This window comes from Mesorhizobium sp. BHscii (assembly GCF_053848065.1).
In genome coordinates this window covers 1-51,292 of the sequence record NZ_JBSPKW010000024.1, presented here as the reverse complement: position 1 = coordinate 51,292, position 51,292 = coordinate 1, and the positions used below count along the sequence as shown (strand labels likewise).

Here is a 51,292-nt window from a genome sequence, read left to right as displayed (position 1 = left end):
ACCGGTGCCGCTTGCGGTGCCGTTTTCGAGATCGAACGTGCAGTTGAAGATCGCGGCGTTATTGGAGAACAGGTTGAGCCGATAGCGCTCGCCCTTCTTGGCAATGACCTTCCAGACGACGGCGTCGCCCGAGACCACGTTCTTGGCTTGGTACACCGAAGGGCTGGCCGATCCGACCGGCTCGACGAGTTTCGTCGCCGACATGCGGCCGAACACCTGGACATAAAGGTCTTCCACCGTCTCAGGCAGCGTGACCAAGACCGGCGCATTCGGGCTGGTCGTGGTGGTGACCGTGACGTTCTGTTTGGTGAACGCTGCGTTGGCTGGATCGCTGCTTGGGAAGAGGTTTGCTGTTAGCCCCTGCTTGCGCAGGATGATACTGCGAATATACATCCCGCTCGTGCCGTCCCCGGTGAAGGGGATAGTGCCTGACGCCGACATGCGAGCCTGCACGTTATTGGTGACGTTTGAAGCCACCAGAACGACAGCCTTGCACTCGTACCAGCCGCCGCCGAGATCAGTGATACTGGCACTGACAATATTCGCGCCGGACGTGCTTACGACCACGCCTTCATTGAGATTGAAGTTGGCCGTGTATGCCGCGCCAGCGGCGGTATGAATAAGCTGTAGCATGGCCCGTTCGCCGGCCTTCGCGACGACGACATGCTCGATGGTGTCGCCAGCAACAAAGGAATACGAGCGATAGACTGACGGGCTGACTGTTCCGGCGGCTTCAACAAGTCTCGCCGTCGACATGGCGATGCCGCCCATCATGTTTAGAGTGTCGACAGTCAAGGCCAAGCTGGACGTTGACGCCTTCATCGCAGTGAGGTTCGCCGACAGGGAAGCCTCGCCCTGCCGAGCCGCGGTAACTTCGACCTGTGCGGTGCCGCCAGGCAGGTCATATGCCTTGCTGATTACGATGGCCGTCGTGCCGACCGTTATAGCTGCAGTGTTCCGGATGGCCCATACGGCGCCAGCCTGCGTGCCGGATGTCACAGAGAACGTTGCGGCAAGCAATTCGGCGCTGGTGTCGAAGTCCGTGGACCGCGAAGCTGCACCGGACGCGGCGACGATATAGGCACCATTCTCCGCCGGCGCGGTCTGGCCAGCCAGAACAACGGTCTGGCCCGTGGCTACGACCACGCCGCCAATCGTGGCACCATTGACGACGCCGGATGCGATCACAATGTTGGTGGTCGAGAGGGCGGTTACCGCAACGGGCGTCTTTGCGCCGATGGTGATCAGTGACTCCACACTGTCGATGCGGGTCTCGTGATCAACCAACTCGGCCTCTGCCGCATCAACACGAGTATCGAGGGCGGCGATTTCGGCCGGAACGCCGCCAACGGCATCAAGACGGACGTCGAGATCGTCAAGGGTGTCCTGAAGCAGACCACCGATTTCCCTGATCGACACTTTCGGTGGCTGCGTCGGCGAACCGACCGGACCGTCAGCATATGCAGCATTGAAGGCATCGCGAATTTCATTCGCCATGGTCTCGATCCCGATAGGTTGGAGAAATTAGGTGACGACGACGGCGCCGGTCGCGACGCTCACTGTGCTTTCTACACCGGACGCATTCATGGAGCGGATCCAGTAATAGTAGGTGCCCGCCGCCAACCCAGTGTCGGGCCAGGCATCTACGGACGATGGCGGGCCGTATTCGGTGCGCACCGAGATCGCCCCGCCCTCGACGTTGACTGTGTTGCGCCTAATATTGGCGGCATAGTAGTTGCCAGAGTTCGGGCTATCCCAGGTCAGGGCGACCTGGCCCACCCCGCCAGTGGCCACGACGTTTTCCACTGGCGAAGGCGGTACGGTATCGACCGACGAGACGATCGTTTCGGTATCAGACCAGAGATCGCCATACGTCCCGTTGGAACCGATGTAGTTGGCTTCGATTTCGATCGATGTGTTCGTCGGCACCGGGTTGGTGTTCAGCACGATCAGGCCTGCGCTCGGCTCTGCATCCGGGAACTTCTGCTCCACCCATGTGCCAGGCACACCGCCGCCAGTATCGGCGACCCGGTAACGAACGACCGGAGTGACGTCGTCCCGATCGGGATCGACCAACACGACGCGCACATAGACTGATCCGCCACCGGACACGGGAGCGATCGTGTCGATTATGGCCTGCGGGATGCCCTCAGATACCGGCTTCGGCGGCACCGGCGGTGCGGCACCTTCATCCGTAGCAGGATCCCATGCCTCGATGTCCGGAGGCATGACCACGAAGGTCATCTGGAAGCCGCCCCGAGATACGGACAGCACGGAGCGGCGGTTGTTGACGAGCTTCCCGTTCAGGGATGGGATGCTCACGGGCGTCGCCAGCCGCACCCAGGGCGCGTAGACCGCATTGATGCCGGTGAAGCGGACGTCCAGCGATCCGCGCTTCTTCTGGCGCAAGCGCGCAAACTCGCGCTTCGCGAGCCGCCTGGCCTGGCGCCATTGCTGGACCCACAGATAGTTGCCGTCCTGCGGCAACACCCGGCCGGCGCTGAGTTGGGCCGGAATATCTTCGAAATAGTCCGTGTCGGTCGAGGTGTAGTCTGTCGCCGGATAGGTGAACTTCGGGACGAGCCGATTGCACTCATCCTCCGGAAGGACGTCGTGCTGAATGGTGTAGCCTACAATGTCGGCGTCAGTCAGCGTCGCGACGTACTTCTCGCGGAACTTGCCGGCGACGAACAGCAGAGCTCCATCGCCGCGCTCGCACATCCAGCCGTCGCACGTGGCGAGGATCGCGTTGGTTCCGGCCTTCGGGTCCTGCTCCGTGGTGTCGAAGCCGCCGCATTCGTAGCGCTTCTCCGTGCCGCCGGCCGCTCTTGGCACGTCTTCGTCGCAGACATCGGCCTCCTCCTGCCACATGTCGAGCACCGGCAGGATAGCCTTGCGGAAGTCGCGTTTGGTTCCGAACGGATTGAAACATTCGTGCCAGGCGAGATGAAGCGCTGGATTCTTTGTGAAGGTCCACGTCGACGGATCTTCCGGGTCCTGCGATGGATCGCGAAAATCCCAGCACAGCGACAGCTCGGCCACAACCGATAGCGCCGGCTTGCCATAAGGGAACGCCTTTGGGAAATTCTCCTGCGCCGGCGTAACGCAGATCATCGCGACTGAGGCCTGGCCGTCGCCCCGATGGTTGACTGTCCAGATGCCCTGGTCGCTGAGCTCGGCCACCAGGGCGGGGAACGCAGTCTCAGGAGTGAGACCTAGATTGTAGAATATGCGGACCCTATTCGCGCCATAACGGTTCGAGTGCAGAGGATCCTCGGCCCCGCCATCGACGTCTAGCTCGACCTTGTCGTCGTTGAGATAGAAGTCGACATATCCGTTGATCCTGTGAGCGACGATCGCCTGCACCGAGTACATGTCGCTGTCGACAGCCTCCCAGAGCATCATGGCGCCAGCCAGCCTTGCCACGCCCACACCCCAGAAGCGATAGGGTATTGGCTGCGTCAGCGGCTGACGACCGTCCTCCGGCTTGGGTGGCTTCGGAGCCATCGCATATGCAAGCCCCACGGTCAGGGCTGTGGTGGCGATGGCCGAGGCAATTGCCGCATAGGAGATCGTGATCGAGCCACCGAACAGCGAGATGCTGCCGGTACCCAGGATCGCCGTGAAGATCGGCGTGAAGATCGGATCCTTGTGGACCGGCCAGCGATATTCGCCATTCCACCCCGAGGCGAGGAACTCCTGTGTCGTCGTCGTCTCAAACGCCCCGATGTCAGTGCTGTACGAGACGGTGCGACCCTTGAACGCCTGCCGCAGGACGTCGTCGAGTGGGTTCACGCGATGCGCCATGCCACGCCGGTCCAATCAAGCTTTTTGACCATTGGCCCCCGAGCCGACATCACCGCCCACAGCGGGCCGAACTTGATGCCAGGAATGTCTTTGACCGCGAGACCGTCCGTATCGAAGCCGGTCAGCACACGAATGATGCCAATATCGCCATCCCGCGGCTCGGTGACGCGTCGGAAGCCAAGTGCCATGAGCTTTGCCCCGACGAGGCTCTCGACGCCTCCGGCTGCATGCAAAACAGCCGCAGCATCTTCGGCAGTGAAGTAGGTCCCGCGCAGATCAGCGGCGGGGTCCTTGCCTGTGGCCTCGAATACCCACGCGGCGCAGAATGTGGTGCAGTCATCGCCGCCCATGCCTCCCCAGCGCCACCGGTGCGGCAGCCTGATGTACTCTTCCAGGGTCATGAGATGCCTTTGGGCTAGTAGTCTGGCCACGCCGGCGCGACACCCCGGCCGAGCCGAGCAACGCCCGAGCAGAACTCGTCTGTCGGATAGAGAGCCTTCTGATGTGCAGGCGTCCACAGCACCTGGGATGCTCGCGATCTGGTGTTGGTGCCCGAGACGACGGCGAGGCTCAGATTGGTCTTCTTGTTCTCGCCGCCCGTTACAAGAGGAGACGATTCAGTCGGGTGCGACGCCGTCCCAGTCCACAGCGCCACGATGCTGGACATCGGCTGGTAGTATTCATCGAGCGTAGTGAAGCCGATCTTCAGGTCCTTACCGCGGACATCCGGCATGGTGTCCACCACCTTTTGAGCGGTGGACGGATCGATGCCGGCGATGCCGAACTCAACTGAGCTCGACTGGCCGTTGACCAATACCTCCAGGGCGGGGATGTTCAGCAATCGGCCGCCACCGAGATAGACCGTCCCGTCTGGATCGATGCTGTCGAACCCGGCCGGGATGTCGTTGACCCCTGCCCAGATATGCAGGCCTGGATCAGTCTCCAGACGAAAGAAGATGCCAAGGGTATGGCTTGTCGCCATGGCGTCGAGCACGGCTTGCGGCACGTACTGGACGGAGTACGAGCCGATCAGATCCTGCCAGGCCATCGGTCAGAAAGCCTCAACGAAATTGAAGCTGACATTGGCCCGCATGAAGCCCTTGACCCGCCACGCCAGCGTAAAGCCGACCGGGAACTTGCAGACGCAACGCGGCCGGGCGAATTCGATGCGAGTGCCGGCAGGGACCGCCTCGCGCAGCGGAATATCGAGCGCCAGCACATATTGCGAACCGGTGTAGCTGACGCCATCAACTACGGCGGTTACCTCGACCGGATCTGATGCTTCCCAGTAGCGATAGATGCGCCATCCCTTAATCGGATGGTAGATCGAGAACCAATCCGACCAGCGCAGCTTTCGCGACGCTCCGAAGATGTTGAGCGTGATCTGCCCTGCATTGAGCGCGGCCGCGGCGCCCATGGTTCCAAACACCGTTGCCTGGCTGTAGCCGGAATCGTCGGAAAACAGCGCACCGTCGGAATGCGGAATACCGCTGATGATCGGCGTTGGCCGCCCCCTGATGAGCGGAAACGGTCCCACGTAATCTGAAAGGACGGGCACATTAATGAAGCGGACCGAGTTGTTCATCCGGGCAGCTACCCGATTGATGTACTCGTGCTCCTCCGGTTGCTGCGCAAGGCAGTTCTCATAGCTGGCGACGAAAACAGGACCGCCAGTCGTCTCGATAGTGACGGACTCACCCAGACCGTTGCGACCGCCCTCGATACCGCCGCCCTTGGTGTCGAACGACATTTCCGACGCCTTGATGAAGTCGATGTCGAGCGTGGGCAACCCGGTATAGCGACCCATGCCCTAGCCCTTCTGCGAAGCATATTGCCGCTGTAGTTCACCAAACCCGCCACGGGACTGCGCCTCGTGATATTGCCCGATAGCTTCCTGCGCGCCCTGACGAGCCAGCATCCGGACGTGTTCGTCGCCGCTGCCGCCGAACACATTGACGTGCAGATCGACCTTCGCCGGGCCTGTCTGGCGCGATCCTTTAGCGTTCTCATTGGCCATCTGCATCGAGCGGCCATGGCTGCGAATAACGTCGCCGGAGCGCAGCTTGCGCAGTTCTGGACCACGCTCGCCGACCCACGCCCAGCCCGCCGGAGCGTTTTCGGTGCCACCGGCAAAGCCGAAGAGATTCGGCAGGAAGCCGAGCAGGATGGAGAGGAAGCCGCCTCCGCCGCTAGCAGCGGGGGCTGGTGCGGCCGCTCCACCATAGCCGAGGATCGCCGACAGCGAGGTATTGGCCTGGAAATTCCCCGGCTTCAGCCCGTCGAGTATCGAGGCCAGACCGCCGCCATCCGTTCCGCCGATCGTTTTGATGGCGTTGGTGACGGTGTTGTCGAAGCCGCCGAGACCATCGGAGGCCTTCGCCAGCGCCGCATTGAACTTGTTCACATAGGCCGATCCGGTGGTTCCAAGAACGTCGGAGGCACCAGCGCCAGCGGCGAGAGGCCGACCTGTGAACCAGACGGAGGCGGCATCCTGCGGGTTTCCGTATTTGGCGAGAGACTTGCCGAACTGCTGGTCGAAGACAGCATCCTGGGCTGCTGGATTGCCAAGGAACTGGCTGCGCGACATCGGCGTTCCAAACGCCTCCTGGGTCCATGACGGCAGATTGCTCTGCATCACCTGATAGGCGCCGAGAGCCTGATTGCCGTTCTTCAGAACCGGGCCCAGGGCGGAATAGCCGCCACTGCCAGCGCTTTCGATCGACTTGATGGCATCGCGATATGCGGACATCGGTCCGACTGCGGTCACGGGCGCGCGCGTCACCGCGCCGGGCGCATAGTTGGCATTGGCGCCGATGCCCAACATCGAGGCGAACCCGCCGACTGTTCCGAACGAGGCGGCTCCAATCGCCGACGCGCCAGGCTGCTGACCAGTCATCACGGACGCAAACGCCGTCGCCAAGCGATCGAAGATATTCGCCAGTTGCTTATCCATCGATGCCGTTAGGGCGTTAAGGATCGACTCTCCCAGCGCCTTGCCGACATCGCCACCGTTGCGCATCAGTTCGGACTTGAAATCGGTCAGGAAGCCCTCGGCCAGATCCTTGGCGTCGGCGAACTGGTTCATGTCGCGCATCGCTTGCGCTTCGAGAGAGTTCATCCCGATACCCGTGCCGCGAAACCTCGCTGCAATCGCCTGTTCCTGGGGGCTGAGGAACTGTTGCGAGCGCTCGAAAGCAAGGTCAGCGCCTAGTTTCGCCCTCGCCGCCTCGTCAGCCACCTCTCCATAGGCTTCGGCTAGGGCACGAATGCCAGCAATTTGGTCTGGATTAAGCTCGACGTTTTTGGCCGCCGCTGCGTTTATCGCATCCATTTCAAACCGATAGGCCTGAGCGGCGGCGCCGAGCAGACCAAGGCCGGCTTGCTCCTGCTGCATCTGAACAAGTCGCGCGTTTCCTGACTTGATCAGCTCATTGTAGACCTCAATATCCAGCGGTATGTCATCGATGCCACGGAAATGTGGGATTGGGATCGGGCCGTCGCTCGCGACAGTGCCGCTGTTTGCTCCGCCAGGCAGCAACGTGCCGTCATTGAATGCGGCTTTCAGCGCATCTCGTAGTTTCTGAGCGCCGATCTCCGTCAATTCGAGATTGGCCCGCAGCTCCTTGATCTTGTCGTTCAGTGGGCTTTTTTCGAGAACCTCGCGGGTTTTTTCCAGGCCCGTGATGTCGTCCGGCAAGCGAACAAAGGGCACTCCCCCGTTGATGCGCGGATCTGCAAATCCCTGCCGCTCCAGATCGGCCCTTGTGATTACTTGCTGCCCCACCTCACGCTGGAGTTGGATTGCGGCAGCCGCCATCTCGGCACGCTGGGCTTGGATCGCTGCTTCTTGGCGCCTGACCTCTATCTCGAGGAGGGATTTCTTCGCGTTGAACTCGCGTTCGGTTGCCGCGATGATTCCCGCCGTGGCAGCGTCCTGCGTGCGCCATGTAGCGTTGATGGCGGCTTGATACTTCCCTTGCAGGCTGACCAGCTCGCTGATGCCGGACTTCACCTCGCTGAGGGGTGCGGCCTGAGCGGCGAGGGCTGCAGTAGCAGAATCAACGGCAACTGCCGCCTGCGCCGAATACTGCTGGAGAAGCTTGTACGCGCCGTAGGCAGCACCGACGACGGCAACCAGCGGCGCAAACCGCACGGCCATAGCCGCGGCCATCCGGCCCGTCTCTGCCAGGGCTTTGCCCAGACCTCCTGGACCATAGATCGTGGCGATTTGAGACCCTTGTTGGATGGCAACCATCAAGGGGCTCATGCCCGATGCGAGCGAAACACCAACATCGTTCAGCTGGAAAATCAGATTGGCGCGCTGCGCGGCCGCGAGACGACTTGCTTGTGCGTTCGCCTCCATAGCTCGCGTATTGCTGTTCGCCGCAGACGTCGCCATGGCAAGCGCCCGTGTCTCAGCTTCGGCACCAGCGACAAGGGAACGGACCTGAGTTGACACCCGCTCCGTTCCAGTTCCCAAGGTGCGGACTGCTGCTTCTGCACGGGCGGACGATGCGCTCAGCTTCTCCAGATCTGCCGCAGCCGCCCGAGCCTGCTCAGACCGGACTTCAATACCAAGTTGAGCAACGGACATGGATTTCTCCGGTGGGATCGGTAGGCTTCAACTCGTATCGGCTCTCAATCCCGCCCGACGCCGAACATCGCATCGAACTGATCGCCTGTGGTAATTGGTTGCTTTTTCCGCTCCGGCTCATCCTCCCCTCCGAAGATGGCACGTAGCATTGATGTACGGCCTTGGTAGGCCACGCGGATCGCGTTGACATCGGTTCGGAGAGCCTGCTCCTCGGTCCAGCCGAGCCAGCCAAGGGCGATCTCGGCCAACTCGTCATATACTTCGACCAGAGTTATCGGCTCTCCGCGTTTCCCTGGTCTTCGTCCGACCCTCCATTGTCCAGAGGCTTGCCGCCGTTGGCGATGATGGACAAGAAGCGGATCAGCGGTGCGGTGAGGTCAGGTAGACCTGTCCGGTACACCTGGTCGGGAATTTCCTTGGCCTCTTTCCCGGTAGCGCCAAGGCCGAGGGTAATGACCGCAACGATCACGTCGAAGTCGAACTCGCCGACGGCGCGGATAGCCGCCATGATGCCGCCGCGCTGGCGAGAAATCGCCTGTGCCGCCTGCAGGGTCGGCTTCAAGGTTACAATCTCTCCGTCGAGCTCGATGTCGACGTTTCCGATCCCAAGTGTTGCCTTCGCCATCACTTGGCCTCGCTCTTGAAGTCCGCCTTGGCCTTTTCAGGCTTGGCGGCAGCGACCGGCTCCCCGGATGCAACGAATGGCTGCGGAATCGCCGCGGCTTCTTCCTTGGTTAGGGCGATCTCGACGCTGTTGCCCGGGGCCAGCAGATACTCCTGCCCGGCATGCGACAGAGTGTGGGCTGCCGGTCCTGTATTCGTGATCTTCATCTCAGTCTCCTGTTAGCCGAGCGCCGCGACGCGCACATAGTTGCTGTTGACCATGACCGTGGTGTTCAGCATTTCGATGCTGTTGGCGCCGCCCATGCCTTCCTCAGCGCCCGTGACCATGCCCATGCAAAGACGCTTTGACGGGGTCGGAATTGTCGTCGCGGTATGCACACCCGACTGCGTACCCGAAGTGGCGATTACGGTGCCGCCGGGGATGGCTGACAGCGTGAAGGTGTTCGCGTCGATCACCGTCTTGACGTAGTAGGTGGTGCCTGCGACCAGGCCTGTTGGAAGGGCGCCAGTCGTCGCGAATTTGACTGGTGTATTGGCTGCCAGATTGTGGCCCGTCCACGTCACCACACCAGGCGAAGCGATCGTGATGGTTGCCGTGGCCGACTTCGGCACCGGAGCGTCGTTCATGTCGATGCGGAATGGGTAATTGTAGTCGGTCTGCTCTGCCGCGATCATTGCCAGTTGACCGGGATCATTGAGATTGAGGGCGAAATTGTCGCTCCTCTGCGGCGCCTGGCGGCTCCCCTTGGTGTTCATGGTGCGGCGCCGGTTGATGAGATCAGTCGAGATGTTCTGGGTCGCATCGCCGGCGTTGCCCATCGACTGGTACTGGCCGACCTCGATCCATGTCACGGCGGCGAAATCGGCTTCGGTGACGTCATCATCAGGCAAGTTGACCGGGGCAGAACCGATATAGAAGTGGCACCCCGCAACGGGCGAGACTTTGATGGCCATCACGGCCTCCTTTCAGGTTTTAAGTGGATTGCCCTCGCCAGGGGCGGCTTATGGCGTCAGGCAAAAGCTTCGTAAGAGATGACCACCGGAACCATCCAGTGGGTATCGTCCGATAGCGCGCCGGCAACGTCCGGGGCTTTCGTGACCCGAATTCGGATGCCGTCTTGGAACAATGGCAGATCGCACGGGAACCACGCGGCGATCAGCCCGGCTATCTCGGTTGCTGCTGAGGCGCCAGCATTGAGTTTCTGGAAAGCATCGATCTGCAACAAGCCCATGCGCTGATGAGGATCGGTCCCCGTGATGAACAGACGCCGCGCGGTGTTCGGCGTGTGATTAACGCGGAGATACCCAGTTGCCGGCTTGGTGAAGGCCACGTTCGGCCACGCAATCGGCAGGACTGGCGAAAGCACGAGCGCGGCAACGCGGGCGAACAGAGCCGCCTCGATAGATGACTGTAGCGTTGGCATTTCAGAGCCCGAGCCGTTGTTTCACTTCGGCCGCCTTGGTCTCGACAATCGCAACCCAGCGCTGCGCAACAAGATCCACCCATGGCCGAGGTGCCCTGCCCTGAGCGCCATAATGGACATACGCGGCATAGTCTGCCGTGTAGCCGAGGTACAAAGTATCGCTGAGGTCAGCGCCGTTTATGACTAGGACCACCTCGCCGTGGTCGGGCGGCACCGAGATGCCTGGGCCATCCCTCGTCGGTTGCGGCATGCCCGTGGTCGAGGCCATGAATGAGGCCCGGAGGAAGCCGGTTCTCGTATACCCCGCCGGTTGCGGTTGAGCATAGACCATGTCGACCAAGAGCTGATCGAGTTGGCTGACCAATTCCTGCGCGCTCTCCTGAAAGATTGCTTGCAGAGCCCCTTCGACTTTCAAAGCCCACGCGCCGACCGTAGCGGCAAACGACTGGGCCATCAGCGCACCAATCTCGCGGCGAAATCGATCTTGTATTCGCAGAAGCATTTGCAACCGAGCGTGTGCCTCGCCGGCACGCCGGGAGCATGCGGATACGGGATCTCAGTTCCATCGGGTGCTATGAAGGGCTGATCGAATTGGACCTTCTGCCCCTGCATGGCGACATGCTGCATCCGGGGCTTTTCTTGAGGCGTGTGCTTCCACGTCTTCGTGACGAGATCGGCCCGGATATTACCCCGCTCGATTTGCTGCCGAAAGGCGATGTCCTTGGACGCGCCCAAGGCGGCGAAGGTTTCGTGAAGGCCGATCGTGTCCGCGCGGAGCTTCAGCAGATTGTCCGAATACCGCCCGACGATACGGTTAACGGATTCGAAGGGAATTGATTTACCGTCTCTGACGGCTGCTGTGACTGTGCGATCAAACCGCTTGTCTCGCCTGCTCCGCTCCAGATATCGCTTCAGCTGATCGGGCTCACCTGTGAGCAGTTCTTGGCGGGCTCGGGCAACGTATTCGCTTTGGGCTGTGGTAAGCCCGATCATCCCGCCCTCGCGTGCGCCTGTGACCCTGCTGACCCGTCCAACCACGTTGAGGGCAGTTGCGATCGGATTAGCACCGCGCGACAGCCCTTCCTCCAGTGCAGCGCGGACGGCGACTTGTTGATCGGCCACGATGTTGGTGATCAGCGCCGCCGAGTGATCGCGCAGCCAGGCTTCTGCCTCAAGATTGCGGACGTCGAACCGCACCACGATCTGATGGCCTTCCGGATCGCGCAGCGCCGGCATCTGCTCGACCGTGGCAACACCGCCGCCGTTGAAGGTCTGCCGGATCGCTTCGTCCAGAGGCCGGAATGCGGCTTCGTCGAGATGCATCGCCGCGATTGCGCCGTTGATGTCGCCGCGTTCCAGGCGTTCCACAATGCGGCGCAAGACGATGTTGGAGCGGATGTCGTCGATTGCCTCAATGAAGGCGGCGCGTAGCATCGGCTCATAAGTCGAGACAAGCTGTTCGAACCGCTCGCGGGGTGATAGCCTTTTGAGCATGCTGCTGAGTTCGTTTCTACGTCCGCAGTTTCAGATACTCAGCGTGCATACCATTCTCCTTAGTTGATGCGGACCTTGGTGGAGGGCACGTGAGAAACACTCTGATCTTTCTGTTATTACTACAGATCACTTCATACACGCAGGCGGCCGAGGTTGAGGTTATTTTCGACCGTGACCAAGAGGAATATGAGCAAGAGATCGACGAACTATACGGTGTTCCTGAGCAACCGGACGATGATCAAGATCAGAATGGCAATGCAGAGAGGCTTGACTATCTAGAAGACACTGACGACCAAGTATGGTCAGGAGAGGAAACTCCTGGCGATGGCGAAGATGACGACTCGGCTTCCCCGAGCGGCATTTCGGGAGTGGACGACAAAGGCGACGATGTCGGGGCAAAAAGCGATTTCCAGAAGGACGCAGAGGAAGTTTTACCTGGTTTATGGCCTCACGCGGGCACTGGAGCGACGATGGACGAGATCGAGCGAAAGACCGGAGATATCATTCCCAATGAGGAGGATTAACTCCCACACCACGCCTTCCACGCCACGATCGTTCCTGCCGCCGGGATTGGCGTCAGGTTCGTGATAGCCCGCTCAGCACCGTCGATAATTAGCTTGTCGGTAAGCGATGGCGCCACAGCCGGCACGGCGAACGTCACCAAGTCGCCGGTCTCGACGATCAGGACGCCGTTTTCGTAGCGCTGGTGGACCCGCTTCACCACCGCATCGAGCGGATAGACCGTCGTAGTGGCCTCACCCGGTATCCATGGTGTCGCCGGGTCGGAATCGGCCGTTGTAACCCGCTCCAGGCTCACAACGCCCTGCTTGAACTCGCCGAGCATTTCCGTGGCCATTGTGGCCATGTCGTCATAGAAGGCGTTCGCCATCACACGACCAGGATATCAGGAAGCCCTGCCACAGGGCCGATCAGTGGGGCAAGTAGCCCGTCAATGGTGGAAGAGACCGGCGCATTCGGTGCCCAGAAGCTGGCGTCACCAGGTTCGAAGAACTCGCGCTCGATCCCCTCGACCTTCTGGCGCTTCACCTTCCTGGCAGGATCGAACGTGACGGATAGAGATCCCGGGTTGTTCAGTTCGAGGTAAGCGGCCTCGTAGCTGGCGTCGATCACCCGCTGCGGGATGAGGTCGCTGGCAAGGGTCGCTCCGTAGACCGTGGCGCCAGTGCGCGGCCATGCTCGCTCCTGAGCCAGACCGCCAGTGGGTACGCCGGGGAAGCGCATCCCATAGGTGCCGTCGATATAGGCGCTGCCGCGCTGGCGGGCCGCGCTGATCGTACCAACGGGCACGGTATAGCCGGCTGCGGCTGCATAGGCCGTGAAGCCCGCGTCATCACCGTATCCAGCCATGCCGATCCTGCTCACTCTGGAACGTTCAGGTTCCGCTTACGTTGGTTCTGCGCAAAAAGGAGAAAGACGATGCACAAAGACGAAGTAAAGGGCACCGCGAAGAAACTCCGCGGCGACGTGAAGGATAAGGTCGGCAAGGCGACAGGCGACGACAAGCTTCGCGCTGACGGAGCCGCTGACAAGGCCGAAGGCTCCCTTCAAAAGGGCGTCGGCAAGGCAAAGGATAAAATCCGGGATGCCTTGAAGGATTGAACATTAGGGCCGCCGGTCAGTGGCGGCCCATTGTTCTTTTGTTACTGCTTGGCGGCCTCGATATAGGCGGCCTTGTCTTTGGCAGACATTGCATTGAAGGCGTCCGCATCGGCCTTGTTGAGGCCGGATAGAAGCACCTCCTCGCCCTTCATGACATTGAACTTGCCGCCGCCGTAGTGCACGGCCTTCGGCGCATCGTCGCTCTCTGCTTTCGCCGCACCCTTGCTGAAATCGAACCATCCAGTTGCCTTGGCAACCTTCAGTTCTGCGGCTTCCATCTCGACGTCGACGGTCTGGCCCGGATCGACGAGGACCGGGCCAGCTTTGGTGTTCAGGCCACGCGGGCCCGCCTGGTTGTTGGTGACTTTCATCGTGGCCTCCTTAGATGCCGTCGAGATAGCGGATCGCCTTCGGCCGGCGGATATCGACGCCCCCGAGACGGAAGATTCCGGGCACGTCGAACTTGATCGGCCCGGTCTGCCATGCCGGCAGGAACCGGAACGGCATCGGCATGTGGAACTTCAGTACCTCCGGGCTGCGGCGGTAGGCGACCATGCGTTTGGTGCTGGAGGCGCCGGCCGTGTCGAGGAAGCCGAACACGCCACGGATCAGCAACTGCCCGCCGGTGGTGCGGGTATAGATGTTGTTCCGCTCGATCCATTCGAGGATCGTGGTCTGGTTCACCGCATCGATGCGGCGCGTCGAGAGGTCGAGCAGCACCGAATACGGCAGCAGCAGCGTGTCCGCGATCTCCGCGCCCAGCGTGCCGGTGAAAATGCCGGTGAGCTGACCATTGATGTCGCGGAGGATCTGATCCGGGATTTTCGAGGCGAACGTCGTCGCCGATCCGGTGCCGTCGGCGGGAGCCGTGGTCGCGGTCGGGGTCGACGAGTTGACAAGGCCGGTGAAGCCCTTGCCGGTATCGCCGATGAAGGCGACGTTCTCGATCTTCTCCTCCGCGACGCGGCGGGCCGAGGCTGCCTTGTCCGAGGAGAGATTCATGCCGAGCAGCTGGGCAGTGCCCAGTTCCTCAAGATTGTAGCCGTAGCCGATCGCGGCCATGGAAACGGTCGTCTCGAACTTCTCGCGGGTCATCTCGACCTTCGGGACGTCGTGAGCGTTGCCGTTAAACCACTGCGCCTGACCGACCGCGTCCATCGAGAAGTACGTGACGGACTGGATCCATTCCGGCGCCGAGGTGTCGACCGGGACTAGCGACGGATATTGGATGTCCTGGTAGCGCGTCGCATAGACCGTCGGCTCGATGAGCGAAGCCTGACGGATAAGGAAGCTCATCGCGACTTGCTGAGCATCCTGGGTGATGTGAACGTTCATTGAGGGTGCTCCTGTTAGCCGAGGCGCAGAGCAGCGAGGCCGGCACCGGAAGTGCTGGTATCCCACTGGGCGTTGGCGATGAGGGTGTTGGCCGTCGCAGTCTTGGACAGAACGCCGGTGGCGGGGGTGTAGTAGACCGGATCGCCGACGGCGACCGCCTCCGAGGCTTGGACGACGATGACGCCTTTCTTCATGATCGCCGCGGTGGCGTACTGCTCATACTTGCCGGTTGGCTGGGTTTCGTCGAGCACGGCGATACCGCAGAACTTTGCCGTCGCTTCGGAGTCGACGACCTGGTTGTCGGCCGTACCCTGAACGGCGACCTTGCCAAAGCCGACGCCCTCGACGTCTTCGCAAAGACGCGAGACGACGACGGACGGCTCCATGTTGAGGACCATGCCCTCGATCCAGCGTGCGTGCTGGGCATTGTAAGTGGTCTGGACCGCAGGCATTAGGCTGCTCCCTTCTGGTTCTGCCAGGCCGACGACAGATGGTCGGTCATGGCCTTGTGAGCGGTTGAGGCCGGAGCGGTGTCAACGGTCTTGATGCCGCCGGCGACAACGGTGCGGAACTGATCAGCGCCACCGGCGTCCTTCAGTGCGTCCTCGACGAGGATGTCGAAGCGGGCGTCGATGTAGGCGTCGGCCTTGTCGGCAATGGCCGCATCACCCAGCCTGGCGGCAACGGCGGCTTTGCGGATGGCAGCATCGCTGAGACCGTCGGTCTTGACGTCCTTGGCGATCGCCTTGGCCTTGCCGATGAGATCGGCGCGGGCCTGTACGAGCTTGTCGAGCGCGGCGGCGTCGAGGACCTTGGCCTTGGCGTCGTCACGTTCGGCATGGGCCTTCGCGAGGTCGGCATCCTTGGCCGCGATGGCGGTCTGATGCTTGGTCTCGAGGTCGGCGAGCTTCGCCGCCGAAGACTGCAGGTCCTTCAGCAGCTTTTCGATTGCCTGTGCGCCCTGATCGGTCGTTTCGACCGACAGGCCGTCCACAAGCACGGTACGGAGTTTATCGGTCATTGACCGGGTTCCTTTCTCTTCGTCGTTGATCGGGGCGATGCCCCAGCCTCCCGCATCACCGATGCGAGCCTTGGAACCAGCTCGGGCCCGATCGACGAGCGCGAGATGGTTGATCTTGATGTCTTGTTGCTGGGCGTCGAAGGCCTGGCCATCAGGGGCAGTGCCAGGCGTCCAGTCCAGAGTGCAGGAATACCCGGCGCTGAGCTCGCGCTTGCCGTCCTCAACGGACTTGATAGCGGCGGCATCCTTCAGGATCAGCGGCAGCATGATCCACTCGCCGTCCTTCTTGGCGGCTGTGCTGACCTCGCCTACCGCCAAATCCTTCCATGTCTCCGCAGTCACCATTTCCTTGGGGTGATTGATGGTCACCGGCGCATGGCTGAATGACTGCAGCGATCCGTCGGCGAACACCTGATCTGGGCCTCGATAGACCCGCACCGTTTTGAGCTCGGGCTTGCCGACCTCATCACCGGCATAAATCTGGGTGCCTGTACGCACACAGCGCGCCTCGGCAACGAGATAGCCGTCCTCAGTCCGGCGCGTTCCCGCGACAGTTACAGCATCGGTGAATTGCATCGCTAGGATGTTCCTGTAGGTTGTCACAAGATGGAGGCGACAATGACCAACGTGCCTAAGAATGCCGACAAATCGTATGAGGACGGGTATCGAGACGGCTGGGCTTCAGTGCCAGGAGCCGCGGAGATGCTGGATATTCCGCAGTATCGCCGAGCGAGAGGGCAGTCCGAATACCAGTGGGGCTTTGCGATGGGCGCGGATGACGCCATCAAGCCCCGTCGCTAATCCGCTCAGGTCCTCGAACACTCCCCCCCAGCACGATTGCCGCGACGTTGTGAATTGCGTCAGCTAGCATCCTTCCAAGAGTACTGAGAGAACTATGGAGGCCGAGGGCGATGGCGACGAACGAACAATCAGTGCTGACGTACATCAAGCTGATGGAGGAAATTAAAGTGCGCTTCGCATGGTTGGATTTCCTGAGGTCTGGCCAACTCCAAACGCCTGCGAACTTGAGAGAAGAGAGCTGCTACCTACAAATTAGGATGGTTTGCGAACTTATAGCTCTAGGGTGTGCTGTGATGCACGACAACGTCCCTAACATTTCGAGGGTACGGAAGGATTATCAGGCAGACAAAGTCGTAAATGAAATGGCAAAAGCCTACCCTGACTTCTTCCCGGAGCCCTTGGCCGCTCAAGACGTGCCACATGGCACAATTACGAAATTCAACGGAGATGCGTTGACGAGAGACGGTCTTGTCGCGCTCTACAGGAGGTGCGGAGAAATCCTGCACAAAGGCTCCGTCAAGAACTTGGGTAAAAACGTGGCGCCCAAACTTGACGACATCCATTCGGCATCACAGTTGATGCGAAACCTGATCAGTAGGCATCTAATACGACACTATGATCAGGACGCATTCTGGATCGTAGGCATGAACCATGGAGGCACTGGCAAAGTCGGATATATGTATTTCGAGAAGGCCTAACGACCTATAGTCAATGTTTGGTCGGTTCCGCGCCCGCCCGCCGCGGCCAGTTCCTCGTCATCCGGCTCCTGCTCGCTCAGCTTGCCATACTCGTCGATCGCCGCTTCCAGCCCGGGGAGTGAGCCATCTTCGACAAGGGCGTTGACCAAGGCGTCGGACAGCGCATCGATCGGGATAAGGGGCTGTTGACCACTCCCGCCGGCAATGGCGCGCGCCGCATCGGCCTTGGTCTTGAAGACGTCGGCCTTTTCCTTGTCGGACATGCCCCAGAGCGGCGCCCATTCGTAATAGATCGATGCATCCCGCGCGCCGGTGGCGCTGCGGATGATGCACTCGTCCAGCCTCGCCATGGCCGGTGTCATCTCAATCGCCTGCATAGCCTGGAGCCGGTCGTAATAGTTCCTGAGGTCCGATTCACCGGTGGCGTTCATTCCTGCCGGGGCTTGGCCTAGAAGACGGGTGGCCGGGATATCGGCCGCGCCGGAGACGATCTGCAGAAACCGATCGAGCACATCAGGCAAGGTCGCGAATGAAGTCGACTTGCTCTCGTACTCCTCCTCCTTGTCGAGCATCAGTGTGCCGTTGATGCCCTTCGAAGTGTTGGCCAGCGTGTAGCGCTCGAGGATCTTGCGCTTATAATCCTCGTTGGCCAGGCTCGCCATGAAGTTCGGGATGCGGATGATGTCGACCTTCGCCTCGAACACGAGGGAGGCGATGTTGGCCGAGGTGTTATCCGCCTGCTTGATCGCCTCCATCACCGCCAAGAGGACGCTATCGCCCCAAGCGAGATCGGAGGAGGCCACCAGGTCAATGTCGGGCTGAGCATTGCCAGCGAAGATGGCCAGGCGGGACGGGTGGATATCGATCTGCACCCTGTCGCCTGCCGTCAGCTTGTAGTCCTTCGGCTTACCGTACCATTCGGATGCCGGGTCTCGCTCAAACTCACCAGCGGAGAGCTGCCGGCGAGAAAGCACGGTAAGGTGCTTGATGCCGCCTTTCTTGACCCGCTCGGGATCGAGTGGCTGGGCTAAATCAGCATCGCCTACCCCTATATGAATCGCAGCGCCGCCGAACAGACGCGCCTTGACCCTTGCCTCCAAAACTTTTCCGCGAACATTGAGTCGGTTCTCTTCCGACTCAATCAGTTCGATGTCACCCCCTTCCGCCTGCCAGTCGCGCCATGCCCGGACGGAATCGAACGCCGGGATGTCGACGATCTTCCGCGGCAGCCAAGCGCCCCGATAGGCGTTAAGCAGCTGATTGTCGTCAAGGATAGGCAGGCCGTAGTAGCTGGCCGATGCCTTATCCCGCTCGGTCCCCATGCGGGAGACCAAATTGGTCAGACTGTCGCGAAACAGCGAGATCACATTTGCCATCTACCTGGCTTCCTTCGGAACAGATGGCCCTTGCGGCGGATTAGGGCCGATCGAACCCACAAGGAGCCAAAGCAATGGACCACACCAATCATGTCCGCCTAACTGAGGCGGAACTCACACCCGATATTCTCGAGGATGCCACGATCTACGGCCCCGATGATGAGAACATCGGGCGGGTCTCCGGTGTAGATGGCACGGGGAGTACCGCCACAGTCATCATCTATGTCGGCGGCTTTCTCGGTATTGGCGCCAAGCAAGTAGCGGTTCCGGCCAGCCAGTTGGACTTCATGCGTGACGAAGACGGTGATGTTCACGCCGTCACCACATGGACGGAGGACCAGCTCAAGGACATGCCGGAGTATACCGATACCTAAACGTTATCGAGCGTGAAGGTCGATCCCAGCGCCAACTCATTCAGAGCATCGGCGAAGGCATCGACCTGATCGTCGAATTGCGCATTGGGGAACGAGCAGACCTCATCTAGGAAGGTCTCATTCCACGCGGCGCGAAGCAGCTTTACGTTGCCCGCCTCGGCCTGGGCAGATGCTGGCTTGGCGCGGACCGCCTTCTCACCAGTCGGCCGAACTACCGTCACGTTATAGCCAGCCAACAGCTTCATCTTGGTCTGGGCATCAGCTTTACCAGCGGCGCCCGGATCTTCCGGCATGCGGATCCGGACTTCCAAGCCGTCCTGGCTGGCGGTGTTCTTCAGGTTCTTCTCGACATCACCAGGCGACCAGCGATCGCGCCTGACGTCTTCGACATAGAAGGTGCCGGCATGCCACGCCATCTTGAGACCGACGGTCCAATCCGGCTGCTTCCCCGCCTTTTGCTGTGTGGCCGCGAAATCCCACGCCCTGCACCTAATGGCGCCGGCCGGTACCGCATCGACGATCTGGAAATCGCCCCGCTGGAACATGCCGCCGGAACGAGGCGCCGGCCGCTGTTGGAACTGGCCTGCGACCGCATAGGAGCCCATTGGCACCTTGTCGCGCTCGACGACAGAGCGAGGAAAGCGCTCCGGAAAGAGCAATTCCCCTTCTTCGGTACGAGGATCCTCAAACCCGATCGACGTCCGGCAGGCCCGGTCGACCTCAAACTCCATGGGCATCATCAGATGCTCGTAGCCGAGGCCAAGCTTGATGATCTGCCCGGAAACATCCTCCTCGTGCAGGCGCTGCATGATCACGATGATCGCGGATCGGATCGGATCGTTGAGCCGGGTCGGCACGCTCTCGCGAAAGATGCGCGTTGTGTTCAGCCGCTCCGCTTCCGATTCCGCCGTTTCCGTCGAGTGCGGGTCGTCGATGATTACCCTATCGCCGCGGCCGCCGGTCAGGCTGGCGAACGGGACACCTTCACGAAACCCGGTCTTGGTATTGGCGAACGACGCCTCGCCCGCCCTGACCAACTCCACCTCAGGCCAAAGCGCCCGATACCAATCCGACTGCACCAGGTCGCGCATGCGGCGACTGTCGCGCTTGACGTACTTCTCCGCGTAGCTGGTCGTCAGGTACCGGAGCGATGGGCGCCCGATCGGTCCCCATTCCCATGCCGGCCAGAGAACCGACGTCAGCAGCGACTTCATCGTGCCCGGAGGCACATTGATCAGCAGGCGATTGATCCTGCCGTCTGTTACCGCCTCGAGGTGCGCACAGATCGCGTCCAGGTGCCAGCCGTGGACAAAGGTCGAGTTCGGCTCGACGACATGCCAGGCTTCACGAACGAAGCCGGCGAGCGTCTGGCACCTTGCCCTGATCCGCTCCGCATCGTGAGAAACCCGCTGCCGTTCAGCCTCAGCCTCTCGCCTCGCCTTCTCCGCCCTGATCAGGCGCATCATCGTCGCCGGGTCCGGCAAGCGGACCGAAGATGTCTTCGAGACGTGCGAGGTCATCACCGCTCAGCTTTGTCAGGTCGACGGTCTGGATCGGGCCGCCGTTGCGGCCGGTATGCTGCATTGTGGCCAGCTTCGGATGGACATAAGGGGCAGCCGCCTTCGCCATATCGTCGCGCCGCGAGGCATCAGCCTTCGGATTGCGCATGACCTTCAGCATATAGTCGAGCGGGGTATCGCCCGTCGCCGCAACCTTCGCTTGGCGCGCCGCTGATGCTTTATTCGGTGCACCACGCTTGCGCCCGGCGCCTGGTCTATTGCCACCACGTGCCATGTTTGATTGTTTGATTCGGGTTTGATTGTTTTTCAGACAGGAGGCGGCCAGTGGATCTTGCTTTGAAGGAAAACGTTGCGGTCCAGAGGAGCGCAATCGTATCCCTTCGGTGCCCCCATTGCCATCACGCCGGGTCGTTTCACGGTTTTTCCGAGTGCCACGATGTTGCTTGGCTCATCAGGTGGGAGGAGCCTGGCGGCCGGCATGTCGGCAAGACTGCCGTTGCCGGAATGAGACAATGCCCCAATCCCGAGTGCCTTTCACTGGTGTTTGTGGCGACATCCCGTGATGAAATGATCTCCTACCCGCCGGAGGTGATCGATTTTGATGCCACCAACCTGCCATCCGATATCTTGGCCTCGCTCGAAGAGGCGATCAAATGCCATGCTGCCGGATGCTATCGCGCTGCCGCCCTTATGGTACGACGGACGCTTGAGGAACTCTGCGAGGACAAGGCGGCCAAAGGCAAAGATTTAAAAGCAAGGCTGGCGGCCTTGAACAGCGTAGCTGTCATTCCGACAGAGCTGCTAAGCGCCGCCGACGAACTCCGCATTCTCGGTAATGACGCCGCGCACATCGAGGCCAAGGACTATGATAAAATCGGCAAAGAAGAGTCCGAGCTTGCGATCGAACTAGCGAAAGAACTCCTGAAGGCGGTCTATCAATATACGTCTTTGCTCGCCCGGTTGACGGCTTTGAAGAAGAAGGCGAACCCGTAGCTCAGTCGGCACTTCGGAGCCTGCCCACTTTCTCTTGCCACCGCGACCCACGTCTGATTACCTTTGATTGTTTTCAAACGTTGGGTGGGGCAATGAAATATTCCATAACGTTCCCACCTCCGGCTTGGCTCGGGCTTCGGTCGCTCAACGTCTCGTCCACAGTGTGATTCCGTGGAATGGGAGCACAAGACCATGGCCAAAAAGTTTAACCACACTCAAAGCTTTGCTCACTTCGGAACGAAGCCTGTTAACGTCAACTGGAGTTGGTCGGCGAGGAATGAGGATGCCAAAACGGTGGTAGTAACTCTTTGGCAGGACGAATTCTCTCGTAAAGGGAACAGGCGCGTCTACGAACGTGGCCCTATTTGGGCAAATAGCAGGAATAGTCCCGGGCACAACGAAATGATGAGAAACCTTCGCTGGGCACTCGACCATTGCGACGGCTGGGTGAAGGTCATCATCGCGAGAGCAAAAGACAAAAACGCAAAGCCTCGATCAATTGATGAGTGCTTCCCAAGCAACATGCTCGTTAAGGTTCTTAGCGTGGACGAAGCTTCAGGCGCATTCGAACTCGAGGATGTTGGCTTCAAGAGCCAAAGCTCAGCACCCGGGCAGCAGTGACGCTCTCACGGTGGCATGATGCATGATGCAGCACCGCCGCGATCAGCATGACGATCTTGCCCATGGTAGCTTTCAGTGGTTTGGTTCAAAGCCAACTTAGGCGGAGGATACCCAGCATGGCGCCTATGACCACGTACCGCCGTTTCAGCGGGGAAGAGACTAAGCCGTTCTATCTGGTGACGATCCATCTCGATGACGACGGCTCAACCCTGAAGGCTACCATAAACAAGAGAGGCCCCGTTCCCGAAGGGGACCATTACGAGTGGTCGCCAATCGGCGATCCTGCTGAAATGCTGGACCACGCTAGGCACACGGCGTCAAAAGAAGGCGTCGAGTGCTCTGTCGAATTGAAAGATGGTGTCGAGTGGAACCCCGAATGGGGAACGCTATCTGACTAAGCCGCCTTCAGCTGCCGCCTCCTGGCCTCAGCCTTGCACGAGGCTTCAGCCTCAGAACAAAATCCCGTTGAGATTCATCCCCCAGACCGCGGCGACGCAGTGAGCCATTCCGATCGGCAGCGCGAGTATTGGCTTGGAGCGAATTGACCAAAGGTAGACTACGAACTGGGCGCATGCTGCGAGCAACAAAATCAGCGTCCCGAAGCGTGCTAGCAACAGCAGCATCATCCATGGGACCACGACGAAGCCGGGAATGTTTGTCCCATGTCCGGCGCCCGCTGCGAAAACTGCGATGAGAAACCCCACCAAGCCCAAGCCAACACCGGCTGCGATCGTTTTCACAATGGCGCGATCTCCCCAAGCGAGACCCACTCATATCGGCAAAGCCAGAATGACGAAAGCATGTTCACAAAGGAGGAACTTTATGCCGCCTTCTGCTTCGCGGCCTGCTGGCGTCTGACGGGTTGCGGTACGAGCACCCGCTTCGGAACAAAGCGACCTGCTGCCAGTTCTTTTCCTGGGCACCTTCCGCAACCAGGAAAAGTATCATGAAGACACCAGCTTTGATCTTCGCAGCCCTGATCTCTATGTGCACCGGGACAGCAATGGCTGCCTGCCCTGACAAGTCGGCGTCGTCAAATGGCACCGAGCAGACCGCAGGCATTTCGGAAGATGGTACACATGCGCCGTTAGAGACACCAAAATCGGCAACACCCGACAACAAGGACTCCGCTCAAAAGGACGGAGCGACCATGCCGATGGCGACTGAAGAGGGCGGCGGCAACAAAAACTTAGCCACTTCACAACAGGACGTTGAAGCGCAGCAACAGGGCAAGCAAAACCGCTGCTGCGCAAGCCGACGACTGCAAGGACTAGGTTAAATTTCGGCGCGTGGTTTCGGCCACGCGCTTTCTACGCCGCCTTCCTCCGGGCCTCTCGTTGGCGCCTCAATTCATTTCGCTTGGCTGCCCAAGAGAAGTCGTCATGTTCCGATGAAAGGATCTTGGCGAAGGCGCCGTCGGCGATCCACGAATTGAGACAGTTCCGTTCGCCCGCATCTTCTGTGACCGTAGCCGAAACATCCCTGATTTCATGGGTGTGATGCAACAGCCTGATTTCGGCGCTTTCGCTATTCTGCGATGTCCTGCGGGCGAGAATTGCTGAAATTTGCTGCAAAGCGCGGTTTTTCCTGTCTCGTCCGGTGTTGGGGTGGATGCCCTCCACCTTGAAGCACCAGCTCCGGAATGACTTGCCGCCGACCTTCGAGCGAGCCCAGGCAAGGAGGGCGCGGCGCTCCTTTTCATTGCCCACGGCGACGAGCCACTCATGCAGCGCCTCGAGCTCGCTGAGCTCCTGTGCCGACGGCATGACGCCGATGCGGTCCCAGAACGACTTGCGCTCTTCGGCAAGCGGATCAGCCTTGGGATCGAGCTTGTCACCGACCTCCTTCCTCCAGCCGAGCTTATCGGAATAGGTGTGGACATAAGGCAGCTGCTGCGCCCGCAACGAGGCCGGCCCGACATGCTCATGGCTAGCGCGTTCGATCTCGGCCGCCCGGATGAACTTGTCCGCGATCTCACCGATGTTCATGGCGTCCCTTCTTTTCCTGGCTATTCTGCTCCTCACCACCGTCCGTACGGTTGATTGTCACCGTGCACGTGATCAGGGTGTTCCAGTCCGGGCCGTGTTCAATGACGTTATGAAGCTCGGAAATCTCTTCTAGAAAGTGCTCGATCGTAATGGGGCCGTTCTGGTGGCCGTAGACGAGAACCACTTTCCAGCGCTTGTCCCCATGAAGCGTTACGACGTTACTCATGCCGAATATCTCCTGCGGTCATCGAACAAATCCGGCTGGATTGCCCGCGGGCCAAATGCTTTGACCACCCGCTCGTATAGCATGCCGTCAAGTGCAAACCTTAGTGGTACGACGCCGCGAAGATCCTGGGCAATGAACTGCAGTTCGCCGACCGGGCAAGCATCCCACATCGTCAGCCAGTCGCCAGCGCGGCGCTCGACAATCTCGGGACACGCCCGGACCATGTCGGATGCCGCCCAGAACAGAACCTCGTCGAGCTGGCCTTTGTTGTTTTCGGTTTCGGCCAAGGTCGACAGCATCAGGCGCAAATGCCCTTCCCCGTGCCGGCGCAGGATGCGCGCCAAGGTCTCGACCGCGCGGGTCTCTCCCGGCTCTGGATAGCGATGCCGATCGACAATCTTGATGCCGAACTCATGGCAGAGTGCTTCGACGCGCGGATCGATCATGCGCGTGCCCTTCGCTTCTCGACCACGATCTGCCGGCCACGCACGATCAGCGCGCCGAATGCCTCTTGCTGATCTCTGGCGGCCTGCCCTGCCCGTTCGCGCTGCCATGCCTCGACGCCGAGGACGTCCTCGACCACTTCGGCCTGCTCGGCGCGGATCGTAGGATTGAGTATGCGCTTGACGCATTCCTTGGCGGCTTCAATGGCCTGGCTCGCGGAATCGCATTCAACCGGTGCGCCGTTCTTGCGGACATATTTCCATCCGCTGCCGGCGAAGAGACGAAACAGCGGGCGATAGCGGTTGCCGACCGGCATCTGGGAATATTCGGGAAGGAAGTCGGCCGTCATGCCCTTACCTCGTCCTGCTGGATGGCTGCTTGGTCATCAGAAACCCTCGAAGGCTGGCGGCAGATCCTCGACCAGCGACTTGAACAAAGTGAACTCGGCATCGAACCCGATCTGAGGCGATTGCCCAGGCTCGCCGCGCCGGCGCTTGTGGTTGATGATCGCGGCCTTCCCGCGCGACTCGTCCATCTTCTGGATCATCATCTGCTTTCTGGTCAGTTCTCCCTCCTTGACGCGCTCCGGCGGCATGGTCGGGATCAATTCACGGTAGAGCGGCTCCGGCCGATAGATGGAAAACCAGACGTCGAGCGCTTGCTTGATCGAGCCACCGCCATAGGCGTCGCCCATAACCGGCCGGAACGAGCCGTTAGCGCGGAAGCGCTGCTTCCAGTCATCGTTGCGCTGGATCAGAATGACGATCGCCACGTTGAGGGTCTTCGCGATGGCCTTAAGCCCGCGATAGAGCGCGTTGATCCGCTCGGCGAACATGTCCTTTGGGTTCGGCAGGGTGATCATTTTGGCATGGTCGATGATAATCAGATCCAGGCCATGGCTTTTCACCATGGCTTCGGCCTTGATGCGGATATCGGTGAGGGTGCATTCGCCAAAGCCGACGATGTAGAAGGGCAGATTAGCCGACGTGATCATCTCGCGCTCGAGATCACCGCTTTCCTTGCTGTTCAGGGTGTAGGCGTCGATCCGGCCAAGCGAGATGTGCGACTGCTGCGCGGCGGCTTGGAGCGCCGCTTCCTCGTCGGTAACCTCGATCGAGAAGAACGCGCTCTTGAAGCCCAGCGAGGCGGCAAAGCGGCATTGCTGCAGGCTGAAAGATGTTTTGCCGCCACCACTGTCTGACATCAGCCCGACGAGGTTGCCGCGGCGGATATCGCCGAGCGCTGACGTGATCTCCGGCAGGAACCATGGAATGCGCGAAGATGCGTCTCCGCTGGCCTGCGCAGCCTTGGTGACAGCGTTCGGCAGGATAACACCATACTGGACAGAAGCGGCGCGCTCGTTTCCTTCCCTGGCCACCCTGGTGAGCTCGTCGGCGGCGTGACCGATGATCTTTTCCGGCGTCATGTCGACCGGCATGTTGCGCGCCATGGTGTCGAGGTCTTGGGCTATGCCTACCAGCTGATGCCGCGCCCACATTTCCATAATGCCGCGGGCATAGTCATACGCGTTGATTGTTCCGATCGCGTCGCCGGCCAGCCTCACCACATACTCGAATAGCGTGATCTCCCCGACCATCAAGCCAGCTGGCAGGTACGACTTGACCGTGATCGGATTGACTGATCGCCCTTCAGCAATCATCGCTCCCATCGTTTCGAACAGGTCGCCGTGGATCTTTTCGGCGAAGTGCTGCGGCTTCAGGAATCCGGCAACCCGCCAATATGCGTCATTGCTGAGAAGGATGGCGCCGAGCAGCGCTTGTTCTGCCTCGATGGCATCTGGCAGCGGTTGCTTGAACTCGCGGGGAAGAGCATTCATCTTGTGCCCTCACGACGGAGGGGGAAATTATGGCTGAGCTCACAACAACCGCAGTCAAGGCCGCGATCGAAGAATACGACCGACTGGGTAAGGCAGAATTCCTGAGGAGATATGGCTTCGGGGCGGCCAGGGACTACTTCCTCGTTTTCGAGGGAAGAAACTACGACAGCAAGGCTATTTTCGGCGTCGCCCACAAATACGCCGGCGAAGAAGCGCTCTCGGCCGATCGATTCACCGGAGGTAAGTCCTATGTCGCGAAGAAACTTCGAGGACTCGGATTCGACGTCACATCCCCCGGCGAAAATGCCGACTGGAACTGGGACGAGCACGTCCTCGCGCTCGACGTTTATTTGACCCTGAAGGACTCCGCGTTCGGCAAAAATCATCCTGCGATTGTTGCGCTGTCCGACTTGCTGCAGATCGCAGGCGAGAAAAGCGGTCGTGCAAGCACCGTGAAGTTCCGAAACGTCAATGGCGTCTACATGAAGCTCATGAACTTCCGTCGCTTGGATCCAGCCATTCAAGCCAATGGACGGGTTGGATTGTCCAGAGGGAGCAAAACTGAGGTCGCCGTATGGAAACGATACGCCACCGATATGCCAGCGCTCAAAATCGCGGTCGCTATTGTTCGAGACGGGATGGAGCATGGCATCACGGGGGACGACAACGGAGAGTCGGATGAGGGCTCGGCCGAGGGGTCGGTCATCATCATTGCACACAGACGCAGGGAGCGAGATTGGACTCTTGCATCCAAAAAGAAGAAGGACGTTCTCAAGAAGACCGGTAAGTTGGCCTGCGACGTCTGTGATGTCACCTTCGCAGAGCGATACGGTAGCCATGGCGATGGTTTCATCGAAGTCCATCACAACAATCCTATTGCACTGTCCGAACCTGGCCGAAACACGCGACTTACAGAACTTTCCTGCGTATGCAGCAACTGCCACAGGATGCTCCATCGAGGAGGACTCCAGACGATTGATTGGCTCAAGACGCAACTGTCTCCTCCATCATCCGAATAAGGCGAGTTGCGCCGGCGGAGCCTCGGCCGGCAAGGCGAGTGACGTGTTGGGAACGTAGAGCCACATTCATGCGGCCCTCGCAATATTTCGTCGTGATGTGCTATGTCCGAGGGTATGAAGTCGGGCGAGTATTATGGGCTTGTAATTGTAGCCATCGCGAGCGGATTGCTTGGTGGCATAGCAATCTCGGCCATGTCTTTTGCTTTTCAGCACGGGACCAATTTTTGTGATCCCGATACCGCGAATTGCGCACGTGAATGGTTGTCGGCGATTTCGACAGCCATTGCCGCAATTGGCGCGATCGGCGCAGTGGTTATGGCGATCTGGACGGTGAAATCTCAGATCGAATCCAATCAGCGCTCTCTCCGGGCATATCTGTTTGCGAGTGAAATCACGATCGATGACTTCAGCAGTGCTCAGCCCATGATACGAATTGCTCTGCGGAACGAAGGAGCGACACCGGCTGACAACATTCAGTGTGTGGTTCGATGCAGGGTGAACGAGCCCAATTTGGCAAAGCCACAGATCGAAAAGGACGCCCGGTCCAGCTTTATGATCGGGCCGAAGATCGCAAACCCGGTTGAGGTCGAGCCCCCACCGGCCGTGATTGAAAAGCTGAGATGCTGGAGCGGGAGTGACATCCTGTGGACGATCGTTGTCATCGCATATCGCGATGCGTTCGGACACGTTCGGGAAACCGTCTACAAGCTGAAAACCGATGACGGATTTCCAACCACCGGTGGTCTGCTTTCTATGGCTGACGACGGCGTCCATTGGACTTGATTGCATCACGCCGCCCTCGCCCGCATCATCTTGAAGGTCTGGCAATTCTCGCCGGCGAAAGCGATGCCGACCGCTTCGGCCGCATCAGCATTGCGCACGTCTATCTTCAGCATCCGGCAACGGTCGACCGCGGCGCGCTTCCAGCCCGCACGGTCACGGCCGGCGTGGCGCCCCTCGCCGAGGAACACTTTTCGCCATGTCGACGACGGGATGGTTTCCCACGGAATGCGATAGGCGGCGATGATCCCGACTGCAGCGCCGGATAAGCTGGAGAGCTGGAGCGCGTTCGGGTTGATCGTCTGCTCGTCGACGGGGCCGGCCAGCGTGTCGCGCGTCTTCTTGAACGACACCACGTTGCGCATCGGCTGTTCTATGGCGACGAAATCCGGCCTGCCCGGCTTCAGGAGCGCGACAAGCTGTTGCGCCAGCGATGCAGCCTTTTCCTCGGCGTTCTCGCCCACGGCTTTGATAAGCCCGGTCTTGATCGACGCGAGCGAGGAGCCGGGCTCGTACCATGCGAATCCGGTCACCGTGGCGATGTCCAATCCGAGGATCAGCACTTGGCTTACTCCGCCGCCTCGAGGTTTTCTTCGCCAGCGAATTCCGGATCCTCGCTGCCCTTGATAAGCTCATCGCCAGACGGCTCGAACTGACTGGCCAGATCCTTGTTGATGAACTCGGTGCCGTCGTTCATGCCGCGCTGCCATGCCTGGCCTTGCGGGCTATCTGCACCGTAAGGATTTGCCGCATCCTTCCGCAGCTTGCCGGCGGCGAGACCTTCGCCATAGGCGCGCTCGTCGGCCGGCGTCCGGTCGGCGTCGAACATCTCAATCTGCCGTGCGACGCCGTGGCCGAACATGCGGGCAATGCGCAATCGGCGCGCCATGGTGGCGATGACTTCGGTCGCGTCCTTTTCGTCGAGCTCCTGCGCCCATTTCACATCAGCTTTGGTGAAGCCGAGCTTTTTCAGGCGATCGTAGATCCCGGCCATCTCGCCAGTCGTGCCGGCGATGTCGGACTTGTGTTCCTTGATTTGGCGGAAGCCGTTGAGGAACTGCTGTTCCTCCCACTGCTCTCGTTCGGTCTGGCCGTTCACTGCACTTGCCTTGCGTTTTGCACTCATCGTGTTTCCAGGCTCCTTGGTCGGGTTAGGGTTGAGTGCCGACGGTCACAGCCAGCACCAGCGCGTAGGCGGCCGTAATGACAAATCCCCACAGGCAGGTTGCAGCCAGAACTTGGCGGGTGTGTTCGTTCATCTCATCCCCCGTTCCGCCGCGCCTTGCGCAGCTTTCGCCATTCCGCCACCACCCGGCAGATGGCCCTGATCAGTCGCATCGTTTTCCTCGATTTCTTGCCGCTCGCGTTCCATCTGGTCGGCGGCGTTCTCTATCCACGCGCAGAGATGCCCGTACTTATTCCGAAGGAGGCGATAGACGTCTCCGTTCGGGAACTTGAGCGTCTGCCAGTTCTTCCACAGGCGCTCCGCCTGGGCCGGTGTCAGCCCGGCCTCCTTCGCCGCTCTGTCCCGCGCAGCGGTGCGAGTGTCGCCCCAACCGCGCCATTCCTTCTGCGTGGCGGCGTTCAGCAACTCGAACGCCTCCTTCGCCGCGATACTCGTACTCATGACTTCGCCCCGTTTTGGTGCGGATCCGCACCGTCTTGGTTCGGACATGCTGGTTTCCTTTCGCCTATGGTGTGTCCGTCACCACGGGCGACTGAGCCGACCGGAAAGGCCGGCGAAAAATCAAAAGCAGGGAGGAATGCGAATGCGCGCTCGATCGAACGGCCAAGCTCATTCGAGCGCGCAGATGGATCTGTTTTCATCGGGCGAACCTGGCCCGAAGCTTGGAGACAGGAACCGATCCGACCGCCCAGGCAACCGCCAGCGGCCAGCAAATGATGACGATCCATTCGCGCAAGCCCGCGGGTACATCCCGCCCTACGGCCGCAGCCGCGCCGATCACGCCAAGCACGTAAAGTGAGATGGCAAGGAGGCTCACGCTGTCCTCCCGAGAAATGATTGTGCCTCGTCGACGATCGGATCGGTTGAGCCGATGAACCCGCTGCACGCGATGGCATCAAGGATGCGCTTCAAATGAAAATCGGCGCCCTGCCCTTCGATGATCTCAATCGTTCGGTTCATGCCGGGACGGGTGCGAACAGCACCCCGGCGCTCGAGTCCCTTCACCAGATCAAAGGCCCGGCTTCTGGACGCCAAGCCGATGCCTGCGGCGATCTCGTCATAGCTGGGAGAAAACCCATTCTTGGCCTGGTGAGAACGGATGAACGACAAGGCGTCCGACTGGCGCGGGGTAAGACCGGTCATGCCGCCCTCCCCTGTGCCGCTTTGCGGCGCGCTATCTCACGGATCACCGAATCCCGCGTGGAGCCGCATACAGTTCCGATCCCCGGAACGAATGCCAGCCAGTTGCCGTCTTCGGTGCAGATGATGGTCATGCCGGCACCATCGAATCGTTGCCGGCAGGTGCGCGGCTCCCACCGTCACCTGCCGGCGTCTCCGCTTCCGGGGAGGAGGTCGGAAGCGAATGAGGTTCCTCTGCTTCAAGTCCCCATGCATCCCAGCCTGGCCGCGTTGGACCACGCCGGTTCAGCTCGATTTTCGGAATGGTCGGGAAGTATGATTCTATGATCTCAAAAGAAACCTCTGGCTTTTCAGAATGAGCGCCGACAGGAGCTTCGAACACGGAACGGAACTGCGTCCCCATGGCCGGCGCGACGACATTGCCGCGCGTCCCAACCACAAGCAGCTCATGCTCGCCGAGAAACCAGTATCCAGTTCCTCTGCTCTCGCCGGAGCGTTGCTTGAACCAGATCGCATGCGTCTTGTAAGCGAAGCCCCAGGCGGAAAGAACCTGCAGCGCCTGCGGCAGCATAGGAGCCGTCGCCCAGAGAAAGAGAACGCAATCATCGGCGGCGATCGACGGCACGTCACGCGCCATGATCTCCTCGACCGCGCTGGTCGGATAGTGGTTGTCCGCCGACCGATCCATGCCGGTTTCGCGGCTGTATGGCTCGAAGCGCCACTCGGGATCCGCAAGGATGACGCCGAACCGCTTGGTTGGCAGCGCCTTTATCTTTTCCGCAAGAATGACCTCGCGCTCGACGCGACGGCCCTTCTTTGCCGTCTGCACCTCCGCGCGAACCTGCTTTGCCGCCGGCGCGAGCGCCTTGCGAAGCGCTGCGCGGGTCGGCTCATCTCCTTTGGCAAGGATGTCGTCGAGCGCTTCACGAACCGCTGCGGGGTTCGCCGCGATAACGTCGCGGATCTGCCGCGCGTCGTGGATGTCTTTGCTGGGGATGCCGATCTGTGCGGCGGTTGCAGAAGTATTCCCGTTTGGAAGACTTTTCGGACGACCCTTGGAAACCTCACCTCGCTCTTGCGCGCCATCGTATTCGTCGGCCAGCCGGCGTTTCGCGGCCGCCTCGATATCAAGGGCGTCAGCCTGCGCGCGGTGCGCGGCAGCGACGACCTGATCATGCGCGCCCTTGGCCTTCGCGATCCGGCCGGAGATTTGCGCGGTGGTGTAGGTGATCTTGGCGGCGTCGCGGGCATCGAGGATTTCGGCAGCCGTCGCGGCTGTCGCCAGCTTCCTCGCGGCATCCTTGATCATGCCGGGCAGCCTGCCGACGATCGTGGCTGTCACGACCTCTTTCGTGGTCGCCTTGCCCGACAGCAACGCGCGCTGCGCCTCAACCTTATCCGTAGAGATGAATTGACGAGCGAGGCTCATGCGGCCTGCTCCGAGCTGGGAGCGGGCTCGAAGAACCACGCATCGTTCCATTCGATCTGGCGATCTGCGGCCGCTTTACGGATGGCCTGCATCTCGTCGAGCGTCGGAGCGCCACCGGTTTCCCATCGCGAGACACTGGCCTGCGTGACACCGGCAAGGGCGGCGAACTCGGCCTGTGTGGCTTTGAAAATTTCGCGGCGGATGTATCGGATGGCGCTCATGCCGCGGATAATATGCGCAAACGGATACTTTGCAAGTGGAAATTTATGCGCAAGCGGATTTTTGTTTATCCGCGCTGCCGCGTAGCGTCCGGAGCATGGCTACGATCGAAGAAAAGCTCCGCGCGATCATGAAGGCGACCGGCCGCAAGCAGCAGGACCTGGCTGAACATTTTGGCGTGTCGCAATCGACCGTAAATAGGTGGCTTGCTGGTTCCGAGCCGGAAGGCCACCGCCGTGATGCCATCAACGAGTTGTACGACGAGGTGCTTGGTGTCCACGAGCTGACGAACAACATCCCATCAAGTGTCAAGCTTGTCGGTTATGTCGGCGCTGGAGCGGCCGCCCACTTCTATGATGCGACGGATCTTGGCACCGTGCCCGCACCCGAGGGCGCGACCAAAGACACTGTCGCTGTCGAGATCCGCGGGGAGAGCCTAGGGGCGCTGTTCCAGCACTGGCTTGTCTACTACGACGATGTGCGAGCGCCGGTCACGTCAGATCTGATCGGGCGCCTATGCGTCGTCGGACTGATCGATGGTCGGGTGCTGGTGAAGCAGATCAAGAAATCGAAGACAGAAGGCCTCTATCACCTTCTGTCCAACACCGAAGCCCCGCTATTCGACATGGAAGTGACCTGGGCAGCTCGAGTCAAAAGCATGGTACCTAGGTAGCCGGCGCCAGGCGGGCACGGAGGGGCAATGACTACCAACGCCGATCACGAATTCGGCAATGTATCAACTGACCTCAAATTGTCGTTGATCGAGGAATACCTAACGGCTTTTACCACAGCCCTTCGAGGCAAGTTCGCTGCCCTGTGGTATATCGATGCTTTCGCAGGCACCGGAGTAAGAACGGTAAAGAGCAAGAAGGTCGAGGCGTTAAACTGGCTTCCCGAGATCGCCGAGCGGGTAGAGCATCGCAAGGGCTCGGCGCGCATCGCTCTCGACATCAAGCCAGCATTCGACCGAGTAATTTTCATGGACAAAAGGCGCGCTCACTGCAAGGCACTTGCAGCTCTAGCAGCCACCTATCCCGGCAGAGATATCGAGATCGTACGCGGCGACGCGAACGCTGCGATTCGAAGTGAGTTGTCAGCTAAACGCTGGGCCGGCAAACGCGCTGTTATGTTCCTCGACCCTTACGGAATGGCCGTCGATTGGGCTACTCTCGAACTCGTCCGACAGACGGAAGCAATCGACGTTTGGTATCTCGTCTCACTCGCCGGACTGTTTCGCCAAGCCTCCCATGACCCAGCAAATCTAACCCCAAAAAAACGTGCCGCCATCACTCGTATGCTGGGAACCGACGAATGGGAAAGGGCGTGGTATAATCGCAAAATTGTAACTGACCTTCTCGGGTCCGTAGACGAGACGCATCAGCGGATCGCGGATGTTGATTCGATGGAAAGGTTCGTTGAAAGTCGCCTTAAAAGTTTGTTCCCCAAAGTGCTGCCGCCGGTTCGCCTTCGAACTGATCGAAATGTCCCTGCTTTCTCGCTCTTCCTGGCAATCTCCAATCCAGAACCAAAGGCAATCGGTCTCGCCACCAGGATCGGCAATCACATCCTCAAAGCGAAGCGGTAACCGGCATCTCATCGTAGGTCCGGCCATTAAGCGTGCGCCCGGTGGCCTTCTTGTTGCGGCCGCCCCACTGCTTGAAGAAGAAGGCGGTCGCGCTACGCCGGCACATACCCTCGATCTCGTCGACCCAGCGCGGATCCATGTCGCGGGCGCCAGGCCCGGACTCGCCGCCCACGATCGCCCAGTGAATATGCGCCAGGTTTGCGCCAGCAACAGATCCGATAAGCGGCTCGAGCGAAACGAAGCGGATCGCCGCCGGCACCCAACGCAGATGGTCGAGTCGCTCGAGAACACGGCTATCCTCGACGCTTGTCCCAAGCCAAACGTTCGGCAGAATCGGGAAGTCGCCTCTAGTCAGTATGTCAGCCATAATATCAGGCCGCTTGGTCAAGATCTGATACGTGTGTCGCGGAGTTTCTTCCATCACGGTCCAGACCTGCCTGATGAAATCGGCCGGCACATCGACATGAAATAGATCGGACATCGAGTTCACGAACACGCGGCGCGGCTTCCACCATGTCGCCGGGATCGTCAGTGATTTCGGATCGGTCACAACCTTGCCGGTCCATTTCGCCCTGCCGCCGGTCTTGCGCGTAAGGCCCTGGTACTTGTCCATACCCATCGCTTCCAGCCGCGCCGCCATGCGCATCGCGTAGCAGTTCGTACAGCCGGCTGTCAGGATCGTGCAGCCCGCGACGGGGTTCCACGTCGCGTCAGTCCATTCGATTGACGTCTCAGCCATAGGAAGATTCTCCTTCAGGTTAATGGTTAATCTGTGATGGTGAATTTTCGGTTTTGAAGGGTGGTGAGGGAGGGTTCCGCCACAGCTTCCCCCTACCCCATGAGCTGAGCCCAAGGAGCGGGAGAGCTATGGCCGAGTCCTGAAGGCCGGAGCCGGGATGGGACACATGCCAGGACGCCTCTCAGCAATCCGTCCTCACTTTCAGGCAGCACGGTAGGACTTTCGCTTCCCGCGCCTGCGGCTTCACCTGCACGGGAGTTGCACCCGGTCGCCGCTCTATCTCTCCCCGGGTTGGATCATTCCCGCCGGTGCCTTTCCTTTAGACGCCGTTATCCGTTAGCGCAATGATCTTTATCCGTTTGCGCATTTTCTTTGTTGACTATTATCCGTTTGCGCATATTATCCGTCTATACCCACCGAGGGAATGGACATGAGCGCCTACCAAAAGATCGTCGCGGACTACATGACGGAAACGCCGCTCTCGGTTCGCCGCCGGCTGCTCGATGCGATCGACGTCTACAACAACGGCTATGAGGACATCCGCGAAAGCGCCATCGAAGCCATAGCGGCCGAGCGCGCTGCATACTGGACGACCTCGACCTATTCAGCCGCGCGCACCGTCGATCTTCCACTGGCGCTCAATCGGGGCGTCAACATTCGCGAGGCATTGGAGCAGGCTTTCCCGGCTTGGTGCGCAGACCGTCGCGAGGCCGCGCTCGAAACCATCGTCCCACTCAACCGCAAGGCCGCATTTGCTCTGTCCGGCGCCTATGCCTCGTTCGGCATCTGGCGGGATGAGGAGGAGCTCGAAATGCGCGCGCTGCGCGACTGCCGGAGGGCTGCGTGATGGCAATCTATCGCGAACCACTGGCCAGCGACGTTGACCTGAAGGCAGCTATCCACGCCCATGCAGGCACCAGCCACACGCCGGAGCGGCGCGGCCAGGGGGAGGTCGAAAGCTATATCAGCTCCATCCGTGAATTTTACGAAGCTCTGCAGGCTGTAGCCGACTCTGGAGAGAAGCTGGCTTTCGCCGCAGAGGCGACTGAGGATTACCGCGTCCGCTACATCAAATTCAACAATGAGCTGTGGGCGTCACGAAGCCGGTTGATGTCGGCAATGATCGCCGGCCCTGCTCGCTTCCCAACCGCGCGCAATGAAAAGCGCTATGCGACTTACGAGAAGAAGGCGCGGGCTTTCTACGACTGGTCTGCCAGAGCCCGTGCCATCGCTCTGCGGGAGATCAAGAAGATCGGCCAGCCACTGGCGCCGATCGATCCTAACGCGCCGACAGGCACAGAAGCCCTCGAGGTCAACGGCGTCCAGATCGTCAAGAACTTCGATCTCGACCGAGTGCAGATTCTATTCGGAGGAAGGCCGGACGCAGAGACGATCACGGCATTGAAACGCTCTGGGTGGAACTGGTCGCCGCGCAATTCGGCATGGCAGCGCAAGCTCACCGACGCCGCACATCGGTCTGCACGCCAGATCGTGGAGGCCGTGTGATGTGCAACGCCTGCGAAAACTACTGCTGCGGCTCGGACGAGTTTGGCGGTTGCGGCTGCGATGGTTGCCCTGACCCTGATTGCTGGTCGGACGACGAAGATTTCTTCGGCGATGACGACGACTTCGATTGCGCCTGTCAGCAACGCACCGGCTTCGAGTGCGTCCAGATCATCTCCGGATGGCTCGCATGAGCGCGCAAGTCTTTTTCTCAGAGGAAGTTGCGGCCGCGATCAAGGGCAAGGCCCCACTCGACCAGCTCGAGATCATCCGCAACCTGGTCGACGAGGCCGACGCCGCGAAGCAGGCCGGCTCTGGCCCGCCGCTGGACGACATCAACGCGGCGCGTCGCCTCTACATCCGCATCGCCGGCGAGCTCTACCGGGCAAGGAACGCAGTATGACCGACCAGCTTTCAAAGATCGACAACGACGTCGACGGTATGCAGTCCATTGGCCAGATCACGAACAACATCGTGCATGGATATCGCGGCGAGCGCACATGGGACGGCAAGCCGATATCGGAACCGGGCATCTACCGGAAAATCCCGATGGGCGCTTACCATGGGGAGTTGACCGTCGGGCCGTCGATTTCCTCGAGCGGCCTTCGTGAGATCGAGAACCGGTCGCCGCTGCACTATTGGGCGACATCCTATCTCAACCCGGATCGGCCGGAGGACGAAACGACACCCTCGCTCGACTTCGGCCGCGCGGTTCACACCCTGCTGCTGTCCGAAGACGGTTTCCGTAACGACTACGTCACTCGACCGGACACGTATCCGGATGCGAAAACCGGCGAGTTCAAGCCATGGAACGGCAACTCGACCGTCTGTCGCGAATGGCTGGCTGATCAACGCAAGGCGGGCAAGACCGTCCTGTTGGCCAGCCAGATCAAAGACATTCAGGGCATGGCCGAGCGGCTGGCGAAGAACCAAGTCGCTGTCGATCTACTGCGCGGTCGCATCGAGCGATCCATCATCGTCAAGGACCAGAAAACCGGCGCCTGGATGAAGTCGCGGCCGGACAGCATCCCAGCCGACGCAATCATTGCTGATCTGAAGACGTGCGCTGACGCCTCTCCCGTCGCTGTCGGTCGCTCGATCGTCAACTACGGCTATCTCCAGCAAATGGCGCTGGCAATCACCTGCCTTGAGGCGGTTGGGCAGAAGCAGGTCACCGAGGCGGTGCTGCTCTTCGTCGAGACCAGCTATCCCTACGCGTTCAACATCAAGCCGCTCGACAACGGCGATATCCACATTGCCATGCGCCAGAACCGGCGCGCGCTCAACACCTTCGCCGAATGCCTCGCCGCTGGCGACTGGCCAACCTATCCGGATTCGACCTTCACATGGTCGGCGCCGAAGTGGTGGAGCGACAGGTACGAGAAGGACAGCACCCTCCCCGAGATCGAAGGAAAAGCAGCGTGAACCAGCTTGTCACCACTGACCAGACGTCGACCAAAGAAATCGCCATTGCCGCCGGTGGTGCCGGATCGAGTATCGCGCCGCAGAACTTGGGCGAAGTGATCCGTTTCGCGGAAGTCATGTGCCGAGCCGACATCGCGCTGCCCCCGCATCTTCGGGGTAATGCTGGCGCCTGCATGGCCGTCGCGCTCCAAGCGCTCGAATGGAAGATGTCGCCGTTCGCGGTCGCTTCCAAGTCCTATGCGGTCAAGGGTGCCATTGCCTACGAGGCCCAGCTTATAGCTGCCGTCGTGAACACGCGCTCCGGCATTAAAGGGCGGCTGAGGTATGAGTTCCTTGGCGAAGGTGAGTCTCTGTCGTGCCGTGTCACGGGCACCCTCGACGGCCAGGAATGCGAATACGAGACGCCGCCGATCGGCGCGATCACGACCAAGAACTCGCCACTGTGGAAATCGGATCCTCGCCAGCAGCTCGGATACTTTGCCGCTCGCTCGTGGGCGCGTCGGCACTGTCCGGAAGTGATCCTCGGCGTCTATGACCGCGACGAGGCGGAACACTTTGGCCCGACCACCGCGAAGGATGTCACTCCGTCGCTGCAGGAGCGGCTTCATATCGCCAAGCAGGACGAACAGGCAGGTTCACCAGCCGCCGAGGGCTTCGACGCGGCCTTTGTGATCCGAGAGACAGCCCCGGCCTCTGGCTTGGCTGGAAACGAACACCAATCACCGGACGCCCTGTCCCCCGCTTCCGGTGACCAAGGCAGCGGGGTTGAATCCCCCTCCGGCCCCGCTGCCGATCTATCCCTCTCCCAGGAGAGCGGACCGGAGGCCGGCGACATCGAAGCACAGGCAGAACCTGTTGCGTCGCCGGCCTCCGATATTCTTTCGCGAGACGACAAGGATTTCCTTGTCCGCGTCTTTCATGCGCTGAAGGCTGCAGTCGGTCCGGACGTCAATGTCCTGAAGCGGCAGGGGCTGATCTTCACCGATGAGATCGGCGGTCGATCCGACCTTGTCCGCGCCAAGGCCACCAAGATCCGCGAGCAGCTTCAAGCCTGCTGTGGCGACGAACCCAAGATCGGAACGGTTGCCGCGGCGAAGTATCTGGCTGGGCTGATCGGCGTCGAAGACCGGGAGCTGGCGTAATGGCCTATGCCGAAAACACCAGCGTTTCCGTATCCAAGACCAAGGGCGAGATTGACGGCCTGCTGCGCAAGCACAAGGCCATCAGCTTCGGCGCGTTCGAGGAGCAGAACCGCGCCCTCCTCGTATTCCAGATGCAGGAGCGGCGCATTCGATTCGAACTGCCGCTTCCAAGCCCCACAGAGAAGCGTTTCACCATGACGACGCTGCACAAGCCGCGATCGGCCGACGCGGCACTAGCGGCTTGGGAACAGGCTTGCCGGTCACGCTGGCGTGCGCTGTTCCTATGCATCAAGGCGAAGCTCGAAAGCATTGATAGCGGGATCGAGTCGTTCGAAGATGCATTCCTGGCTCACATCCAGATGCCCGACGGGATGACGGTCGCCGAGCACGTCAAACCGAATATTGCCATCGCCTACCAGACGAACCCGATGCAGCCGCTGTTGCCGGGGCCGAAGAGGGCTGAGTGATGGCACGCTCAGTCAAAGAGTGGATCGGCAAGACCGACAATACGAAGGCGCCCCCGCGCGTCTGCCAGCGCGTTTTCGACCGTGACAATGGCATCTGCCATTTCTGCGGCCAGCCGATCCAGCCAGGCCAGAAGGTCGAGACAGACCACATCCAGGCCCTGATCAACGGCGGCGAGAATCGCGAAACCAATCTAGCCCCGATCCACAAGAAGCCCTGCCACACAATCAAGACTGCCGCTGACGTTGCCGACAAGGCCAAGGTCGCCGCGGTGCGCAAAAAGCACAGCGGTATCACCAAGCCCGCCGGCAAGCTTCGCGGCCCCGCCTTCGCTCTATCCGAGAAGGCAGTAGAGCGGGCCAATTACCCATCAAAGCAGTCGCTGCCGCCGAGGACAATTTTCAGGGGTCCGGGACGGTGAGCACTGCAAATCGTCCAGTGCTAAGGGCGTGAAATGACCCGCCCGCTTGCGCTCAAGCAGAAACAGGTCACGGCCCTTGCCAAGGGAGCCGCAGCAGCCGGCTGTATCGCGGAAGTCAAGATAGGCGATGTGGTTGTGCGCCTAATCCCCAAGGCTGACGCACAGGAAAAGCGGCCAGTTGACGATAACGTTTCCCCCGAAGCCTTTGACACTCTCGAAGAGTATCTGGCTTGGAGGGATAGGAACGGTGCTCGTGAAAATTAAGGGCATCCACAAGGTCAAGCGCAAGCTCGCCGATGGATCGATCCGCGTCCACTACTACGCATGGCGCGGCGGCCCCAGCATGATGTCACAACCGCGAACCGAAGCCTTCGCGCTGGAGTATGCCAAGCACAGGGCGGATGCTGTGCCGGTCACAGTGGAGACCCTGGCATCGCTGATCGATCGCTTCACCGGCACCGACCACGAGCCAAACCCTGATTTCATCGCCTTGGCCGAGACGACGCGCGCGGATCATCGCTATGCATTCCGGCTCATCAAAGCCAAGTGGCCAAGCCTGCCGGCAAAACTGACCCAGCAGAAGGGCATGAAAGCCGAAATCAGGAAATGGCACCGGAGCTTCGCCGCGAACCCGCGCAAGGCCGACAAGTTGCTGTTCTCGCTGTCCAAGGTGTTTTCCTACGCAGTCGCCGACGAGTTGATCGACAAGAATCCCTGCACCGGCATTGGCCGTCTATACGAAGGCTCCCGAAAGGATATCGTCTGGTCAAAGGCGCAGATCGCTCTATTCCGCCAAAATTCCCCCGTACACCTTCTCCTGCCGTTTGAGATCGCCATCAACACTGCGCAGAGGCAGGGCGATATCCTGGCAATGACGTGGAAGGACTATGACGGCACGCACCTGCAAATTAGGCAGAGCAAGGGCGGCAAGCGCGTGAGGGTGCGCGTCCACCGTGATCTGCGCGCTGCGCTCGACGCATTGCCGCATGACACGATGCGCATCTGCACAAATTCGCGCGGGCGACCATGGACGAAGGACGGCTTCAAGACTTCATGGGGGAAAGAGTGCGCCAGGCTCAAAATCGATGGCGTGACGTTCCACGATCTCCGCGGGACGTTCATCACGGAGCGGAAGCGAGAGGGGTCGACCGCAGAGCAGATTGCCGGCGTGACAGGGCATTCCATTTCCGAGATCAATTCGGTTCTGGAAAGGCACTACCTGGCCGATGATCAGCAGGCATCCGACGCGGTGATTTTGCGCATGGAGCGGAACACCAAACGAACAAAATCTGTAAACCGGGTGTAAACGGCTATGTTTGCGCGCCCCTCCCTGGTATCCAAGTTATTGAAAGTATTGGCGATCCCGACAGGATTCGAACCTGTGACCATCGGCTTAGAAGGCCGGTGCTCTATCCAGCTGAGCTACGGGACCGCTGGGCCGACGCCAAGGGCCGGCTGAATCATGCGCTGGGACGGCTGCCCGGCATTGCCGGTCAATGCGTCCAGGGCGTCCTGCGGTCATAGCGGAAATTCTCCGCATAGGAAATCTGGCGGCGCTTGGATTCTTTCGGCTCCTCGACACGGAAGGCCAGCCCCTCTTTCTCGGCATAGGCCACCGCCTCTTCCCGGGTGTCGAAGGTGAGCCTGATCTGGCTCCGCATGTCACCCGAAGTGGTGTAGCCCATCAGCGGATCGATTTTCTTGCGCATCTCGGGATCGAATTCCAGCACCCAGTGGCCGGTCTTGGCCTTGCCGGACTGCATCGCGGTTCTGGCTGGGCTGAAAATGCGTGCGGACATGGACACCTCGTTGCTACGGGCAAGCGGCACCGCCGCTGTATTCCCGTCATTACCGCGCAATGCCGCCGGCGGCAAGGCCGATGCCTGCCGTACCCTTCGACACGGCGGGCCACCGACGGTGACCGCGCGACGGTTCACGGCAAAAGACCCCTGCCGTTCCGTTTTCGTCTCTTAGGGTCGCGCAGCTAAGCCCGGAACCTATAGCCCGCAAGGACTCGGGCCGCGGTAATCAACAGCGGGAGCCGTTGACGAGCACGTTGTGCCGGGCGCCCAAGGCGCTTGGCGAATCCCGAAGCAAATCGTTCTCGTCTCGCTTTGGCACCATGGGATTGGCATCTGAATTGCTACATCTGAATTGCTAATTGAGACTCGCCAGAGTGTAGCCACAGCGCTTGCTGAGGGGGATGGAAATGGGCTTAGCCGAAGACTTGTCTGATGTTGCGCTCACATTCGAATGTCCGGATTGCTCGCATCCGGCGGTAAGGAAGGGCTCTGCGCTAAGGACGATCGCGCACTTCAGATGTGGCGGGTGCAACGCCAAGGTGCGGATCACTTATCCGCAGAAGCTGGCGATCTACGAAAAGCACAAGCTATTGGCCGCCCGAGGGGCGTTGCAATTGGCTAGCTAAGCCTTTTCCAGGTTGTCGGCCGCGCCGATTTCGATGAGCACAAGATTGCAGAATTCTGAGGTGATATCGTTGGTGACGGGCTGAGGATCGCTCAATTCAAGCAGCTTCCTTGCTGGCGAAGCGATTGATGTTCCAAGCACCGCCGCCGGTTGACGCGCCGCCGAGCTAGTTGAACGCGAGCCTCGCTAGCGCCGGAGGGCGACAAAGGCGCGGCTACTTCATTTTTCTATCCATGAGGAGCGCGATGAACAGCCGTGGGACTTTTGGGGACTTTTCGTGCAACTCCCTGCCACTGTATGGCGTTCGTTCCGTTTTTGTCGTTTCGGGGGTTGCCTTCCAAAGCCCGGAACCCTATAGCCCGCAAGGACTCGGAGTGTAGCGCAGCCTGGTAGCGCATCTGGTTTGGGACCAGAGGGTCGGGAGTTCGAATCTCTCCACTCCGACCATTCATTCACCGCGACGAGCAGCAGCCGTGCTGCCGGCGCACCTGCGCCGGACAGCATCTGCGAGCCGACGAAGCACCCAGCGACCGACGGGCAGCCCGTATTTCCGCGCGTGCCCGCCTGAAGCTGCGGAGCGTCAGCTTTGGATGAACGCCAGGAGATCCGGATTGATGATCTCCGGGTGGGTGGTGCACATGCCGTGCGGAAGGCCCTTGTAGACCTTGAGCGTGCCGTGTTTCACCAGCTCGGCTGCAAGCAGAGCGGAGTCGGCAATCGGCACGATCTGATCGTCATCGCCGTGCATGATCAGGACAGGCACGTCGATCTTCTTCAGGTCCTCCGTAAAGTCGGTCTCGGAAAAAGCCTCGATGCAGTCGTAATGGGCCTTGGCTCCGCCCATCATCCCCTGGCGCCACCAATTATCGACAGCCCCTTGCGAGACCTTGGCGCCCTCGCGATTGAAGCCGTAGAACGGGCCAGCCGGCACATCCCTGTAGAACTGGGCGCGGTTGGCGACCAAAGCGGCACGGAAGCCGTCGAAGACCTCGATCGGCAGGCCGCCGGGGTTGCTGTCGGTCTTGAGCATGATCGGCGGCACCGCGCCGATCAGAACCGCCTTGGCGACGCGTCCTTCGCCACCGTGGCGGGCAACGTAACGCGCCACCTCGCCGCCGCCGGTCGAGTGGCCGATATGGACGGCGTTCTTGAGATCAAGGTGAGCGACCAGGGCCGCGACATCGGCGGCATAGGTCTCCATCTCGTTGCCGGTCGCCGTCTGTGTCGAGCGGCCGTGCCCACGACGGTCATGCGCGATCACGCGATAGCCCTTGTCGAGGAAGAACAGCATCTGGTTGTCCCAGTCATCGGCGCTGAGCGGCCAGCCGTGATGGAACACGATTGGCTGGCCTGTGCCCCAATCCTTGTAGAAAATCTCGGTGCGGTCCTTGGTGGTGAATGCGCTCATCCTCTTACTCCTTGATGCAGGTGGCTGAATTGGTTGGGGGAAGGTTGGTTCCTTCTGTGGACAAAGCTATCGCAACGGAGTCATGGTGAGGATTGGCAAAACAGACATTGAACAAGGCAAAACTGACAGTGATTGCGGCGCGTGATCCGGTCGAAATCGGGCTTCTGGTGTATCCCGGCGTTCAGGAAGCGGCAGTACTGGGCCTCACCGATCTCTTTCAGCTGGCCAACCGGCTGGCTTCCGAACGGTCGCCGGATGCGCTGAGGCTTCGCGTCACACATTGGCAGTGGCAAGAGGCGAGTCAAACGGTCATCCCCACCTTCGACAGCGAGCCCGGCCCTGGCCATCGACCTGCCATGGTCATCTTGCCTCCGACCCTGGGTGATCCGATTCCGCGCGAGGCGGCCGCGCCCTATGCCGACTGGCTCAGGGCCCGCCATGCGGCGGGCGCGACGCTCGGCTCGGTCTGCGCCGGTGCCTTCGTGCTGGCCGAGACCGGCCTGCTGTCGGGTCGTGTTGCGACCACGCATTGGGCCTATCGCGACGCGCTGGCGATACGCTTTCCCGACATCCTACTCGATGCCGACAAGCTGGTCATCGACGATGGCGACATCATCACCGCCGGCGGCTATATGGCTTGGACCGATCTCGGCCTGAAACTCGTCGACCGGGTGCTTGGGCCAACCGTAATGATTGAGACGGCCCGTTTCATGCTGGTGGACCCGCCGGGACGCGAGCAACGCTTCTACAGCCCGTTTGCTCCCAGGCTGAACCATGGCGACGAGGCCATCCTCAAGGTGCAGCACTGGCTCCAGGCGAGAGGCGCGCGCGATGTGACGCTTGCCACCATGGCGGAGCATGCGGCCTTGGAGGAGCGGACTTTTTTGCGCCGCTTTCGCAACGCCACCGGCCTCAAGCCGACCGAGTATTGCCAGCACCTGCGCGTCGGCAAGGCGCGTGAGATGCTGGAAACGACGACCCGATCCATCGACCAGATCGCCTGGGATGTCGGCTATGACGATCCCGGCTCCTTCCGCAAAGTGTTCGCCAGGATAACCGGCCTGGTGCCGGGCGATTACCGCAGGCGTTTTGGCGTGTAACGAGCGGCCCTGCCCGGCGAAAGCTGAGCGGTGGCGGTTGCGGTGTGACGAGTCTCGACCGGGACAGCTGGACGACGCGAATGGGCGGCAAACAGGATCGCGCCTATCGTCTGCTTGCTTCCTTAGAGAGCGGTTTCGATATCGGTCCTTGAAAAATCGTCGCCGACATAAAGCAGGCGGCAGGCATGTTCCTTGGCCACCTCATAGGCGAAGCAGTCACCGAAATTGAGCGCGGCCGGGTGAATGCCCTTACCCCATTTTGCGTAGGCCTCGGCGATGCGACGCGCAGAGGCCGGCGTCACTGCCGCAATTTCGAAACCAAGGCCGTCGATCAGGCCGGACAGCTCTTCGCCGACATTGCGCCGGGCCGCGACGATCAGCGCTTCGGCCACGGTGCCGGCGGAAATCAGAATGACGTCTTCGGCCTCGAGCGCCGCGATGCAGACATCAGCCTCCGGCTCGTCAAGAACGATCGCCATCAGCGCCGAGGTATCGACCACGATCATTCAGGCAGGCCATCATCGCCGTAGAGAAAATCCTGGCTTCGCGCGGCAGATGGCCCGACCTTCGCCCTGGCGGCGCCGGATGCGCGCATCGCCTCCAGCAATGCCCGACGGCTTTTCCTGTCCGGCACTGCCTTGACCGGAACCAGGCGCACGGCCGCATGACCGTGGCGGGTCAGAATGATCTCGTCACCTGCCTCGGCACGACGCACCAATTCGGTCAGCTGTCCCTTAGCGTCTGTAACCGATACCTGCATCGCGCCTCCTCTATGGACCATCCTCTGGTCCATATTTGCAATGAAAATAGACCATTCAACGGTCCATTACAACAGCCAAAGGCGGAGCGGGATTGCGATTATCCGTGGGCGCGGTTGCCAGTGCCGTATACGCGCGACTGGCGACCCCTGTTTGAAGGCAAGCTCGCCGGGAAGAGAACCCCAACCGCCTCATCTCCCGGCGAGCCTACAACCTGATTTGATACGCATCAGGACCGGGGTTAGCCGGCAAGGCTGACCTTGCAAGATGGATGCCACCACTGATTTCCCGAAATGGGACACCGCCAGAGCCTGTCGTATCAGATCTCGAACTCGCCCTGCCCCTCATCCATGGCGCTGACGGTTTCGGCGCCCAGCGCCCTCGTGATCGGCGTCTTGCGCTCCAGTGCGGTGCGATCCAGCCGCTCGACCACCCGCATCGCGGTTGCCAGCGAGCGTTCGATGCGGCGCACCAGATATTGCACGACATGCGGCTCGACCTCGACCTGGCGGTCGGCGAACAGTTTGGTGATGACGCCGGCCAGCAAGTGATCGTCGGGCTCGTGGATCTCGACCGTCGCCGCCGCCTTCAGCCGCGAAGCGAGGTCCGGAAGTCTGACGCCCCAGGCGGACGGAACGCGCCGCGCGGTCAAGAGCAAGGTCGAGCCGGCCCCGCGCACCGCGTTGATCAGATGGAACAGCCCGTCTTCATCAACCGGACCGGCATCGACATCGTCGATCAGGGCCGGCCGCGCGCCGAGGCTCGCCATGCAGTCGCCGATGCGCCCGGCGTAGACCCCCACTGCGTCGGCGCGGGCGCGCCAGATCGACGCCAGGTGGGTTTTTCCAGAGCCCGCCGGACCGGCGAGCACGACCACCGGCGACGGCCAGTCCGGCCAGCGGTCGACCAGCGCCACCGCCTGGCTGTTGGTGCCGGAGACGACGAGCTCATCGCGCGAATAGCCGGTGCCGTGGCCGAGATCGAGCGGCAACTGGCGCGGCGGGTCGATCTTGTTGTGGTCCGGCATCTGGCTCAACTGCGCGGCCCACCGCTCCCGCGGCGACGCGCCGGCAGCGGCGGGACAGGTTCGGTATTGTGGCCCTTGTAGAGCGGCGAATCGAGATAGCGGGAAATGGCAAAGCGCACCAGAACGGCAACGGCGGCCGAGGCCGGCACGGCGATCAGCAAGCCGACGAAGCCGAACAGCGCGCCGAAGGCAAACAGCGAAAACATCAGCCACACCGGATGCAGGCCGACGCTTTTGCCGACCAGCCTCGGCTGCAGGATGTTGCCCTCGATAAACTGGCCGACGAAGAACACGCCGGCCACCGCCGCGACCATGGTCCAGTCCGGCCAGAACTGGACGAAGGCGACGCCGACGGCCAGCACCAACCCGGTCAGCGAGCCGACATAGGGAATAAAAGAGATCAGCCCGGCGAACAGGCCGATGAGGATGCCGAAATTCAAGCCGGTCAAGGTCAGCCCGGTGGCGTACATGGCGCCCAGTACCAGGCACAGCGTGCCCTGGCCGCGCACAAAGCCGGCGGTGGCGGTGTTGATGTCGTTGGCGATTGCCCTGACGGTCTGGACATAGTCGCGCGGCACCCAGCTGTCGACAATCGCCACCATGCGGTCCCAGTCGAGCAGCATGTAGAAGGCGACGACGGGCGTGACGACGAACAGGCTGACCACCGATACCAGCGCCACGCCGGAGCTCCAGATCGAGGTGAACACCGTGGTCAAAAGACCGAAGCCGGAGGTCAGCAGCGAATTCAACCCTTCGCGCAGGCCATTGGCGTCGACACCGAAATTTTCTTCCAGCCATCTCGGATCGAAGCTGGTGATCAGGGTCTGCAGGCGCGTCAGGTATTCCGGCAGCTTGCTGGCGAAATCGGCCATCTGCGAAGCCAGCACCGGAATCAGGATGACGAAGGCCAGTACCAGAACGACGATGAAGGCAAACAGGATGACAATCGTCGCCATCAGCCTGGACAGGCCGAGCCGCTGCAGCCGGTCTGCGACCGGGTCGAGGAAATAGGCGAGCACCATGCCGGCGACGAACGGCAGCAGGATGCCGCTGAAGACATAGAGGAAGATCGCGAGGATGACGGCGCTGATCAGCCAGAAGCGGATTTGGCGCCGAAACACGCCAGACGCGGTAGCATCGGCAGCCGCAGCCTCGGCAGCCGCGTCGATGTCCTGGTCAGGTGCCCGGTGTGGAGCCTTCGCCATAGCCGCTCATATGCCTCAGCCAAGCCACGAGATAGGCCGCGGCCGAAGCCACGGTCAAGACCCCGGACAGCAATATGAGCATCGGCCTGAGCGGGTCGAGATCGAGGGCGAGGGCCAGCTCGCCCAGCACCACCGCCGCCAGCCCGATCTGGATGGCGGTGTTGGCTTTCGACACGAAGAGCGGCTTCATCTCGACCGGGTGGGCCATAACGGTGGACAAAACGACGGCGCAGACGATCAGCGCATCGCGCGACACCATGGTGATGACCAGCCACAGCGGCAATTCACCAATAAAGCCCAGCACCACGAACACCGAGACCAGCAGCAATTTGTCGGCCATCGGATCGAGATAGGCGCCAAGCTGCGAAAACTGATTGAAGTGGCGGGCGATGAAGCCGTCGACGCCGTCGGAAATGCCGGCGATCAGGAAGCCGGCGAAAGCCCAGTCCCAGCGCGCCTGCAGCATGGCCAGCACCACGCCCGGCACCAGCACGAAACGCATGATCGTGATCATGTTGGGGATGGTCAAACGCATATCCCGTCGCTTCTGTTTTGATGATACATGATGGAGATGAGAGGCTACGGCAAGTGGCGACGCTTTCTCCTCGCTCACCTGCTCCACTCCAAACCGAAAAAAGAAGCTAGCGAATGTCGATGGCACAGAGAATTACAATCGCCCTGCGTGTCACACTTTGCTATTTGGCCGGAGTGACAGAAAGCCTCCTGGCTTTCGCATCTTTAACCACTCCACACCGCGACTCGGCGATGCATGATCTTTTGACCAGTTTCGTTCTTCAACTGGTCGTCGGCCTTCTCGTGTCTTGGCCTCTCTGGTTAGTGGCTGCCGCCGTGGCGTTCGTTTTCGGGCGGTCAGTCGACGTAAACCCAGGTGTCTGGAGTGTGGCGGCAAGTTTGATCGCCGCCGGTTTCTCCTACGGAGTCCTCCCGAGCGGCGAGGTCAGGTCTTTAGCGACCGTCGGTGCCCTGGCCGCTGCGCTGGCGGGCATTTCTTTCTACTGCTGGAGCGTATGGAGCCCGGTTCGGCCGGTCTAATTGAACACCGCCATCGCCCGCTTGCCTTGCGGGGCAAAACCGTTCATGCGAAGAGCCCTCAAGCAAACGAAACAGCGATGAGCAGGCGCCGGAAAATGAGCAAGCGCAAGAACGGGCTCACCTATGCCGAGGCGGGTGTCGACATCGATGCCGGCAATCTCATGGTCGAGAAGATCAAGCCGCTGGTGCGCGCGACGCGCCGGCCGGGCGCCGATGGCGAGATCGGCGGCTTTGGCGGCCTGTTCGACCTCAAGGCCGCCGGCTTCACCGACCCGGTGCTGGTCGCCGCCAATGACGGCGTCGGCACCAAGCTGAAGATCGCCATCGATGCGGGCAAGCACGACACGATCGGCATCGACCTCGTTGCGATGTGCGTCAACGATATTGTCGTGCAGGGCGCCGAGCCATTGTTCTTCCTCGACTATTTCGCCACCGGCAAGCTCGATCCAGACCAGGGTGCTTCGATCGTCGGCGGCATCGCCGAGGGCTGCCGGCAGGCCGGATGCGCGCTGATCGGCGGCGAGACGGCGGAAATGCCCGGCATGTATCACGGCAACGACTACGACCTTGCCGGCTTTGCCGTGGGCGCGGCCGAACGCGGCCAGTTGCTGCCGACCGACGACATCGTCGAGGGCGATGTGCTGTTAGGGCTGGCCTCCTCGGGCGTGCATTCAAATGGCTTTTCGCTGGTCCGCCGCATCGTCGCCACCAGCGGCCTTGCGTGGACCGATCCAGCGCCCTTCAACGATGAAGCCACGCTGGCCGAGGCGCTGCTCGAGCCGACCCGCATCTACGTCAAGTCGATCCTCAAGGCGATCCGTAACACGCATGGCATCAAGGCGCTGGCCCACATCACCGGCGGCGGCTTTCCTGAAAACATCCCGCGCGTCCTGCCGAAAGATTTTTCCGCTGAGCTCGATCTCGATGCCATCGAGGTGCCGGCGGTATTCTCGTGGATGGCGAAGACCGGCGGCGTGGCGCCCGCAGAGATGATGCGCACTTTCAACTGCGGTGTCGGCATGATCCTCGCCGTCGCCTCCGGCCAGGCGGCACAGGTCGCGGCCGTCCTGCAGGAGGCCGGTGAGAGCGTGACGCCGATCGGCCGCATCGTGCCGCGCCGCGACGCCGGCGTGATCTATCGGGGCTCGATCGGCCTATGAGCGCGCGCAAACGCATCGTGGTGCTGATTTCGGGACGCGGCTCCAACATGACGGCGCTGATCGCCGCGGCCAGCAACCTGGACTATCCGGCCGAGATCGTCGGCGTCATTTCCGACCGGGCCAACGCCGCCGGTCTCGGTATCGCCGCGGCGCGCGGCATCGCCACCAAGGTGATTTCGCGAGCCGACTATACCAGCAAGGAAGCGCATGACGGGGCGATCGACGCCGCACTTGTCTCGTTCGGCGCCGAGATCGTGGCGCTGGCCGGTTACATGCGCATCCTCGGCGCGCGCTTCGTCGAGAAGTGGCTGGGACGGATGATCAACATCCACCCTGCCCTGTTGCCGGCCTTCAAGGGGCTGGATACGCATGCGCGAGCCATCCGCGCGGGCATCCGCATCCATGGGTGCACGGTGCATTTCGTCACCCTGGACATGGATGACGGCCCGATCATCGCCCAGGCCGCCGTGCCGGTGATGGTCGGCGACAATGAGGACATGCTCGCCGCGCGCGTGCTGAAGGCCGAGCACCGGCTTTATCCGCTGGCGCTCGGGCTGGTCGCCGAAGGCAAGGCGCGGATGGAGGGCGGCCGTACCGTGCTTGCCCACTTCGCCGACGATGCTGACAACAGCTCCTCCGTGGTCATGGCACCCGATCCGCTGCGCGAGGAGACCGACCTCGAGCATCTGGCGCGCATCACGCCCTGAGCAGGAGAAGGCTGGCATGGCGACAACGAAGCAACTCCTTCTTCTGCGTCATGCCAAATCGAGCTGGGACGATCCTGACCTTATCGACTTCGACCGGCCGCTTTCCGGGCGCGGGGTGAAGGCCGCCCCGCTGGCCGGGCGCGAACTGGCCAGGCAGGGCTGGCTGCCGGACCTGGCACTGGTGTCGCCGGCGCTGCGCAGCCGCGACACATGGCGGCTGGTCTCGGCGGAACTGCCGGCGAAAACGCCGGCCAAATTTGTTCAGGCGCTCTACGAGGCCAGCGCGGCAGACGTTCTCGCCAAGGTGCGGCAGGCAAATGCGGCAACGAGCAGCCTCTTGGTTCTCGGTCATAATCCCGGCCTGGAGGAATTCGCACGCCGGCTGGCCGGCGCCGGATCGGATGCCGCGGCACTCAAAAAGCTTGAAGAAAAATTCCCGACCGCAGCCCTGGCCCGCTTCGTTTTCGACGGTGACTGGGCACGGCTGGCCCTCGGCGATGCCCGGCTGACGCACTGCGTTTGGCCGAAGGATCTGCGCTAGAGCGGGATGAGATTAGTTTCGGTCATAGCCGGAGTTTTTGAAGTAGTGTGAGCACT

At 60.9% G+C, this 51,292-nt stretch carries 68 protein-coding genes and 2 tRNA genes (1 of these 70 cut by a window edge); 27 read left to right on the top strand and 43 right to left on the bottom strand.

The window, feature by feature from the left end:
- The 13 genes in view from ACWTU7_RS26395 to ACWTU7_RS26335 are tightly spaced (at most 56 nt apart) and all read right to left on the bottom strand, a layout consistent with a single transcriptional unit that may run on beyond the window.
- A protein-coding gene (locus tag ACWTU7_RS26395; protein ID WP_455841137.1) for a phage head spike fiber domain-containing protein crosses the window boundary here: on the bottom strand, positions 1-1,497 show its 5' portion. It extends 966 nt beyond the left edge of the window; 1,497 of the gene's 2,463 nt are visible here — the first part of the coding sequence; it begins with the start codon at positions 1,495-1,497; its stop codon lies beyond the left edge, outside the window.
- A gap of 27 nt (positions 1,498-1,524) precedes the next feature.
- A complete protein-coding gene (locus ACWTU7_RS26390; RefSeq protein WP_455841136.1) occupies positions 1,525-3,807 on the bottom strand; it encodes a hypothetical protein in 2,283 nt (760 codons plus the stop codon).
- Positions 3,792-4,208 carry a DUF6950 family protein gene (locus tag ACWTU7_RS26385; protein ID WP_455841135.1) on the bottom strand — a complete coding sequence of 139 codons (417 nt, stop codon included), beginning with the start codon at positions 4,206-4,208 and terminating at the stop codon, positions 3,792-3,794. Before ACWTU7_RS26385 ends, ACWTU7_RS26390 begins: the two co-directional genes overlap by 16 nt.
- Before the next feature lie 14 nt (positions 4,209-4,222).
- Positions 4,223-4,855 carry a hypothetical protein gene (locus tag ACWTU7_RS26380; RefSeq protein WP_455841134.1) on the bottom strand — a complete coding sequence of 211 codons (633 nt, stop codon included), beginning with the start codon at positions 4,853-4,855 and terminating at the stop codon, positions 4,223-4,225.
- A gap of 3 nt (positions 4,856-4,858) precedes the next feature.
- On the bottom strand, positions 4,859-5,614 hold the full coding sequence (locus tag ACWTU7_RS26375; RefSeq protein WP_455841133.1) for a hypothetical protein: 756 nt from the start codon (positions 5,612-5,614) through the stop codon (positions 4,859-4,861).
- Positions 5,615-5,617: 3 nt separating this feature from the next.
- Entirely contained in the window at positions 5,618-8,401 is a 2,784-nt protein-coding gene (locus ACWTU7_RS26370; protein ID WP_455841132.1) for a phage tail length tape measure family protein, read from the bottom strand.
- Positions 8,402-8,445: 44 nt separating this feature from the next.
- Positions 8,446-8,649, bottom strand: coding sequence for a hypothetical protein (locus ACWTU7_RS26365; protein ID WP_455841131.1), 204 nt, complete (start codon positions 8,647-8,649; stop codon positions 8,446-8,448).
- A gap of 23 nt (positions 8,650-8,672) precedes the next feature.
- Positions 8,673-9,029 carry a hypothetical protein gene (locus ACWTU7_RS26360; protein WP_287160503.1) on the bottom strand — a complete coding sequence of 119 codons (357 nt, stop codon included), beginning with the start codon at positions 9,027-9,029 and terminating at the stop codon, positions 8,673-8,675.
- Positions 9,026-9,232 carry a hypothetical protein gene (locus tag ACWTU7_RS26355; RefSeq protein WP_455841130.1) on the bottom strand — a complete coding sequence of 69 codons (207 nt, stop codon included), beginning with the start codon at positions 9,230-9,232 and terminating at the stop codon, positions 9,026-9,028. The genes ACWTU7_RS26360 and ACWTU7_RS26355 overlap by 4 nt, the downstream gene beginning before the upstream one ends.
- A gap of 12 nt (positions 9,233-9,244) precedes the next feature.
- On the bottom strand, positions 9,245-9,979 hold the full coding sequence (locus ACWTU7_RS26350) for a hypothetical protein (protein WP_455841129.1): 735 nt from the start codon (positions 9,977-9,979) through the stop codon (positions 9,245-9,247).
- Between the two features lie 56 nt (positions 9,980-10,035).
- Positions 10,036-10,449 carry a phage tail terminator-like protein gene (locus ACWTU7_RS26345; RefSeq protein WP_455841128.1) on the bottom strand — a complete coding sequence of 138 codons (414 nt, stop codon included), beginning with the start codon at positions 10,447-10,449 and terminating at the stop codon, positions 10,036-10,038.
- 1 nt (position 10,450) lies between these two features.
- Complete coding sequence (locus tag ACWTU7_RS26340; protein ID WP_455841127.1) at positions 10,451-10,903, bottom strand: HK97 gp10 family phage protein; 453 nt, start codon at positions 10,901-10,903, stop codon at positions 10,451-10,453.
- Positions 10,903-11,883 carry a head morphogenesis protein gene (locus ACWTU7_RS26335; RefSeq protein ID WP_455841126.1) on the bottom strand — a complete coding sequence of 327 codons (981 nt, stop codon included), beginning with the start codon at positions 11,881-11,883 and terminating at the stop codon, positions 10,903-10,905. The genes ACWTU7_RS26340 and ACWTU7_RS26335 overlap by 1 nt, the downstream gene beginning before the upstream one ends.
- Before the next feature lie 149 nt (positions 11,884-12,032).
- Between ACWTU7_RS26335 and ACWTU7_RS26330 the strand changes: the two genes are divergently transcribed.
- The gene (locus ACWTU7_RS26330; protein WP_455841125.1) at positions 12,033-12,467 is read left to right on the top strand and encodes a hypothetical protein; all 435 of its coding nucleotides are present in this window, start codon (positions 12,033-12,035) and stop codon (positions 12,465-12,467) included.
- Here ACWTU7_RS26330 and ACWTU7_RS26325 read toward each other — a convergent pair.
- Together ACWTU7_RS26325 and ACWTU7_RS26320 are read right to left on the bottom strand one after the other, a co-directional pair.
- Positions 12,464-12,799, bottom strand: a complete 336-nt coding sequence (locus ACWTU7_RS26325) for a hypothetical protein (protein ID WP_455841124.1) — start codon at positions 12,797-12,799, stop codon at positions 12,464-12,466. The genes ACWTU7_RS26330 and ACWTU7_RS26325 overlap by 4 nt on opposite strands.
- Before the next feature lie 32 nt (positions 12,800-12,831).
- The gene (locus ACWTU7_RS26320) at positions 12,832-13,311 is read right to left on the bottom strand and encodes a DnaT-like ssDNA-binding protein (protein WP_455841123.1); all 480 of its coding nucleotides are present in this window, start codon (positions 13,309-13,311) and stop codon (positions 12,832-12,834) included.
- A gap of 69 nt (positions 13,312-13,380) precedes the next feature.
- Here ACWTU7_RS26320 and ACWTU7_RS26315 point away from each other — a divergent pair, with 69 nt between their 5' ends.
- A complete protein-coding gene (locus tag ACWTU7_RS26315; RefSeq protein WP_455841122.1) occupies positions 13,381-13,563 on the top strand; it encodes a CsbD family protein in 183 nt (60 codons plus the stop codon).
- A 41-nt stretch (positions 13,564-13,604) separates the two neighbouring features.
- On the opposite strand, the gene ACWTU7_RS26310 is transcribed toward ACWTU7_RS26315, so the two are convergent.
- From ACWTU7_RS26310 to ACWTU7_RS26295, 4 genes are read right to left on the bottom strand one after another with little or no spacing between them, the layout of a single operon-like run.
- Positions 13,605-13,934, bottom strand: a complete 330-nt coding sequence (locus tag ACWTU7_RS26310; protein ID WP_455841121.1) for a hypothetical protein — start codon at positions 13,932-13,934, stop codon at positions 13,605-13,607.
- Between the two features lie 10 nt (positions 13,935-13,944).
- Entirely contained in the window at positions 13,945-14,898 is a 954-nt protein-coding gene (locus ACWTU7_RS26305) for a DUF2184 domain-containing protein (protein ID WP_455841120.1), read from the bottom strand.
- 14 nt (positions 14,899-14,912) lie between these two features.
- A complete protein-coding gene (locus ACWTU7_RS26300; RefSeq protein WP_455841119.1) occupies positions 14,913-15,350 on the bottom strand; it encodes a DUF2190 family protein in 438 nt (145 codons plus the stop codon).
- Complete coding sequence (locus tag ACWTU7_RS26295; protein ID WP_455841118.1) at positions 15,350-16,495, bottom strand: DUF2213 domain-containing protein; 1,146 nt, start codon at positions 16,493-16,495, stop codon at positions 15,350-15,352. The genes ACWTU7_RS26300 and ACWTU7_RS26295 overlap by 1 nt, the downstream gene beginning before the upstream one ends.
- A gap of 42 nt (positions 16,496-16,537) precedes the next feature.
- On the opposite strand from ACWTU7_RS26295, the gene ACWTU7_RS26290 reads away from it, so the two are divergent.
- Positions 16,538-16,720 (top strand): hypothetical protein, encoded by a 183-nt coding sequence (locus ACWTU7_RS26290; protein WP_455841117.1) that lies wholly within the window; start codon positions 16,538-16,540, stop codon positions 16,718-16,720.
- Positions 16,721-16,830: 110 nt separating this feature from the next.
- Positions 16,831-17,418, top strand: a complete 588-nt coding sequence (locus ACWTU7_RS26285; protein WP_455841116.1) for a hypothetical protein — start codon at positions 16,831-16,833, stop codon at positions 17,416-17,418.
- Here the strand turns inward: ACWTU7_RS26285 and ACWTU7_RS26280 are convergent.
- The gene (locus ACWTU7_RS26280) at positions 17,415-18,794 is read right to left on the bottom strand and encodes a DUF1073 domain-containing protein (RefSeq protein ID WP_455841115.1); all 1,380 of its coding nucleotides are present in this window, start codon (positions 18,792-18,794) and stop codon (positions 17,415-17,417) included. The genes ACWTU7_RS26285 and ACWTU7_RS26280 overlap by 4 nt on opposite strands.
- A 74-nt stretch (positions 18,795-18,868) precedes the next feature.
- Here ACWTU7_RS26280 and ACWTU7_RS26275 point away from each other — a divergent pair, with 74 nt between their 5' ends.
- Positions 18,869-19,168: a PRC-barrel domain-containing protein gene (locus ACWTU7_RS26275; RefSeq protein ID WP_455841114.1), complete on the top strand. Its 300-nt coding sequence runs from the start codon at positions 18,869-18,871 to the stop codon at positions 19,166-19,168.
- Here ACWTU7_RS26275 and terL read toward each other — a convergent pair.
- Entirely contained in the window at positions 19,165-20,634 is a 1,470-nt protein-coding gene (terL, locus tag ACWTU7_RS26270) for a phage terminase large subunit (RefSeq protein ID WP_455841113.1), read from the bottom strand. The two genes, ACWTU7_RS26275 and terL, sit on opposite strands and share 4 nt — an antisense overlap.
- Entirely contained in the window at positions 20,591-21,058 is a 468-nt protein-coding gene (locus tag ACWTU7_RS26265) for a hypothetical protein (RefSeq protein WP_455841112.1), read from the bottom strand. Before ACWTU7_RS26265 ends, terL begins: the two co-directional genes overlap by 44 nt.
- Before the next feature lie 197 nt (positions 21,059-21,255).
- Here ACWTU7_RS26265 and ACWTU7_RS26260 point away from each other — a divergent pair, with 197 nt between their 5' ends.
- The 3 genes from ACWTU7_RS26260 to ACWTU7_RS26250 all read left to right on the top strand — a co-directional run bounded on the left by ACWTU7_RS26260 (position 21,256) and on the right by ACWTU7_RS26250 (position 22,700).
- Positions 21,256-21,681 (top strand): DUF4145 domain-containing protein, encoded by a 426-nt coding sequence (locus ACWTU7_RS26260; protein ID WP_455841111.1) that lies wholly within the window; start codon positions 21,256-21,258, stop codon positions 21,679-21,681.
- Positions 21,682-21,873: 192 nt separating this feature from the next.
- Positions 21,874-22,302, top strand: a complete 429-nt coding sequence (locus tag ACWTU7_RS26255) for a hypothetical protein (RefSeq protein WP_455841110.1) — start codon at positions 21,874-21,876, stop codon at positions 22,300-22,302.
- 116 nt (positions 22,303-22,418) lie between these two features.
- On the top strand, positions 22,419-22,700 hold the full coding sequence (locus tag ACWTU7_RS26250) for a hypothetical protein (RefSeq protein ID WP_455841109.1): 282 nt from the start codon (positions 22,419-22,421) through the stop codon (positions 22,698-22,700).
- 51 nt (positions 22,701-22,751) lie between these two features.
- On the opposite strand, the gene ACWTU7_RS26245 is transcribed toward ACWTU7_RS26250, so the two are convergent.
- Positions 22,752-23,042 (bottom strand): hypothetical protein, encoded by a 291-nt coding sequence (locus ACWTU7_RS26245; RefSeq protein WP_455841108.1) that lies wholly within the window; start codon positions 23,040-23,042, stop codon positions 22,752-22,754.
- Between the two features lie 206 nt (positions 23,043-23,248).
- Between ACWTU7_RS26245 and ACWTU7_RS26240 the strand changes: the two genes are divergently transcribed.
- On the top strand, positions 23,249-23,581 hold the full coding sequence (locus ACWTU7_RS26240) for a hypothetical protein (RefSeq protein ID WP_455841107.1): 333 nt from the start codon (positions 23,249-23,251) through the stop codon (positions 23,579-23,581).
- A gap of 31 nt (positions 23,582-23,612) precedes the next feature.
- On the opposite strand, the gene ACWTU7_RS26235 is transcribed toward ACWTU7_RS26240, so the two are convergent.
- The 5 genes from ACWTU7_RS26235 to ACWTU7_RS26215 are packed head-to-tail and all read right to left on the bottom strand — an operon-like array spanning position 23,613 to position 26,797.
- A complete protein-coding gene (locus tag ACWTU7_RS26235) occupies positions 23,613-24,290 on the bottom strand; it encodes a hypothetical protein (protein ID WP_455841106.1) in 678 nt (225 codons plus the stop codon).
- Positions 24,277-24,516, bottom strand: coding sequence for a hypothetical protein (locus ACWTU7_RS26230; protein WP_455841105.1), 240 nt, complete (start codon positions 24,514-24,516; stop codon positions 24,277-24,279). Before ACWTU7_RS26230 ends, ACWTU7_RS26235 begins: the two co-directional genes overlap by 14 nt.
- A complete protein-coding gene (locus ACWTU7_RS26225) occupies positions 24,513-24,962 on the bottom strand; it encodes a hypothetical protein (RefSeq protein ID WP_455841104.1) in 450 nt (149 codons plus the stop codon). Before ACWTU7_RS26225 ends, ACWTU7_RS26230 begins: the two co-directional genes overlap by 4 nt.
- The gene (locus tag ACWTU7_RS26220) at positions 24,959-25,309 is read right to left on the bottom strand and encodes a hypothetical protein (RefSeq protein WP_455841103.1); all 351 of its coding nucleotides are present in this window, start codon (positions 25,307-25,309) and stop codon (positions 24,959-24,961) included. Before ACWTU7_RS26220 ends, ACWTU7_RS26225 begins: the two co-directional genes overlap by 4 nt.
- A 36-nt stretch (positions 25,310-25,345) precedes the next feature.
- Positions 25,346-26,797 carry a DnaB-like helicase C-terminal domain-containing protein gene (locus ACWTU7_RS26215; RefSeq protein ID WP_455841102.1) on the bottom strand — a complete coding sequence of 484 codons (1,452 nt, stop codon included), beginning with the start codon at positions 26,795-26,797 and terminating at the stop codon, positions 25,346-25,348.
- 29 nt (positions 26,798-26,826) lie between these two features.
- On the opposite strand from ACWTU7_RS26215, the gene ACWTU7_RS26210 reads away from it, so the two are divergent.
- On the top strand, positions 26,827-27,816 hold the full coding sequence (locus ACWTU7_RS26210) for an HNH endonuclease (protein ID WP_455841101.1): 990 nt from the start codon (positions 26,827-26,829) through the stop codon (positions 27,814-27,816).
- 102 nt (positions 27,817-27,918) lie between these two features.
- On the top strand, positions 27,919-28,599 hold the full coding sequence (locus tag ACWTU7_RS26205; protein WP_455841100.1) for a hypothetical protein: 681 nt from the start codon (positions 27,919-27,921) through the stop codon (positions 28,597-28,599).
- Between the two features lie 5 nt (positions 28,600-28,604).
- Here the strand turns inward: ACWTU7_RS26205 and ACWTU7_RS26200 are convergent, their stop codons facing one another.
- The 6 genes from ACWTU7_RS26200 to ACWTU7_RS26175 form a co-directional block, all read right to left on the bottom strand.
- The gene (locus ACWTU7_RS26200) at positions 28,605-29,159 is read right to left on the bottom strand and encodes a hypothetical protein (protein WP_455841099.1); all 555 of its coding nucleotides are present in this window, start codon (positions 29,157-29,159) and stop codon (positions 28,605-28,607) included.
- A gap of 5 nt (positions 29,160-29,164) precedes the next feature.
- Positions 29,165-29,722: a hypothetical protein gene (locus tag ACWTU7_RS26195; RefSeq protein WP_455841098.1), complete on the bottom strand. Its 558-nt coding sequence runs from the start codon at positions 29,720-29,722 to the stop codon at positions 29,165-29,167.
- A gap of 129 nt (positions 29,723-29,851) precedes the next feature.
- Positions 29,852-30,271, bottom strand: a complete 420-nt coding sequence (locus tag ACWTU7_RS26190; RefSeq protein ID WP_455841097.1) for a hypothetical protein — start codon at positions 30,269-30,271, stop codon at positions 29,852-29,854.
- 324 nt (positions 30,272-30,595) lie between these two features.
- Positions 30,596-30,925, bottom strand: a complete 330-nt coding sequence (locus ACWTU7_RS26185; protein WP_455841096.1) for a LexA family protein — start codon at positions 30,923-30,925, stop codon at positions 30,596-30,598.
- A 127-nt stretch (positions 30,926-31,052) separates the two neighbouring features.
- Positions 31,053-32,351 (bottom strand): MT-A70 family methyltransferase, encoded by a 1,299-nt coding sequence (locus ACWTU7_RS26180; protein WP_455841095.1) that lies wholly within the window; start codon positions 32,349-32,351, stop codon positions 31,053-31,055.
- Positions 32,348-32,572 (bottom strand): helix-turn-helix domain-containing protein, encoded by a 225-nt coding sequence (locus ACWTU7_RS26175; RefSeq protein WP_455841094.1) that lies wholly within the window; start codon positions 32,570-32,572, stop codon positions 32,348-32,350. Before ACWTU7_RS26175 ends, ACWTU7_RS26180 begins: the two co-directional genes overlap by 4 nt.
- A gap of 35 nt (positions 32,573-32,607) precedes the next feature.
- On the opposite strand from ACWTU7_RS26175, the gene ACWTU7_RS26170 reads away from it, so the two are divergent.
- On the top strand, positions 32,608-33,243 hold the full coding sequence (locus ACWTU7_RS26170) for a helix-turn-helix domain-containing protein (protein WP_455841093.1): 636 nt from the start codon (positions 32,608-32,610) through the stop codon (positions 33,241-33,243).
- Positions 33,244-33,270: 27 nt separating this feature from the next.
- The gene (gene tcmP, locus ACWTU7_RS26165; protein ID WP_455841092.1) at positions 33,271-34,155 is read left to right on the top strand and encodes a three-Cys-motif partner protein TcmP; all 885 of its coding nucleotides are present in this window, start codon (positions 33,271-33,273) and stop codon (positions 34,153-34,155) included.
- On the opposite strand, the gene ACWTU7_RS26160 is transcribed toward tcmP, so the two are convergent.
- Entirely contained in the window at positions 34,139-34,894 is a 756-nt protein-coding gene (locus ACWTU7_RS26160) for a DUF5131 family protein (protein ID WP_455841091.1), read from the bottom strand. The genes tcmP and ACWTU7_RS26160 overlap by 17 nt on opposite strands.
- Positions 34,895-35,324: 430 nt before the next feature.
- Here ACWTU7_RS26160 and ACWTU7_RS26155 point away from each other — a divergent pair, with 430 nt between their 5' ends.
- From ACWTU7_RS26155 to ACWTU7_RS26115, 9 genes are all read left to right on the top strand, one after another.
- Positions 35,325-35,741: a hypothetical protein gene (locus ACWTU7_RS26155; protein ID WP_455841090.1), complete on the top strand. Its 417-nt coding sequence runs from the start codon at positions 35,325-35,327 to the stop codon at positions 35,739-35,741.
- Positions 35,741-36,400 carry a hypothetical protein gene (locus ACWTU7_RS26150; RefSeq protein WP_455841089.1) on the top strand — a complete coding sequence of 220 codons (660 nt, stop codon included), beginning with the start codon at positions 35,741-35,743 and terminating at the stop codon, positions 36,398-36,400. Before ACWTU7_RS26155 ends, ACWTU7_RS26150 begins: the two co-directional genes overlap by 1 nt.
- The gene (locus tag ACWTU7_RS26145) at positions 36,400-36,591 is read left to right on the top strand and encodes a hypothetical protein (RefSeq protein ID WP_455841088.1); all 192 of its coding nucleotides are present in this window, start codon (positions 36,400-36,402) and stop codon (positions 36,589-36,591) included. The genes ACWTU7_RS26150 and ACWTU7_RS26145 overlap by 1 nt, the downstream gene beginning before the upstream one ends.
- Positions 36,588-36,800, top strand: a complete 213-nt coding sequence (locus ACWTU7_RS26140) for a hypothetical protein (RefSeq protein ID WP_455841087.1) — start codon at positions 36,588-36,590, stop codon at positions 36,798-36,800. Before ACWTU7_RS26145 ends, ACWTU7_RS26140 begins: the two co-directional genes overlap by 4 nt.
- Positions 36,797-37,822 (top strand): PD-(D/E)XK nuclease-like domain-containing protein, encoded by a 1,026-nt coding sequence (locus ACWTU7_RS26135; RefSeq protein WP_455841086.1) that lies wholly within the window; start codon positions 36,797-36,799, stop codon positions 37,820-37,822. Before ACWTU7_RS26140 ends, ACWTU7_RS26135 begins: the two co-directional genes overlap by 4 nt.
- Positions 37,819-38,964: a recombinase RecT gene (locus ACWTU7_RS26130; RefSeq protein WP_455846552.1), complete on the top strand. Its 1,146-nt coding sequence runs from the start codon at positions 37,819-37,821 to the stop codon at positions 38,962-38,964. Before ACWTU7_RS26135 ends, ACWTU7_RS26130 begins: the two co-directional genes overlap by 4 nt.
- Complete coding sequence (locus tag ACWTU7_RS26125; protein ID WP_455841084.1) at positions 38,964-39,431, top strand: hypothetical protein; 468 nt, start codon at positions 38,964-38,966, stop codon at positions 39,429-39,431. The genes ACWTU7_RS26130 and ACWTU7_RS26125 overlap by 1 nt, the downstream gene beginning before the upstream one ends.
- On the top strand, positions 39,431-39,850 hold the full coding sequence (locus ACWTU7_RS26120; protein ID WP_455841083.1) for an HNH endonuclease: 420 nt from the start codon (positions 39,431-39,433) through the stop codon (positions 39,848-39,850). The genes ACWTU7_RS26125 and ACWTU7_RS26120 overlap by 1 nt, the downstream gene beginning before the upstream one ends.
- Positions 39,851-40,028: 178 nt before the next feature.
- Positions 40,029-41,156: a tyrosine-type recombinase/integrase gene (locus tag ACWTU7_RS26115; RefSeq protein WP_455846551.1), complete on the top strand. Its 1,128-nt coding sequence runs from the start codon at positions 40,029-40,031 to the stop codon at positions 41,154-41,156.
- 49 nt (positions 41,157-41,205) lie between these two features.
- Here the strand turns inward: ACWTU7_RS26115 and ACWTU7_RS26110 are convergent.
- Positions 41,206-41,282: transfer RNA gene (locus ACWTU7_RS26110), tRNA-Arg, on the bottom strand.
- Positions 41,283-41,343: 61 nt separating this feature from the next.
- Positions 41,344-41,649 carry an ETC complex I subunit gene (locus ACWTU7_RS26105; RefSeq protein WP_029354278.1) on the bottom strand — a complete coding sequence of 102 codons (306 nt, stop codon included), beginning with the start codon at positions 41,647-41,649 and terminating at the stop codon, positions 41,344-41,346.
- Positions 41,650-42,647: 998 nt separating this feature from the next.
- Between ACWTU7_RS26105 and ACWTU7_RS26100 the strand changes: the two genes are divergently transcribed.
- Positions 42,648-42,724: transfer RNA gene (locus ACWTU7_RS26100), tRNA-Pro, on the top strand.
- Between the two features lie 133 nt (positions 42,725-42,857).
- Here ACWTU7_RS26100 and ACWTU7_RS26095 read toward each other — a convergent pair.
- Positions 42,858-43,685, bottom strand: coding sequence for an alpha/beta fold hydrolase (locus tag ACWTU7_RS26095; protein WP_455841081.1), 828 nt, complete (start codon positions 43,683-43,685; stop codon positions 42,858-42,860).
- 128 nt (positions 43,686-43,813) lie between these two features.
- On the opposite strand from ACWTU7_RS26095, the gene ACWTU7_RS26090 reads away from it, so the two are divergent.
- Positions 43,814-44,785, top strand: a complete 972-nt coding sequence (locus ACWTU7_RS26090; protein ID WP_455841153.1) for a GlxA family transcriptional regulator — start codon at positions 43,814-43,816, stop codon at positions 44,783-44,785.
- 122 nt (positions 44,786-44,907) lie between these two features.
- Here ACWTU7_RS26090 and ACWTU7_RS26085 read toward each other — a convergent pair whose 3' ends face one another.
- The 5 genes from ACWTU7_RS26085 to ACWTU7_RS26065 all read right to left on the bottom strand — a co-directional run bounded on the left by ACWTU7_RS26085 (position 44,908) and on the right by ACWTU7_RS26065 (position 48,304).
- The gene (locus ACWTU7_RS26085; RefSeq protein ID WP_029354282.1) at positions 44,908-45,291 is read right to left on the bottom strand and encodes a type II toxin-antitoxin system VapC family toxin; all 384 of its coding nucleotides are present in this window, start codon (positions 45,289-45,291) and stop codon (positions 44,908-44,910) included.
- Positions 45,288-45,545 carry a type II toxin-antitoxin system Phd/YefM family antitoxin gene (locus tag ACWTU7_RS26080; protein ID WP_029354283.1) on the bottom strand — a complete coding sequence of 86 codons (258 nt, stop codon included), beginning with the start codon at positions 45,543-45,545 and terminating at the stop codon, positions 45,288-45,290. Before ACWTU7_RS26080 ends, ACWTU7_RS26085 begins: the two co-directional genes overlap by 4 nt.
- A gap of 317 nt (positions 45,546-45,862) precedes the next feature.
- The gene (hdaA, locus tag ACWTU7_RS26075) at positions 45,863-46,570 is read right to left on the bottom strand and encodes a DnaA regulatory inactivator HdaA (RefSeq protein WP_455841080.1); all 708 of its coding nucleotides are present in this window, start codon (positions 46,568-46,570) and stop codon (positions 45,863-45,865) included.
- 5 nt (positions 46,571-46,575) lie between these two features.
- The gene (locus ACWTU7_RS26070; protein ID WP_455841079.1) at positions 46,576-47,775 is read right to left on the bottom strand and encodes an AI-2E family transporter; all 1,200 of its coding nucleotides are present in this window, start codon (positions 47,773-47,775) and stop codon (positions 46,576-46,578) included.
- On the bottom strand, positions 47,747-48,304 hold the full coding sequence (locus tag ACWTU7_RS26065; protein WP_029354290.1) for a CDP-alcohol phosphatidyltransferase family protein: 558 nt from the start codon (positions 48,302-48,304) through the stop codon (positions 47,747-47,749). The genes ACWTU7_RS26070 and ACWTU7_RS26065 overlap by 29 nt, the downstream gene beginning before the upstream one ends.
- Before the next feature lie 619 nt (positions 48,305-48,923).
- On the opposite strand from ACWTU7_RS26065, the gene purM reads away from it, so the two are divergent.
- Genes purM through ACWTU7_RS26050 form a run of 3 tightly spaced genes read left to right on the top strand, consistent with a single transcriptional unit; the run spans position 48,924 to position 51,236 of the window.
- Positions 48,924-49,988 (top strand): phosphoribosylformylglycinamidine cyclo-ligase, encoded by a 1,065-nt coding sequence (purM, locus tag ACWTU7_RS26060; protein WP_455841078.1) that lies wholly within the window; start codon positions 48,924-48,926, stop codon positions 49,986-49,988.
- Positions 49,985-50,695: a phosphoribosylglycinamide formyltransferase gene (gene purN, locus ACWTU7_RS26055; protein ID WP_455841077.1), complete on the top strand. Its 711-nt coding sequence runs from the start codon at positions 49,985-49,987 to the stop codon at positions 50,693-50,695. Before purM ends, purN begins: the two co-directional genes overlap by 4 nt.
- Positions 50,696-50,711: 16 nt before the next feature.
- On the top strand, positions 50,712-51,236 hold the full coding sequence (locus tag ACWTU7_RS26050; RefSeq protein WP_029354299.1) for a SixA phosphatase family protein: 525 nt from the start codon (positions 50,712-50,714) through the stop codon (positions 51,234-51,236).
- Positions 51,237-51,292 lie beyond the last annotated feature (56 nt).

Excerpts from the sequence above, each read along its gene's own strand:
- ACWTU7_RS26390 (WP_455841136.1), bottom strand. The coding sequence starts at position 3,807 with ATGGCGCATCGCGTGAACCCACTCGACGACGTCCTGCGGCAGGCGTTC.
- ACWTU7_RS26385 (WP_455841135.1), bottom strand. The coding sequence starts at position 4,208 with ATGACCCTGGAAGAGTACATCAGGCTGCCGCACCGGTGGCGCTGGGGA.
- ACWTU7_RS26380 (WP_455841134.1), bottom strand. The coding sequence starts at position 4,855 with ATGGCCTGGCAGGATCTGATCGGCTCGTACTCCGTCCAGTACGTGCCG.
- ACWTU7_RS26375 (WP_455841133.1), bottom strand. The coding sequence starts at position 5,614 with ATGGGTCGCTATACCGGGTTGCCCACGCTCGACATCGACTTCATCAAG.
- ACWTU7_RS26370 (WP_455841132.1), bottom strand. The coding sequence starts at position 8,401 with ATGTCCGTTGCTCAACTTGGTATTGAAGTCCGGTCTGAGCAGGCTCGG.
- ACWTU7_RS26355 (WP_455841130.1), bottom strand. The coding sequence starts at position 9,232 with ATGAAGATCACGAATACAGGACCGGCAGCCCACACTCTGTCGCATGCC.
- ACWTU7_RS26350 (WP_455841129.1), bottom strand. The coding sequence starts at position 9,979 with ATGGCCATCAAAGTCTCGCCCGTTGCGGGGTGCCACTTCTATATCGGT.
- ACWTU7_RS26345 (WP_455841128.1), bottom strand. The coding sequence starts at position 10,449 with ATGCCAACGCTACAGTCATCTATCGAGGCGGCTCTGTTCGCCCGCGTT.
- ACWTU7_RS26340 (WP_455841127.1), bottom strand. The coding sequence starts at position 10,903 with ATGGCCCAGTCGTTTGCCGCTACGGTCGGCGCGTGGGCTTTGAAAGTC.
- ACWTU7_RS26335 (WP_455841126.1), bottom strand. The coding sequence starts at position 11,883 with ATGCTACGCGCCGCCTTCATTGAGGCAATCGACGACATCCGCTCCAAC.
- ACWTU7_RS26325 (WP_455841124.1), bottom strand. The coding sequence starts at position 12,799 with ATGGCCACGGAAATGCTCGGCGAGTTCAAGCAGGGCGTTGTGAGCCTG.
- ACWTU7_RS26320 (WP_455841123.1), bottom strand. The coding sequence starts at position 13,311 with ATGGCTGGATACGGTGATGACGCGGGCTTCACGGCCTATGCAGCCGCA.
- ACWTU7_RS26315 (WP_455841122.1), top strand. The coding sequence starts at position 13,381 with ATGCACAAAGACGAAGTAAAGGGCACCGCGAAGAAACTCCGCGGCGAC.
- ACWTU7_RS26310 (WP_455841121.1), bottom strand. The coding sequence starts at position 13,934 with ATGAAAGTCACCAACAACCAGGCGGGCCCGCGTGGCCTGAACACCAAA.
- ACWTU7_RS26305 (WP_455841120.1), bottom strand. The coding sequence starts at position 14,898 with ATGAACGTTCACATCACCCAGGATGCTCAGCAAGTCGCGATGAGCTTC.
- ACWTU7_RS26300 (WP_455841119.1), bottom strand. The coding sequence starts at position 15,350 with ATGCCTGCGGTCCAGACCACTTACAATGCCCAGCACGCACGCTGGATC.
- ACWTU7_RS26295 (WP_455841118.1), bottom strand. The coding sequence starts at position 16,495 with ATGCAATTCACCGATGCTGTAACTGTCGCGGGAACGCGCCGGACTGAG.
- ACWTU7_RS26290 (WP_455841117.1), top strand. The coding sequence starts at position 16,538 with ATGACCAACGTGCCTAAGAATGCCGACAAATCGTATGAGGACGGGTAT.
- ACWTU7_RS26285 (WP_455841116.1), top strand. The coding sequence starts at position 16,831 with ATGGCGACGAACGAACAATCAGTGCTGACGTACATCAAGCTGATGGAG.
- ACWTU7_RS26280 (WP_455841115.1), bottom strand. The coding sequence starts at position 18,794 with ATGGCAAATGTGATCTCGCTGTTTCGCGACAGTCTGACCAATTTGGTC.
- ACWTU7_RS26275 (WP_455841114.1), top strand. The coding sequence starts at position 18,869 with ATGGACCACACCAATCATGTCCGCCTAACTGAGGCGGAACTCACACCC.
- terL (WP_455841113.1), bottom strand. The coding sequence starts at position 20,634 with ATGATGCGCCTGATCAGGGCGGAGAAGGCGAGGCGAGAGGCTGAGGCT.
- ACWTU7_RS26260 (WP_455841111.1), top strand. The coding sequence starts at position 21,256 with ATGATCTCCTACCCGCCGGAGGTGATCGATTTTGATGCCACCAACCTG.
- ACWTU7_RS26255 (WP_455841110.1), top strand. The coding sequence starts at position 21,874 with ATGGCCAAAAAGTTTAACCACACTCAAAGCTTTGCTCACTTCGGAACG.
- ACWTU7_RS26250 (WP_455841109.1), top strand. The coding sequence starts at position 22,419 with ATGGCGCCTATGACCACGTACCGCCGTTTCAGCGGGGAAGAGACTAAG.
- ACWTU7_RS26240 (WP_455841107.1), top strand. The coding sequence starts at position 23,249 with ATGAAGACACCAGCTTTGATCTTCGCAGCCCTGATCTCTATGTGCACC.
- ACWTU7_RS26235 (WP_455841106.1), bottom strand. The coding sequence starts at position 24,290 with ATGAACATCGGTGAGATCGCGGACAAGTTCATCCGGGCGGCCGAGATC.
- ACWTU7_RS26230 (WP_455841105.1), bottom strand. The coding sequence starts at position 24,516 with ATGAGTAACGTCGTAACGCTTCATGGGGACAAGCGCTGGAAAGTGGTT.
- ACWTU7_RS26225 (WP_455841104.1), bottom strand. The coding sequence starts at position 24,962 with ATGATCGATCCGCGCGTCGAAGCACTCTGCCATGAGTTCGGCATCAAG.
- ACWTU7_RS26220 (WP_455841103.1), bottom strand. The coding sequence starts at position 25,309 with ATGACGGCCGACTTCCTTCCCGAATATTCCCAGATGCCGGTCGGCAAC.
- ACWTU7_RS26215 (WP_455841102.1), bottom strand. The coding sequence starts at position 26,797 with ATGAATGCTCTTCCCCGCGAGTTCAAGCAACCGCTGCCAGATGCCATC.
- ACWTU7_RS26210 (WP_455841101.1), top strand. The coding sequence starts at position 26,827 with ATGGCTGAGCTCACAACAACCGCAGTCAAGGCCGCGATCGAAGAATAC.
- ACWTU7_RS26205 (WP_455841100.1), top strand. The coding sequence starts at position 27,919 with ATGTCCGAGGGTATGAAGTCGGGCGAGTATTATGGGCTTGTAATTGTA.
- ACWTU7_RS26195 (WP_455841098.1), bottom strand. The coding sequence starts at position 29,722 with ATGAGTGCAAAACGCAAGGCAAGTGCAGTGAACGGCCAGACCGAACGA.
- ACWTU7_RS26190 (WP_455841097.1), bottom strand. The coding sequence starts at position 30,271 with ATGTCCGAACCAAGACGGTGCGGATCCGCACCAAAACGGGGCGAAGTC.
- ACWTU7_RS26185 (WP_455841096.1), bottom strand. The coding sequence starts at position 30,925 with ATGACCGGTCTTACCCCGCGCCAGTCGGACGCCTTGTCGTTCATCCGT.
- ACWTU7_RS26180 (WP_455841095.1), bottom strand. The coding sequence starts at position 32,351 with ATGAGCCTCGCTCGTCAATTCATCTCTACGGATAAGGTTGAGGCGCAG.
- ACWTU7_RS26175 (WP_455841094.1), bottom strand. The coding sequence starts at position 32,572 with ATGAGCGCCATCCGATACATCCGCCGCGAAATTTTCAAAGCCACACAG.
- tcmP (WP_455841092.1), top strand. The coding sequence starts at position 33,271 with ATGACTACCAACGCCGATCACGAATTCGGCAATGTATCAACTGACCTC.
- ACWTU7_RS26160 (WP_455841091.1), bottom strand. The coding sequence starts at position 34,894 with ATGGCTGAGACGTCAATCGAATGGACTGACGCGACGTGGAACCCCGTC.
- ACWTU7_RS26155 (WP_455841090.1), top strand. The coding sequence starts at position 35,325 with ATGAGCGCCTACCAAAAGATCGTCGCGGACTACATGACGGAAACGCCG.
- ACWTU7_RS26150 (WP_455841089.1), top strand. The coding sequence starts at position 35,741 with ATGGCAATCTATCGCGAACCACTGGCCAGCGACGTTGACCTGAAGGCA.
- ACWTU7_RS26145 (WP_455841088.1), top strand. The coding sequence starts at position 36,400 with ATGTGCAACGCCTGCGAAAACTACTGCTGCGGCTCGGACGAGTTTGGC.
- ACWTU7_RS26140 (WP_455841087.1), top strand. The coding sequence starts at position 36,588 with ATGAGCGCGCAAGTCTTTTTCTCAGAGGAAGTTGCGGCCGCGATCAAG.
- ACWTU7_RS26135 (WP_455841086.1), top strand. The coding sequence starts at position 36,797 with ATGACCGACCAGCTTTCAAAGATCGACAACGACGTCGACGGTATGCAG.
- ACWTU7_RS26125 (WP_455841084.1), top strand. The coding sequence starts at position 38,964 with ATGGCCTATGCCGAAAACACCAGCGTTTCCGTATCCAAGACCAAGGGC.
- ACWTU7_RS26120 (WP_455841083.1), top strand. The coding sequence starts at position 39,431 with ATGGCACGCTCAGTCAAAGAGTGGATCGGCAAGACCGACAATACGAAG.
- ACWTU7_RS26105 (WP_029354278.1), bottom strand. The coding sequence starts at position 41,649 with ATGTCCGCACGCATTTTCAGCCCAGCCAGAACCGCGATGCAGTCCGGC.
- ACWTU7_RS26095 (WP_455841081.1), bottom strand. The coding sequence starts at position 43,685 with ATGAGCGCATTCACCACCAAGGACCGCACCGAGATTTTCTACAAGGAT.
- ACWTU7_RS26085 (WP_029354282.1), bottom strand. The coding sequence starts at position 45,291 with ATGATCGTGGTCGATACCTCGGCGCTGATGGCGATCGTTCTTGACGAG.
- ACWTU7_RS26080 (WP_029354283.1), bottom strand. The coding sequence starts at position 45,545 with ATGCAGGTATCGGTTACAGACGCTAAGGGACAGCTGACCGAATTGGTG.
- hdaA (WP_455841080.1), bottom strand. The coding sequence starts at position 46,570 with ATGCCGGACCACAACAAGATCGACCCGCCGCGCCAGTTGCCGCTCGAT.
- ACWTU7_RS26070 (WP_455841079.1), bottom strand. The coding sequence starts at position 47,775 with ATGGCGAAGGCTCCACACCGGGCACCTGACCAGGACATCGACGCGGCT.
- purM (WP_455841078.1), top strand. The coding sequence starts at position 48,924 with ATGAGCAAGCGCAAGAACGGGCTCACCTATGCCGAGGCGGGTGTCGAC.
- purN (WP_455841077.1), top strand. The coding sequence starts at position 49,985 with ATGAGCGCGCGCAAACGCATCGTGGTGCTGATTTCGGGACGCGGCTCC.
- ACWTU7_RS26050 (WP_029354299.1), top strand. The coding sequence starts at position 50,712 with ATGGCGACAACGAAGCAACTCCTTCTTCTGCGTCATGCCAAATCGAGC.